General features: G+C 60.1%; 49 protein-coding genes and 1 tRNA gene (1 of these 50 cut by a window edge). 26 read left to right on the top strand and 24 right to left on the bottom strand.

The window, feature by feature from the left end:
* The 3 genes from E4P32_RS12495 to E4P32_RS12485 form a co-directional block, all read right to left on the bottom strand.
* On the bottom strand, positions 1 to 522 hold the 5' portion of the coding sequence (locus tag E4P32_RS12495) for a carbohydrate ABC transporter permease (RefSeq protein WP_116436820.1). 378 nt of this gene lie to the left of the window's left edge; 522 of the gene's 900 nt are visible here — the first part of the coding sequence; its start codon is at positions 520 to 522; its stop codon lies beyond the left edge, outside the window.
* Complete coding sequence (locus tag E4P32_RS12490) at positions 512 to 1492, bottom strand: sugar ABC transporter permease (RefSeq protein ID WP_116436821.1); 981 nt, start codon at positions 1490 to 1492, stop codon at positions 512 to 514. The genes E4P32_RS12495 and E4P32_RS12490 overlap by 11 nt, the downstream gene beginning before the upstream one ends.
* A 175-nt stretch (positions 1493 to 1667) precedes the next feature.
* Positions 1668 to 2921 (bottom strand): ABC transporter substrate-binding protein, encoded by a 1254-nt coding sequence (locus E4P32_RS12485; RefSeq protein WP_116436822.1) that lies wholly within the window; start codon positions 2919 to 2921, stop codon positions 1668 to 1670.
* Positions 2922 to 3171: 250 nt separating this feature from the next.
* On the opposite strand from E4P32_RS12485, the gene zwf reads away from it, so the two are divergent.
* Both zwf and E4P32_RS12475 read left to right on the top strand, forming a co-directional pair.
* Positions 3172 to 4647: a glucose-6-phosphate dehydrogenase gene (gene zwf / locus E4P32_RS12480; protein ID WP_116436823.1), complete on the top strand. Its 1476-nt coding sequence runs from the start codon at positions 3172 to 3174 to the stop codon at positions 4645 to 4647.
* A 122-nt stretch (positions 4648 to 4769) separates the two neighbouring features.
* Positions 4770 to 6731, top strand: a complete 1962-nt coding sequence (locus tag E4P32_RS12475; RefSeq protein ID WP_116436824.1) for a glucokinase — start codon at positions 4770 to 4772, stop codon at positions 6729 to 6731.
* Positions 6732 to 7122: 391 nt separating this feature from the next.
* On the opposite strand, the gene E4P32_RS12470 is transcribed toward E4P32_RS12475, so the two are convergent.
* Entirely contained in the window at positions 7123 to 8250 is a 1128-nt protein-coding gene (locus tag E4P32_RS12470) for a porin (RefSeq protein WP_116436825.1), read from the bottom strand.
* Positions 8251 to 8777: 527 nt separating this feature from the next.
* A complete protein-coding gene (locus tag E4P32_RS12465) occupies positions 8778 to 9503 on the bottom strand; it encodes a GntR family transcriptional regulator (RefSeq protein WP_116436826.1) in 726 nt (241 codons plus the stop codon).
* Between the two features lie 564 nt (positions 9504 to 10067).
* Between E4P32_RS12465 and E4P32_RS12460 the strand changes: the two genes are divergently transcribed.
* From E4P32_RS12460 to E4P32_RS12430, 7 genes are all read left to right on the top strand, one after another.
* Complete coding sequence (locus tag E4P32_RS12460) at positions 10068 to 11150, top strand: porin (RefSeq protein WP_116436827.1); 1083 nt, start codon at positions 10068 to 10070, stop codon at positions 11148 to 11150.
* A gap of 125 nt (positions 11151 to 11275) precedes the next feature.
* Positions 11276 to 12454, top strand: a complete 1179-nt coding sequence (locus E4P32_RS12455; RefSeq protein WP_233526790.1) for an ABC transporter substrate-binding protein — start codon at positions 11276 to 11278, stop codon at positions 12452 to 12454.
* 219 nt (positions 12455 to 12673) lie between these two features.
* Positions 12674 to 13540 (top strand): branched-chain amino acid ABC transporter permease, encoded by an 867-nt coding sequence (locus E4P32_RS12450; RefSeq protein ID WP_050477525.1) that lies wholly within the window; start codon positions 12674 to 12676, stop codon positions 13538 to 13540.
* Between the two features lie 53 nt (positions 13541 to 13593).
* Positions 13594 to 14544 carry a branched-chain amino acid ABC transporter permease gene (locus tag E4P32_RS12445; protein ID WP_116436829.1) on the top strand — a complete coding sequence of 317 codons (951 nt, stop codon included), beginning with the start codon at positions 13594 to 13596 and terminating at the stop codon, positions 14542 to 14544.
* Positions 14541 to 15377, top strand: coding sequence for an ABC transporter ATP-binding protein (locus E4P32_RS12440; RefSeq protein ID WP_116436830.1), 837 nt, complete (start codon positions 14541 to 14543; stop codon positions 15375 to 15377). Before E4P32_RS12445 ends, E4P32_RS12440 begins: the two co-directional genes overlap by 4 nt.
* The gene (locus E4P32_RS12435; RefSeq protein WP_116436831.1) at positions 15374 to 16141 is read left to right on the top strand and encodes an ABC transporter ATP-binding protein; all 768 of its coding nucleotides are present in this window, start codon (positions 15374 to 15376) and stop codon (positions 16139 to 16141) included. Before E4P32_RS12440 ends, E4P32_RS12435 begins: the two co-directional genes overlap by 4 nt.
* Positions 16142 to 16196: 55 nt before the next feature.
* The gene (locus E4P32_RS12430) at positions 16197 to 16904 is read left to right on the top strand and encodes an aspartate/glutamate racemase family protein (protein WP_116436895.1); all 708 of its coding nucleotides are present in this window, start codon (positions 16197 to 16199) and stop codon (positions 16902 to 16904) included.
* 46 nt (positions 16905 to 16950) lie between these two features.
* Here E4P32_RS12430 and E4P32_RS12425 read toward each other — a convergent pair whose 3' ends face one another.
* From E4P32_RS12425 to rpoD, 4 genes are all read right to left on the bottom strand, one after another.
* Entirely contained in the window at positions 16951 to 17985 is a 1035-nt protein-coding gene (locus tag E4P32_RS12425; protein ID WP_116436832.1) for an NADP-dependent oxidoreductase, read from the bottom strand.
* Positions 17986 to 18104: 119 nt separating this feature from the next.
* Positions 18105 to 18704: a TetR/AcrR family transcriptional regulator gene (locus E4P32_RS12420; protein ID WP_116436833.1), complete on the bottom strand. Its 600-nt coding sequence runs from the start codon at positions 18702 to 18704 to the stop codon at positions 18105 to 18107.
* 133 nt (positions 18705 to 18837) lie between these two features.
* Positions 18838 to 18916, bottom strand: a tRNA-Ile gene (locus E4P32_RS12415).
* Between the two features lie 33 nt (positions 18917 to 18949).
* A complete protein-coding gene (gene rpoD, locus E4P32_RS12410) occupies positions 18950 to 21175 on the bottom strand; it encodes an RNA polymerase sigma factor RpoD (RefSeq protein WP_199525708.1) in 2226 nt (741 codons plus the stop codon).
* Positions 21176 to 21308: 133 nt separating this feature from the next.
* On the opposite strand from rpoD, the gene E4P32_RS24215 reads away from it, so the two are divergent.
* Positions 21309 to 21572, top strand: coding sequence for a hypothetical protein (locus tag E4P32_RS24215; RefSeq protein WP_199525709.1), 264 nt, complete (start codon positions 21309 to 21311; stop codon positions 21570 to 21572).
* Positions 21573 to 21849: 277 nt separating this feature from the next.
* Here the strand turns inward: E4P32_RS24215 and dnaG are convergent, their stop codons facing one another.
* The 8 genes from dnaG to E4P32_RS12370 form a co-directional block, all read right to left on the bottom strand.
* Positions 21850 to 23664 (bottom strand): DNA primase, encoded by a 1815-nt coding sequence (gene dnaG, locus E4P32_RS12405; RefSeq protein ID WP_116436835.1) that lies wholly within the window; start codon positions 23662 to 23664, stop codon positions 21850 to 21852.
* 24 nt (positions 23665 to 23688) lie between these two features.
* Positions 23689 to 24138 carry a GatB/YqeY domain-containing protein gene (locus tag E4P32_RS12400; RefSeq protein WP_116436836.1) on the bottom strand — a complete coding sequence of 150 codons (450 nt, stop codon included), beginning with the start codon at positions 24136 to 24138 and terminating at the stop codon, positions 23689 to 23691.
* 296 nt (positions 24139 to 24434) lie between these two features.
* Positions 24435 to 24647 (bottom strand): 30S ribosomal protein S21, encoded by a 213-nt coding sequence (rpsU, locus tag E4P32_RS12395; protein WP_005665410.1) that lies wholly within the window; start codon positions 24645 to 24647, stop codon positions 24435 to 24437.
* 162 nt (positions 24648 to 24809) lie between these two features.
* A complete protein-coding gene (locus E4P32_RS12390) occupies positions 24810 to 26009 on the bottom strand; it encodes an NAD(P)/FAD-dependent oxidoreductase (RefSeq protein WP_116436837.1) in 1200 nt (399 codons plus the stop codon).
* Between the two features lie 42 nt (positions 26010 to 26051).
* Positions 26052 to 27293, bottom strand: coding sequence for a YbdK family carboxylate-amine ligase (locus E4P32_RS12385; protein WP_116436838.1), 1242 nt, complete (start codon positions 27291 to 27293; stop codon positions 26052 to 26054).
* Positions 27290 to 28498: a cation:proton antiporter gene (locus E4P32_RS12380; protein ID WP_116436839.1), complete on the bottom strand. Its 1209-nt coding sequence runs from the start codon at positions 28496 to 28498 to the stop codon at positions 27290 to 27292. Before E4P32_RS12380 ends, E4P32_RS12385 begins: the two co-directional genes overlap by 4 nt.
* Positions 28499 to 28731: 233 nt before the next feature.
* Positions 28732 to 32085, bottom strand: a complete 3354-nt coding sequence (locus E4P32_RS12375) for a UvrD-helicase domain-containing protein (RefSeq protein ID WP_116436896.1) — start codon at positions 32083 to 32085, stop codon at positions 28732 to 28734.
* A gap of 5 nt (positions 32086 to 32090) precedes the next feature.
* Entirely contained in the window at positions 32091 to 34823 is a 2733-nt protein-coding gene (locus tag E4P32_RS12370) for a PD-(D/E)XK nuclease family protein (RefSeq protein ID WP_116436840.1), read from the bottom strand.
* A gap of 394 nt (positions 34824 to 35217) precedes the next feature.
* Between E4P32_RS12370 and trxA the strand changes: the two genes are divergently transcribed.
* The 13 genes from trxA to E4P32_RS12305 all read left to right on the top strand — a co-directional run bounded on the left by trxA (position 35218) and on the right by E4P32_RS12305 (position 47817).
* Positions 35218 to 35544, top strand: a complete 327-nt coding sequence (trxA, locus tag E4P32_RS12365) for a thioredoxin TrxA (RefSeq protein WP_116436841.1) — start codon at positions 35218 to 35220, stop codon at positions 35542 to 35544.
* 149 nt (positions 35545 to 35693) lie between these two features.
* Complete coding sequence (gene rho / locus E4P32_RS12360; RefSeq protein WP_040503902.1) at positions 35694 to 36962, top strand: transcription termination factor Rho; 1269 nt, start codon at positions 35694 to 35696, stop codon at positions 36960 to 36962.
* 416 nt (positions 36963 to 37378) lie between these two features.
* Positions 37379 to 38365, top strand: a complete 987-nt coding sequence (locus E4P32_RS12355; protein ID WP_116436842.1) for a LysR substrate-binding domain-containing protein — start codon at positions 37379 to 37381, stop codon at positions 38363 to 38365.
* Between the two features lie 382 nt (positions 38366 to 38747).
* Positions 38748 to 40238, top strand: coding sequence for a 2-hydroxymuconic semialdehyde dehydrogenase (locus tag E4P32_RS12350; protein ID WP_233526791.1), 1491 nt, complete (start codon positions 38748 to 38750; stop codon positions 40236 to 40238).
* Between the two features lie 11 nt (positions 40239 to 40249).
* Entirely contained in the window at positions 40250 to 40654 is a 405-nt protein-coding gene (locus tag E4P32_RS12345; RefSeq protein WP_233526792.1) for a RidA family protein, read from the top strand.
* A 10-nt stretch (positions 40655 to 40664) separates the two neighbouring features.
* A complete protein-coding gene (gene mhpD / locus E4P32_RS12340) occupies positions 40665 to 41447 on the top strand; it encodes a 2-keto-4-pentenoate hydratase (RefSeq protein ID WP_116436844.1) in 783 nt (260 codons plus the stop codon).
* A gap of 22 nt (positions 41448 to 41469) precedes the next feature.
* Complete coding sequence (locus E4P32_RS12335) at positions 41470 to 42414, top strand: acetaldehyde dehydrogenase (acetylating) (protein ID WP_116436845.1); 945 nt, start codon at positions 41470 to 41472, stop codon at positions 42412 to 42414.
* A 13-nt stretch (positions 42415 to 42427) separates the two neighbouring features.
* Positions 42428 to 43465, top strand: a complete 1038-nt coding sequence (gene dmpG, locus E4P32_RS12330) for a 4-hydroxy-2-oxovalerate aldolase (protein WP_116436846.1) — start codon at positions 42428 to 42430, stop codon at positions 43463 to 43465.
* Positions 43462 to 44247: a fumarylacetoacetate hydrolase family protein gene (locus E4P32_RS12325; protein WP_116436847.1), complete on the top strand. Its 786-nt coding sequence runs from the start codon at positions 43462 to 43464 to the stop codon at positions 44245 to 44247. The genes dmpG and E4P32_RS12325 overlap by 4 nt, the downstream gene beginning before the upstream one ends.
* Positions 44247 to 44678, top strand: coding sequence for a RidA family protein (locus E4P32_RS12320; protein WP_116436848.1), 432 nt, complete (start codon positions 44247 to 44249; stop codon positions 44676 to 44678). The genes E4P32_RS12325 and E4P32_RS12320 overlap by 1 nt, the downstream gene beginning before the upstream one ends.
* Before the next feature lie 16 nt (positions 44679 to 44694).
* Positions 44695 to 45267, top strand: coding sequence for a 3-hydroxyanthranilate 3,4-dioxygenase (locus tag E4P32_RS12315; protein WP_116436849.1), 573 nt, complete (start codon positions 44695 to 44697; stop codon positions 45265 to 45267).
* Positions 45264 to 46271 (top strand): amidohydrolase family protein, encoded by a 1008-nt coding sequence (locus E4P32_RS12310; RefSeq protein ID WP_233526793.1) that lies wholly within the window; start codon positions 45264 to 45266, stop codon positions 46269 to 46271. The genes E4P32_RS12315 and E4P32_RS12310 overlap by 4 nt, the downstream gene beginning before the upstream one ends.
* A gap of 157 nt (positions 46272 to 46428) precedes the next feature.
* Complete coding sequence (locus E4P32_RS12305; protein ID WP_116436850.1) at positions 46429 to 47817, top strand: amino acid permease; 1389 nt, start codon at positions 46429 to 46431, stop codon at positions 47815 to 47817.
* Between the two features lie 74 nt (positions 47818 to 47891).
* Here E4P32_RS12305 and E4P32_RS12300 read toward each other — a convergent pair whose 3' ends face one another.
* The gene (locus E4P32_RS12300) at positions 47892 to 48275 is read right to left on the bottom strand and encodes a cupredoxin domain-containing protein (protein WP_116436851.1); all 384 of its coding nucleotides are present in this window, start codon (positions 48273 to 48275) and stop codon (positions 47892 to 47894) included.
* On the bottom strand, positions 48272 to 49234 hold the full coding sequence (locus tag E4P32_RS12295; RefSeq protein ID WP_116436852.1) for a metallophosphoesterase: 963 nt from the start codon (positions 49232 to 49234) through the stop codon (positions 48272 to 48274). Before E4P32_RS12295 ends, E4P32_RS12300 begins: the two co-directional genes overlap by 4 nt.
* 147 nt (positions 49235 to 49381) lie before the next feature.
* On the opposite strand from E4P32_RS12295, the gene E4P32_RS12290 reads away from it, so the two are divergent.
* Complete coding sequence (locus tag E4P32_RS12290) at positions 49382 to 49930, top strand: sigma-70 family RNA polymerase sigma factor (protein WP_116436853.1); 549 nt, start codon at positions 49382 to 49384, stop codon at positions 49928 to 49930.
* Positions 49930 to 50703: an anti-sigma factor gene (locus E4P32_RS12285; RefSeq protein ID WP_116436854.1), complete on the top strand. Its 774-nt coding sequence runs from the start codon at positions 49930 to 49932 to the stop codon at positions 50701 to 50703. The genes E4P32_RS12290 and E4P32_RS12285 overlap by 1 nt, the downstream gene beginning before the upstream one ends.
* A gap of 69 nt (positions 50704 to 50772) precedes the next feature.
* On the opposite strand, the gene E4P32_RS12280 is transcribed toward E4P32_RS12285, so the two are convergent.
* Complete coding sequence (locus tag E4P32_RS12280) at positions 50773 to 51111, bottom strand: hypothetical protein (RefSeq protein ID WP_135008741.1); 339 nt, start codon at positions 51109 to 51111, stop codon at positions 50773 to 50775.
* A 3-nt stretch (positions 51112 to 51114) separates the two neighbouring features.
* On the opposite strand from E4P32_RS12280, the gene E4P32_RS12275 reads away from it, so the two are divergent.
* Positions 51115 to 52329 carry an ABC transporter substrate-binding protein gene (locus tag E4P32_RS12275; RefSeq protein ID WP_116436855.1) on the top strand — a complete coding sequence of 405 codons (1215 nt, stop codon included), beginning with the start codon at positions 51115 to 51117 and terminating at the stop codon, positions 52327 to 52329.
* 97 nt (positions 52330 to 52426) lie between these two features.
* Here E4P32_RS12275 and E4P32_RS12270 read toward each other — a convergent pair whose 3' ends face one another.
* From E4P32_RS12270 to kynU, 4 genes are all read right to left on the bottom strand, one after another.
* Positions 52427 to 52744: a c-type cytochrome gene (locus E4P32_RS12270; RefSeq protein ID WP_116436856.1), complete on the bottom strand. Its 318-nt coding sequence runs from the start codon at positions 52742 to 52744 to the stop codon at positions 52427 to 52429.
* A 194-nt stretch (positions 52745 to 52938) separates the two neighbouring features.
* Positions 52939 to 54642 carry a hypothetical protein gene (locus tag E4P32_RS12265; protein WP_158559764.1) on the bottom strand — a complete coding sequence of 568 codons (1704 nt, stop codon included), beginning with the start codon at positions 54640 to 54642 and terminating at the stop codon, positions 52939 to 52941.
* 90 nt (positions 54643 to 54732) lie between these two features.
* On the bottom strand, positions 54733 to 55764 hold the full coding sequence (locus E4P32_RS12260; RefSeq protein ID WP_116436858.1) for a porin: 1032 nt from the start codon (positions 55762 to 55764) through the stop codon (positions 54733 to 54735).
* 158 nt (positions 55765 to 55922) lie between these two features.
* A complete protein-coding gene (gene kynU, locus E4P32_RS12255) occupies positions 55923 to 57158 on the bottom strand; it encodes a kynureninase (RefSeq protein WP_116436859.1) in 1236 nt (411 codons plus the stop codon).
* Positions 57159 to 57671 lie beyond the last annotated feature (513 nt).

Raw genomic sequence — 57671 nt, 5'->3', positions numbered from 1 at the left:
GAACGCGATGCCGTAGACGATGTGGACGAAGATCAGGCCCGGCGTCGTATTGGCCAGGTCGAACATGCCCAGCAGACGCGCCATCGGCAGGATCACTACCTGGAACGGGATGAAGCAGCCGACCATCAGTGCGGCGAACAGCGCCTCAGATCCACGGAAGCGCCAGTGCGCCAGCACGTAGCCGTTGAGCGAACCGATCAGGGTGGAGATCAACACCGCCGGGATCGTCATCTTCAACGAGTTCCAGAAGAACGGCGCGAGGCCGCCGCAGTCGACGCCGGTGCAGGCGCTGTCCCAGGCCTTGCCCCAGGCTGCGGTGGTCGGCGCCATCGGCAGCGCCAGCAGATTGCTGCTACGGATTTCGTCGAGCGATTTCAGCGAGGTGGTGATCATCACGTACAGCGGCGCGAGGTAGTACAGGCCGACCAGCACGAGCAAGACATAGATCAACACGCGACCGATGGTGAGCGGCTTGCGCTCCTGGTTGGGGCCACCCTTGGGAGCAAAAGTATCAACGGCCATTGCGGGTTCCTTTCGTTTCCAGATACATCAAAGGCACCAGCACGGCCAGCACGGTCGCCAACATCATCACGGCGGAAGCGGCGCCCAGGCCGAGCTGTCCACGCGTGAAAGAGAACTGATACATGAAGATGGCCGGCAAGTCAGTCGAGGTGCCGGGTCCGCCGGCGGTCAAGGCCATGACCAGGTCGAAGCTCTTGATGGCGATGTGGCCGAGCACCAGCAACACGCTGAAGAACACCGGGCGCAGCGCCGGGATGACGATGCGGCGATAGATGGTCGGCAAGCTGGCGCCGTCGACCATCGCGGCCTTCATGATGGAGTCGTCGATGCCGCGCAAGCCGGCCAGGAACAGCGCCATCACAAACCCGGACGATTGCCACACGCCGGCGATGACGACGGTGTAGATCGCCATGTCGGAGTTGACCAGCCAGTCGAAGCTGAAGTTGGCGAAGCCCCAGTCATGCATCATTTTTTCCAGGCCGAGGCCGGGATTGAGAATCCATTTCCAGGCGGCGCCGGTGACGATGAAGGACAGCGCCATCGGATACAGATACACGGCGCGCAGTGCGCCTTCGGCACGGATCTTCTGATCCAGCAGAATCGCCATGAACAGGCCGATGACCAGGCACAGCAGGATGAACAGGCCGCCGAAGATGCCCAGATTGGCGGCTGCGGTCCACCAGCGGTCAAGGGCGAACAGTCGGGTGTATTGATCGAATCCTGCGAATTCGTAGTTGGGCATCAGGCGCGAATTGGTCAGCGACAGATAGCCGGTGAGTGCGATGAAGCCGTAGACAAAGACCAGCGACAAGATGATGGTCGGTGATAAGACCAGGCGCGGCAGCCAGTTGTCGGCCAGCGCGGCGAATTTTCCACTGCGCCGCGGTACGGCTTTGCCGGCGGCGTTATTGCCGCCTTTGCCGCCTTTGCCGCCAGTACCGGTCGACAGGGAAACTGTTGAATTGGACATGCATGTCTCCTGAACCCGGGGACGTATCGCGAAACCGGCCGAACAATCTTGCCGGCCTTTCACGACGATGGGCGCCCGACCGCTGCGCCCGCCCCGTAAATACCCTGTCCGCAAACACGCCGGAGCGTGCTGCGGGACAGGCCTTATTACACTGCTTCTAATTACTTCTTATTGCTTACTGAGTCTTGGCTGCTTTAGCCAGCGCTTGCACGGCGGCTTGCGAGGTCATGTTGGAGTTCATGAACTTGGCAATCACGTCAAACATCGCGCCTTGAGCGGCCGAGCTGACAGCCATACCGTGGGCCATGCTTGGCTCCAGGGTGTTGGCTTTGCTCGATGTCGCGAAGTCGTCCATCGACTTGGTGGCGCAGCTGTCGAACTTGCCGCGTGGGATATCAGGACGGACCGGGATCGAACCCTTGTTCAGGTTGAAGACTTCCTGGAACTCAGGGCTCATGATGGCGGTAGCCAAAGTCAGCTGGGCCTTTTGCGAATCAGGATTCTTGACCTTGAACATGGCGATCGAGTCGATGTTGAAGGTGTAGGATTTTTCTGTGCCTGGTGCTGCTACGCACAGATAGTCCTTGCCTGGTTGCTTGCCGGCGGTAGTGAACTCGCCCTTGGCCCAGTCGCCCATGAATTGCATGCCGGCCTTGCCGTTGATGACCATGGCAGTCGCCAGGTTCCAGTCACGGCCTGCGGAATCCTTGTCGATGTAGGTCTTGATCTTGCCCAGTGTGTCGAAGGTCTTGACCATGTTGGCGCTGGTCAGGGCTGTCTGGTCCAGTTTCACCAGGGCCTTCTGATAGAAGTCGGCGCCGCCGACGCCCAGGGCGACGGTTTCAAAGACGGTGGCGTCCTGCCATGGCTGACCGCCATGGGCAACGGCGACGAAGCCGGCCTTCTTGATCTTTTCTGCAGCGTCGAAGAACTCATCCCAGTTGGTTGGGGTCTTGGCGCCGGCTTTCTTCAGCACTTCAGGGTTGATCCACAGCCAGTTCACACGGTGCACGTTGACCGGTGCGGCGACGTAGTGGCCTTGGTACTTCATCACGCTGGAGACCGACTTCGGCAGCAGGGAATCCCACTTGCCGGCAGTTGCTGCGGCGTCGATGTTGGCCAGTACGCCTTCTTGACCCCACTCTTGAATGGCAGGGCCCTTGATCTGGGCAGCTGTCGGAGGGCTGCCGGCGATGACGCGCGCCTTCAGGGCGGTCGTCGCGTTTTCACCTGCGCCGCCGGCGACTGCGAAGTCTTTCCAGGTCACGCCCTTGGCTTCCATGATCTTTTTGAGTTCGGCAACCGATTTTGCTTCACCGCCGGAAGTCCAGTAATGCAGCACTTCCACTTCCGCGGCATACGCTACGGTGGAAGCGGCGATCAGGGTGGTGGCGATCAGACTTTTTTTAATGGCGTGCTTCAACATCATTTTTTATCTCCTGTGTTTTAAAAATTGCCGTCGGCTTGCACCGCGGCAAGGTCTTGGTTCCCGGGGAAGAGAACTTGCTGTTGGTACGGCGGGTGCTTCAGAGCACTCTTTTCTACTTCACTTTAGTAAAACTACAAAAATTGCGTCAATAAACTTAATTATTAGGACGAACTCCCGTCGCTCGCTTGTAATTGTAGTAATGCTACAGTAACATTGCAATATAAGTTTTGTTTAATTACATAGAAATCTCATGCAAGTCATACAAGAAGAAGCGTGCTTGTTCAATTTCGTCCTGTTTGGAGCAACAGGCGACCTGGCGATGCGGAAGATCCTTCCCGCGCTGTTCTCCGCGCATCTTGACGGCAAATTGCATCAAGATGGCCGCATCATCTGTGTCGCCAAGCAGGAGTTGAATCAGGAGTCGTATCTTGACTGGGTTCACACCCAATCCGGCCTGTATGTCAGCGAAGGCATTGCCAATCAGAACGCCGACAAATGGCAAAGTTTTCTACGCCGCATTACTTATGTCGCGCTGGACGCGACCAGTGCCGCCGACTACGCGTTGCTCGGCGAACAACTGAACAACCAGGCCGTCACGGTCTATTACCTGGCGACCTCGCCGAAGCTGTTCGAACCGATCTGCAACCATCTGGCCGCCAGCAGCATTGCGCTGGACAACGCCCGCGTGGTGCTGGAGAAGCCACTCGGCCACGATCTGGAGTCCTCGCGCGCAATCAACGACGCCGTGGCGCGCGTGTTCGCCGAAGACCAGATCTATCGCATTGACCACTATTTGGGCAAGGAGTCGGTACAGAACTTGCTGGCTTTACGTTTTGCCAACAGCCTGTTTGAACCGCTGTGGCGGCGCGAGTCGATCGAGCACGTGCAGCTGACCATCGCCGAACAGCTCGGCGTGGAAGGCCGCGGCGAGTTCTACGACGGCACCGGCGCCTTGCGCGACATGGTGCAGAACCATTTGCTGCAGCTGTTGTGCATGGTGGCTATGGAACCTCCGACTTCGCTTGATGCCAATGCTATACGGGATGAAAAAGTACGCGTGCTGCGCGCGCTGCGGCCGTTCAGCCGCGAAGACCTGGAAACCCGCGCCGTACGCGGCCAGTATGCCGCCGGCGCCGTGCGAGGCCAGGCGGTCGGCGGCTATCATCAGGAAGCCGGCATTGCGCCGCAGTCGAAGACCGAGAGCTTCATTGCGCTGCATGCCGAGATCAATAACTGGCGCTGGGCCGGCGTGCCGTTTTTCCTGCGCACCGGCAAGCGTCTGGCGGAACGCACTGCGGAGATCGTGATCACCTTCAAGCCGATTCCGCACGCGATCCTGCCGATGCCGCAAGGCGTGGAAAGCAGCAACCGGCTGGTGATCCGCCTGCAGCCGGAGGAATCGATACAGTTGCACTGCTTCGCCAAGCAGCCGGGCGACAGCATGACGATACAGCCGGTGGCGCTGGACCTGGCCTTTGACCAGGCTTTCAAACAAAAGCGAGCAGATGCCTACGAGCGGCTGCTGCTGGATGTGATTCGCGGCAACCTCGCGCTGTTCGTGCGGCGCGATGAGCAGGAAGCGGCATGGCGTTGGGTGGAACCGTTGTTGAATCATTGGCAGAGCACTGCTGCGCTGCCGAAATCTTATCTTGCTGGAAGTTGGGGACCCAGTGCTTCGTCGGCGATGATGTCGCGCGCCGGCGCGCACTGGCCAGAAGACCGGTGATGGCCACGGATTTGCGCAAAGCGAGCTAATATACGCCCACCTAAAATAAAAGCACCGCAGAGCACGCCCGCGCACAGCCTCACCGATACGCATAACAGTTTTTTTTCGGAAAGTTTTACTACATGTCTTCAGCATCGCTCATACATGGCAGCTACAACGCGTCGAACACCTTCATGGATGGTCCACGTTTGTTGGCAGACATCGGCGGCACCAATGCGCGCTTCGCGCTGGAACGCGCTCCCGGACAGATAGATACGATCCAGACCTTGCGTTGCGCCGACTATGCGGAGTTTTCGCAGGCGGCCAAGGCTTACCTGGAAACCAACGAACACCCTGCCATCCACCATGCCGCGATCGCCATCGCAAATCCGGTGCAGGGTGACCAGATCAAGATGACCAATCATCACTGGGCGTTTTCGATTGAAGAGACGCGCAAGCTGCTCGGTCTCGATACGCTGCTGGTGGTCAACGATTTCACCGCGCTGTCGATGGCGCTGCCGCATCTGGAGCAATCGCATTGCGTGCAGGTCGGCGGCGGCCAGGGGCTGGAAGGCGGCGTGATCGGCCTGGTCGGCGCCGGCACCGGTCTCGGCGTGGGCGGTCTGATTCCGAGCGAAGGTCGCTGGATCGCGCTGGGCAGCGAAGGCGGCCACGTGTCGTTCTCGCCGGCCGACGAAAAGGAAGCGGCGATCCTGCAATATTGCTGGCGCACTTACAAGCACGTCTCGGCCGAACGCCTGATCTCCGGCCCCGGCCTGGAAATGATTTACGGCGCCTTGTGCGAAATCAACAAGGTCAAGAATCCCGAAGAACTGGCGGCGCCGCAAATCGTCGATCGCGCACTGAACCAGAAGGATCCACTGTGCCTGGAAGTGGTCGACGTCTTCTGCGGCATGCTCGGCACGCTGGCCTCCAACGTCGCGGTCACGCTTGGCACATTGGGCGGCATCTACATCGGCGGCGGCGTGGTGCCGCATCTGGGTGACTACTTCGCGCGCTCGGCCTTCCGCGCGCGCTTTGAAAGCAAGGGGCGTTTCGACGCCTACATGCAAAAGATCCCGACCTTCGTCATCACCGCGCCCTACCCGGCTTTCGTCGGCGTCGCCGCGATCCTGGCCGAACGCCTGGGCGGCGGCAATGCCGTGCCGTTCCTGGAGCGCATCCGCAAGGCCCGCTCGCAGTTCTCGCCGGCCGAAGAACGCGTGGCCAGCCTGATCCTGGCGCATCCGCGCGCGGTCATGAGCGAACCGATTTCGGAAATCGCCCGCCGCGCCAACGTCAGCCAGCCGACCGTGATCCGCTTCTGCCGCACCATGGGTTGCCAGGGTCTGGCGGATTTCAAACTGAAGCTCGCCTCGGGTGTCACCGGCACCGTGCCGGTCGCGCACAGCCAGGTGCATATCGGCGACTCGGCGCTGGACGTCGGCGTGAAGGTGGTCGACAACACCATCGCCGCCATGATGGAAGTGCGCGACAGCCTCAACGCGGATACGCTGAGCAAGGTCATCGAGGTGCTGAGCCACGCCACGCGTGTGGAGTTCTACGGCTTCGGCAGCTGTGGCCTGGTGGCCGAGGATGCGCAACAGAAATTCTTCCGCTTGGGCATTCCGTCGACCGCTTACACCGACCCGCAATTGCAGGAAGTCTCGGCCTCGCTGCTGAAGAACACCGACGTCGCGGTCATCATCTCCAACTCCGGCCGCCTGCGTCATCTGGCGACCACGGTCGAAGTCGCGGTGAATTCCGGCGCCACCATCATTGCGCTGGCGCCGAGCAATTCGCAGCTGGCCAAGCGCGCCGACTTCACGCTCGCGGTCGAGCATGACGAAGGCAGCATGATGCACATCCCGATGGTGTCGCGCATCCTGCTGCTGCTGCTGGTGGACGTGCTGGCGGTGGGCGTGTCGCTGAACCGCTCCAGCCCGTTCGCGGAACTGCAGCGCCAGGCCAAGCGCGGCATCCTGGCCCACATCGCCTCGACGCACGACGTCCTCGGCGACAAGGTTTCGGCAGCCGGCGATCATCCTGTGGAAAAGCACGGCGACGAAGGCAACAAACCCAATCTGATCTCGCATACCAAGTAATACCGGCAATGCCAGGCAATACCAAGTAAGCGGCGGAGACAGGAAGGCGGGCTGCATGTGCAGCATCAGCCCTCCACATAAAAATAAACCGGCAAGGCCTGTGAGGCTTGCCGGTTTTTCTTTGCCTGCTTTTTATTTTCCGCTGACCACTAACGAATCACACCGAACGCGCAGGCAATAAAAAAGCCCGCTCAACATCGAACGGGCCAAGAGGGGGAGTTCCTCAGGATGTCACTACACCTACGACTACTCTGCGTTACGTGTGCCGCCCGACTAAAGTACAGCACGTTTGCTGCAGACCTGCGCGGGATGACTCCGCCGCGACTATTAACGACGGCGTCATGCCCGCGAGGACGGTGCCGGGATCACACGATCCCGGGCTTGTCTTGCATCAGAACGAGTGGCTGACGCCGAAGTACAGCGCGTTCATGTTCTGACCCACGGCGCCGCCATTGGTGCCGTACTCGACCGAGAAGTCCGAAGTCGAGCTGTTGCGGATTGTGCCGATGGTTGCGTACAACAATGTGCGCTTGGACAGGCTGTAATTGCCGCCGAGGACGAACAGGTTGGCGCTACCCACGCCGCCATTGACGTTGACGTGGTAAGCCGCGCCAATCAGTGTCAAAGCTGGTGTGATCTGGTAGTTCGCACCCAACCAGTAGTGGTTGGCGCGGTCAGGCGAACCTGCTGCTGCCGAAGGCGCGCGCAGGTTTTCGTAACCGGCGAACAGTTTCAGCTTGTCGATCGTCACGGTGCCACCCAGTGTCAGCTCTTTGGAAGAGGCGAACAATGTCGAGTACTGACCGTTGGTGTCGCGTTGCACGTCATAGATGGCGCGCAGTTCATAGGTCGGTTGCACATACGCCAGCGAAATACCGTCGCGGCTGCCGTTGTTGATATTGGTCGGGCCGGTTGTCGGTGTCACGCCCTTGGTGAAGGAACCTGCTGCTTCGCCGAAGCCGTGCATGACGGTTGCCGTGAAGCCGCCGAAGCTTGGCGATTCATAGCTGACCATGTTGTTGGTTTGTGGCCAGTTGCGTTCCTTGACCAGCGTCGCGGTGCTCAGTGCCTGTTGGCCGGTTGGGTCCAATGCCCAGATCGGATCGCTTTGGATCGCCAGATCTTTACCAACCTTCAATGTACCGGCCGAGCCGCTCAGACCGACGAACGAACGACGTGTCCACAGACCCGAACCGCCGTTGACCTGGCCGTTGGAAGCGTCAAAACCGCTTTCCAGAGTGAAGATTGCCTTCAGACCGCCGCCCAGATCTTCATTGCCCTTGAAGCCGAACATGCTGGTGCCCCACTCATTGCCGTCAACGCCCCATTTGCCGCCGCGGGAAACGACTGCGCCGGTGGAATCGCGTTGGGTGAAGTTGCTTTGGTAATTGATGCCTGCGTCGATACGACCGTAGATGGTGACGTTAGTCTGAGCCTGAGCGCTTGCGCATGCGCCGGCCATGACGGCAGCAATAGCGAGCGGCTTCGCAATGAATGCGACCTTTGATGCTTTTTTCATTTCATCTCCTAAATTTGCTGTGGGGACTTCCACTATTTTTCGAGCATTGCACTCGAATTCTTTTTTATGGGCATTGTTTCCACGCAGCCATGTGACGATTGCGCTTCTTTTTGCCTCTCTACATTTTATGTAGTTTTACTAAAAATTTTATTTAATTCTACACATTAAAAAATTAATTTCCACGATTTTTTTACCGCAACTACATAGATTCAATAGATTTATTGAGAATTACAACACTCACCAGCCTCTCAAACGAAGAATATGTGTACTAATGTTACAAGTAGCTTTGCTACTTATTGTTAGTTTTAAAACTACATTTTCGATCCAAAATAGTTTCCAGTCTGGATTTAATGCTTTTAGGAAATCAAATGTTGGAGATGAAGTTGGCGGACATGCCAAAGGCCAATCCGGACGGCGACCCGATGTGTATATATGAATGCGAGGAAAAACAAAGGCTTAGCGAGAATAGCTAAACCGTAAAGAGAGGCAGGAAGAATGCGCTGACGCGCACACAAGGCCGTGCGGGCTCAGCGGACCGGTGTAAACAGCTTGCCGAAATCGATTTCCAAGGCTTGCGCCGGCTCGGCCAGCAAACCCAGCGCATATTCGCCCAGATGATGTTCCATCAGGCGCGCGGCCAATGCAGGCTGACTTTGCTCGATGGCGTCGAGGATGGCGATGTGCTCGTCGGCCGAACAGCTGTTGCGCTTGGGTGTTTCATACAGGCCGATCAGCAGCGAGGTGCGGGCGATCAGCGTGCGCAGGTAAGACGTCACGATGTCGTTCTGATTGACCTCCGCCAGCTTGATATGGAATTCGCCGGAGAGGCGGATCCAGTCGCGCCAGTTGCCGTCTTCGCGCAGGGCGTGTTCCTTTCGGATCATTTCGCGCAGCTCGGCGAAGGCCTTGCTCTTGTTGCCGGGCTTGGCGGCCAGGCCCTTGACCGAGCCGACCTCCAGGATGACACGCGCCTCGAAGACCTCGCGCGCTTCGTTAATATCGTGCAGCGCGATGATGGCGCCCCGGTTGGGCTGCAGCTCGATCACCCGCTCGTGCGCCAGTTTGACGAAGACGCGCCGCAAGGTGCCGCGCGTGACGCCGAAGGCCTCGCACAAAGGCGCTTCCACCAGACGCGTACCCGGCGGCAGCTTGTGATCGAGGATCGCGTCGATGATCGCCATATAGATACGGGCGTCGACCGCATCGTTGGTCAAGTCCTTGTCCTTGAGCTTGTCCGCCCTCGCCTCGCTCATCCCGCCTCCGGAAAAAGGACAGGCAAGCGGCGCATTGTGCTCAATCTCTGCATAAATCGTGAAAAACTTCCCGAAAAGAATTTGACGTAACCGTCACAGTATAAGTGTTATGCCCCGGGCCTGCAGACGGGCGAATGATGAAAAAAACACGTGGTGCTGGCATGGCGCAGCTTCAGTTCCGACTTCCAGCGCACGTTCGCATGGCAAAACCCTCCCGATTATTGTGCACAATCCTATACATAAGGTGCACAAAACCAGATCGCGTCAGCATCCCGAAAGCTTCGGGCTTGCCGCACCCACGTTCCACTCACTCTCCAAAGCCTTTACCCGCGCGCCTTTCAGCCGCGCCTCCAGACAAACTGATGCTCTCTGGCACGCTTCTCGCTTATTGCAAACCTCAAGATTGTGCACAATCCTGATTTGAATTGTAGTCACCGGTGCGTCGACTCAACGCGCCGGCCACGCAGCAAGCAAGAAATGCAGTGCAGGTAATCCTCATGACAACAGCTGGTCCGGAGGGAATGGGCGCCGGGCCGACACGATAACCATATCAAGAAGGACAACATGAACACATTCAGCAAACTCGGCGCGGCAACCCTGCTGTTGGGCGCCAGCGGCATCGCGTGCGCACAATCGAGCGTGACGATCTCGGGCGTCATCGACACCGGCTTCGGCTACACCAGCAATGCGGGCACCGGCACCCAGACCAAGGTCGGCATGCTCAACAGCATCCTCGGCGTGTCCAATGTCGGCTTCCGCGGCAAGGAAGATCTGGGCGGCGGCCTCAATGCCGTGTTCAACCTGCAAGCCGGGTTCAATCCGACCAACGGCTCGCAGTCGGCTTCCGGCCAGCTGTTTTCGCGCAACTCGCTGGTCGGCCTGGAAAGCTCGTCGGGCGCACTGACCGTCGGCAAGCAATGGAACTTCAACGATGACTGGCTGGTGGGCAGCGTATTCAAGGGCGGCTACAACTCGGGCGCGATTTTCAAGTTCTCCGAATTCGATGCGGTCAGCGAAATCTACAACAACACCATCAAGTATGTGTCGCCTGAAGTCGGCGGCTTCCAGGGCGGCGTGATGTACGGCTTCGGCGAAGCGGCTGGTAGCCTGCGCACCGGTCAGGTCTACAACATCGCCGCAAAGTACGCGCAAGGTCCGTTCTTCGTCGGCATCACGTTTGATCGCGAACAGGACGCCACCGTCGGTCTCACCAACACCGGCAACGTGCTCAAGCTGACCACGCTTGGCGCCAGCTACACCATCAACGCACTCAAGCTGCGTCTTGGCGCCGCACGCAGCGACATCTCCGGTCCCGGCTCGTTCCAGTCGATCCCGTCGCTGCCGACCGCACGCAAGGCCTATGCAGTGGAAGCCGGCGTGGATTACACCTTCACGCCTGCCTTCACCGGCTCGGCTGACGTCATCTATCGCAAGAACACCACGCTGTCGAACAACACCAAGGTCTATCGCCTGCTCGGCATCTACAGTCTGTCCAAACGCACCAGCCTGATCGCCAACCTGGCCTACCTGAGCAACGGCGACGGCGCCACCGAATCGCTGATCAGCACCAACTCGACAGCCATCGGCGGCGGTTACGCCAATCAGCATCAGACCGCACTGGCTCTCGGCATTCGTCACACGTTTTGATCAGAGTACGGCACGTAGAGATAAGAAACCGCACGGCGTGATCCTTGCTTGATTTTTATCTGAAAATTTTTGAATCGACTTTTCTGTTTTCCATTTTTCAAACGGGAGTAATGATGAACAAACGCATGTCCTTGAAAACCCTGGCCGCATTGACGCTGGCCATGTTCGCCGCCGCACCGGCAGTGTACGCTGCTGACAACGTCCTGAAGATCGGCGTCAACGGCGTCATGTCCGGCGCCGCTGCATCGTGGGGCCTGGTCAACAAATACTGCGCTGAGACCACGGCCGAGATGTACAACGCCAAGGGCGGCGTCGACATCGGCGGCAAGAAATACAAGATTGAAATCGTGGCACTCGACGACAAGAACGATCCGAAGATCTCGATCTCCAACGCCGAAAAACTCGCCAGTGACGGCGTCAAGTACATCATCGGCCCGAACATCGACACCACCGCCATCGCCGTCAAGCCGGTGATGGAACGCGCCAAAGCGATGAACTTCCCGTACGCATTCTCCAAGGAGCTGTACACCGCGCCGGCCAATGCATCCGTGCTCGGCATGGTGGCCTCGTATCAGGTCGGTCCGGTGGTCTACAAGTATCTGATGGACAAGAAAGGCGTGAAGAGCATTTCCTTCGTCGCGCGCAACGAGTCCGATGCCAAGAACCAGCAGGAAGAAGGCGTGGCCGCAGCCAAGAGCCTCGGCCTGAAGGTGCTGGCCGACAAGGAAAGCTACGAGCCGGGTACTACCGACTTCATGCCGATCATGTCCAAGCTGGTACGCGCCAAGCCTGACGCCATTGTTCTCTCGGGCGTGGCGCCGTCGGATGCGCCGCTGCTGATCAAGGCGGCGCGCGATCTGGGCTTCAAGGGTCAACTGTCCACTGAAACAGGTCAGGACGCCAAGATCCTCGAACAAGTCGCCGGTGAAAAAGCCGCGGGCTTCCTCTCCGTCGGCGGCGCATCGACGCCGGCGATCCAGTCGGATTACATGAAGCAATTCGTCGAGGTCTACAAGAAGCGCGTCGGCGAGTGGAATGACGAAGCCGGCACCAAGGCTTACGCGCTGGAACTGATCCTGGCCGTGCTGCAAAAGAACCCGAAGGCATTGACCGACGTCGAGCAATTCCGCAAGGAGATGCCGTCGTTCAAGATGACCAATCCTTTCGTGAAAGACAAGACCACCCTGCAATTCGTCGGCAAGAAAGACTTCGGCCGTCAATCGCAGGTGGGCGTACCGCTGGTGGTCAACGCTTACAAGGGCGGTGGCTTCGAGGCGGTCTATGTGGGACAGGTGGCGAACTGACGCTGCACCTGGCCTCTCCCCGGCTGTTGTTGTAATCCGCCGCACGTCATCCCTGCGCGCGGCGGTTCAGTAGCAGAAGCAGGCAGTAAAAAGCAGTACCAGGCAACAAAAGGCAGTCGCTGTAGAAATAGTCTGTTTCACCCATTGCCCGCACTGGCCTCCCTCCAGTGCGGGCAATACCCCGACATTCATGCAACAACAGAGGATTCATCAACCGACATGCTGCAAATTCTCATCAACGGACTCATCCTCGGCTCGGCCTATGCGCTCATTGCGCTGGGACTGACCATGGTCTTCAGCATCATGCGCGTGGTCAATTTCGCGCATGGCCAGATGTACATGCTGGGCGGCTTCGTCATGTACTACCTGTACGGACAATTCGGCTTCCCGTTCTGGCTGGCGCTGCTGCTGGCGGGTGCGACGCTGGGCGTGATCGGCATGGCGTTCAACCGCTTCCTGTTCCAGCCGGTGCTGGCGACTTCCAAGCGCGAAGAAAGCAGCATGCTGATGGCGGTCGGCACCGCGCTGCTGCTGGAAAACGTCGCGCTCTCGCTGTTCGGCGAAAAGCAGCGCGGCGTGCCGACGCTGATCGATGGCGTGCTGATCCTCAACGACGGCGATGCGTACCTGCCCTATTCGAATCTTGCGGTTGCCGCGATCTCGATCGGCTTCATCGTCGCGTTGCTGCTGTTCGTGCAATACACCAAACCCGGTCGCGCCCTGCGCGCCGTGGCGCAAGACAAGGAAGCGGCGCTGCTGCAAGGCGTCAACGTCAAGTTCATCACCACGCTGGGCTTCGCCATCGGCGCAGCGCTGGCCGGTATCGCCGGCGGCCTGCTGGTGACGCTGTACGGCGTCAACGCCGGCGTCGGCACCAACATCTCGACCAAGGCCTTCATCATGATCATGATCGGCGGCGCCGGCGTGACCTCGGGCGCCATCGTCGGCGGCTTCGTGCTCGGCATGGCCGAAGCAGTTGGCTACGACCTGCTGCCGAGCAGCATGACTTACCTGCTGATCTTCGTCGCCATGATCGTGTTCCTGATCTTCAAGCCGAACGGCCTGTTCGGCAAACCCTGGGGCTGATCATGACGGTATCTCTCAATTCCCCGCTCACTTCCTTGCTTTCACGAGGCGCCATGAAACTCGACCAACGCCGCGACTTCTCGGTGATCCTGCTGATACTCGGCGTGCTGATCGTCCTGCCGCTCGGCATCGGCCACTCGCGCTACCTGATGTCGGTGCTGATGAACTGCGCCGGCGTGGCCGTCATCGCCAGCGGCGTGTGGCTGACCTTTTGCATCGGCCGCATCAATATCTGCCAGGCCGGCTTCGCACTGATCGGCGGCTATGTCACCGCCATCCTGATCGCCAAAGCCGGCCTCAGCTTCTGGATCGCGCTGCCGCTGTCGTGTCTGGCGTCGGCCCTGTGCGGCGCGCTGATCGGCAGCGTGATTCTCAAACTCAAGGGCATCTACTTCTCGATGTTGACGATCTGTCTGACGGAAGCGATCCGACTGGCGTTTCTGAATGGCGGCAATCTGACGCAAGGCTCCAAAGGCATCACCGGTCTGCCGCAACCGTTCTCGGGCGACTCTGCATTGCCGCTGTATTACCTCGGCATCGCATTGCTGGCGATCGCGCTCGGCGTAGTCTGGCGCGTGCACTATTCGCGTCTGGGAGGCATCTTCCGCGCCATGCGACTGAACGAGGATCTGGCCGAGAGCTTTGGCGTCAACGTCTGGCGCTACCGCATTCTGGCCTTCTCCATCGCCTGTGCGCTGGGCGGCTTGGGGGGCAGCTATTTCTCCGTGTTCACACAGAGCGTGTATCCGCAAAGCTTCACGGTCGAACACAGCATTTACTACATGCTGTTCTGCTTCCTCGGTGGACTGGAGTATGTCAGCGGCGCGATGATCGGCGCGTTTGCACTGACCATCCTGTTCGAGCTGCTGCAGGACTTCCAGCAATATCAATCGCTGATCTACGGCGTGCTGATGATTGTCGTGATGCTGACGCTGCCGAACGGACTGATGGCGCTGCGCGGCTTCTCGTTCTCGCTGCCGTTCCGCAAAGGAGAGGCTAAATGAGTGCATCCATGAATCCCGTGAGTCCATCGGTCACCCCGCCCCCGGACAAACGCATCATCCTCGAAGCCAGCGGCCTGAGCAAACGCTTCGGCGGTCTGCTGGCCAACGACGATGTCTCGCTGTCGCTCGGCACCGAGACCGGCAAGGTCACCTCGGTGATCGGCCCCAACGGCGCCGGCAAGAGCACCTTCTTCAAAATGCTGGCGGGCTTTTGCACGCCGACCACCGGCAAGGTTCGCCTGTTCGGCGAAGACATCACCGGCCTGAATCCGCACAAGATCTCCGCCCGCGGCCTGGTGCGCACCTTTCAGGAAACCACGATCTTCCCCGAGTTGACCGCGCTCGAACACGTGGCCCTCGCACGCCAGCTTTCGCGCAGCGCCAACGACTTCCAGGTATTCGCCAATACCGCGTCGGCGCGCCGCGACGAAGACCGCATGCGCACCGACGCATTGGAAATCCTGCGCTTCCTCGATCTCGACGGTGTCGCCGACAGCGTCGCCAAGACGCTGCCGCACGGCTACCTGCGCCTGCTCGGCATCGCCATGGGCATGGCCGCGAGTCCCAAGGTGCTGCTGCTCGACGAACCTTACGCCGGACTCAATCCCGACGAAACCGACCGCGCCGTCGAACTGACGCGCAAGATCGCCGCCAGCGGCGTCTCCATCCTGCTGGTGGAACACGACATGAAAGCCGTGATGAAAATCTCCGACCATATCCACGTGCTCTATTTCGGCAAAAAGATCGCCGAAGGCAGCCCGGAAGAAATCCGCAACAACGAACAGGTGATCGAAGCCTATCTGGGCAAGGAAGACGAGGACATCGGCCTATGAACGCGATACTGGAATCCGCTGCATCCGATACAAGCGCCGCCGCGCCTGCGGTCCCACACCTGCAGCTGCAAAACGTCTCGCTCAACTACGGCCAGGTGCGCGCGCTGCAAGACGTCAGCCTGCGCGTGGACCAGGGCAGCGTAGTGGCGCTGATCGGCGCCAACGGCGCAGGCAAGTCGTCGACGCTGCGCGCCGTCACCGGCCTGTCGCCGGTCTGCGGCGGCAAGGTCCTGCTCAATGGCGGCGACGTCACCGGCACCTCGGCGCACAAGCTGGTCGAGCAAGGTGTGGCAATGGTGCCGGAAGGCCGCCACGTGTTTCCGTTCATGTCGATCAAGGACAACTTGCTGATGGGTGCGTACACGCGTTCGGACAAGGGCGGCATCGCAGCCGACCTGGACAAGGTGCTGACGCGCTTCCCGCGCCTGAAGGAACGTTTCGGCCAGCAGGCGTCGAGCCTGTCCGGCGGCGAGCAGCAGATGGTCGCCATCGGTCGCGCCCTGATGGCGCGGCCGCGCCTGCTGCTGCTGGACGAACCGTCGCTGGGCATCGCGCCGCAATTCATCCGCCTGATCGCACGCACCATCCTCGAGATCAACAAGGACGAGGGCGTCACCATCATGCTGGTCGAGCAGAACAGCCGCATGGCGCTGATGATTTCGCGCTACGCCTACATCCTCGCCACCGGACGCATCGAGTTGGAAGGGGTCTCGCGCGAGCTGCTCGACCATCCCGACATCAAACGTCTGTATCTGGGCGCATAAGTCAGCATCACCCGTGTTTGCATCAGCACCAACCATCAAGAACAATCGAGACAACGTGAAAATCAACATCGTCAATCCCAACACCACCGCCAGCATGACGGCCAAGATCGGTGACTGCGCCCGTCAGGTCGCGGCGCCGGGTACCGAGATCTGGGCCTGCAATCCCGCCACCGGCCCGGTCTCGATCGAAGGCCACTACGACGAAGCCATGTGCGTGCCCGGCTTGCTCGGAGAAATTCGCCATGCCGAAGCCGCCGGCGCCGACGCTCACATCATCGCGTGCTTCGGCGATCCTGGCCTCGATGCCGCACGCGAAATCGCCAGCGGCCCGGTGTTCGGCATCGCCGAAGCGGCCATGCACGCCGCCAGTTTCATCGGCAAGCATTTCAGCATCGTCACGACACTCGGCAGGACCTGCGGCATTGCTGCGCACCTGGCCGAGCGCTACGGCATGCAGCGCTTCTGCCGCAACATCCGCGCCTGCGAAATCGCCGTGCTCGACCTCGATAACCCGGCGTCGCAAGCCTATGCCGCCATCATGCAGGAATGCCGCCTTGCGCTGGCCAAGGACGACGTCGACTGCATCGTGCTCGGCTGCGCCGGCATGGCCGACCTGTGCCAGGCCATCAGCAAGGAGCTCGGCGTGCCGGTGATTGACGGTGTCAGCGCGGCGGTGACCTTTGCCGAAGGCCTGGTCCGACTGGGCCTGCACACCAGCAAGCGCGGCGACTGGGCTTATCCTCTGCCCAAGCAATACCTCTGAGTGATTGCCGACGGCGTCAGTCGTGGTCGGTCAACATCAGACAGCATCAGTCGGCGACGCGCACCACCACCTTGCCGAAATTGCGGCCGTCGAGCAAACCGATCAACGCGGCTGGCGCATGCTCCAGTCCCGCGACGATGTCCTCGCGCAACTTGACCCGCCCGTCGGCGACCCAAGCGCGCATGTCGCGCTGGAATTCTGCATGGCCGTCAGTATAGTGATCGAGGATGATGAATCCTTGCACGCGAATACGACGGAACACCAGGGCGCTCAATAATTGCGGCAGGCGATCCGGCCCCGCCGGCAGACCCTTTTCGTTGTAATGTGCAATCGAACCCGACACCGGTATGCGCGCGTGATCATTGAGCAGCGGCAGCACGGCGTCGAATACCGGGCCGCCCACGCTCTCGTGATAGATGTCGATGCCGTCCGGGCATGCCGCAGCAAGCTTGCGCGCGAAGTCCGGATCGCGCCGGTCGATGCAGACGTCGAATCCCAGCTCCTCCTCCACGTAGCGGCACTTGTCCGCGCCGCCGGCGATGCCGACTACGCACGCGCCCTTGATCTTCGCGATCTGGCCAAGCACCGAACCGACAGCGCCGCTGGCCGCCGCCACGACCACGGTTTCGCCGGCTTTCGGCTGGCCTATCTTGAGCAGCGCGTGATAGGCAGTGAAACCGGGCATGCCGAGCACGCTCAGCGCATGAGAAGGATGAGAATGCGCTGCATCGCCGAGCGGCGTCAGGTCGCTGCCGTCGGACAAGGCGTATTCCTGCCAGCCGTCGAAACTCAGCACCAGATCGCCCTCGCGGAATTGCGAATGGCGGGATACCACGACACGGCTGACGGTGCCGCCCACCATGACCTCGCCCAGCGCCAGCGGTGGCGCATACGAGGCGGCGTCGCTCATGCGGCCGCGCATGTAAGGGTCGAGCGAAAGATAGACGGTCTGCAGCAGCAACTGCCCAGCCGCAGGCACGGGGATGGCGGCCTCTTCCAGACGGAAGTCCCGGGGGAGCGGCGCACCGTCGGGGCGCCGGGCCAGCACGATACGACGATTGATCAGAGGGCGTTGCGGCATGAATTTCTCCTTATCAATATTGGAATGCAATTTCAATTAATAGACCGGTCGTCTAGTAACAACTTAAATAAAAGACCGCCAAACACTGCAGCATGTTGGCGGCCGCCGGCAATGCGGAATCAGCCCCGCGAATCCCCGAGTCCCAGCAATTTCCGCGTACTCCCCATCGTCGTATCGAGCGGTCCGCGATGGCGGCTGATCTTGGCCATCAGGCTGCCGCCCAGCCACAGCTGGTACAACGTGGCAGCCAACTCGGCCGGCTCCTGCGTCACCTGCAGCGATTGATCGGCCTGCCCCTCCGCCAGGCAGCGCGTCACGCGCTCGACGATGCCGCGCGTGCCCCACTCCAGCGTCGCCCGCATGCTTTCGGACAGATCGGAGACTTCCGCACTGAGCTTCACCGCCAGGCAACGTTGATCCGGATCCCCGCCGGTCTGGGTATCGAGCCAGTACTGCCAGTAACGCATCAACCGCTGCGCCGCCGGATCGCGACCGCCCAGCAAAAGATCGAGCTGTGCATGGTGGCCGGTGAAATACCAGGTCAGCAAGGCGTCGCCGAAGGCTTCCTTGGACGCGAAGTAGTGATAGAACGAGCCTTTGGGGATCTTCGCAACCGCCAGCAACTCGGTCAGCCCGACCGCCGTGAAGCCCTTTTCCAGCATCAGGGATTTGGCGACCTCGAGCATGTGCTGGCGCAGATCGGGGGGAGCAGTAGTCATAAGGCGTATCTTAACCATGATTAGACCGGTCGTCTAGTTAACGTTGACGACAAACTGGTTTGTCAGGAGAGCACCCTATATCGGAGCACAAACAAAAAGGGCTTACGTTTTACCGTAAGCCCTTCTGAATTGCTGGTGGCCCCCCCGTGAGTCGAACACGGCACCAACGGATTATGAGTCCGCTGCTCTAACCAAGCATGAGCTAGGGGGCCTGAGTCTGGCCGGGACCGAAGTCCCGGTCTGACTTAGTTACCTTCCAGGAAGCTCTTCAGCTTGTCGGAGCGCGACGGATGGCGCAGCTTGCGCAGCGCTTTTGCCTCTATTTGACGAATGCGCTCGCGCGTGACGTCGAATTGCTTGCCGACTTCTTCCAGGGTGTGGTCGGTCGACATTTCGATACCGAAACGCATGCGCAGCACCTTGGCTTCGCGTGGCGTCAGGGAGTCGAGGATGTCCTTGACCACACCGCGCATCGAAGCATGCAACGCTGCATCGGCCGGGGCCAATGTGTTGTTGTCTTCGATGAAGTCGCCCAGGTGCGAATCGTCGTCGTCGCCGATCGGCGTTTCCATGGAGATCGGTTCTTTGGCGATCTTCATGATCTTGCGGATCTTGTCTTCCGGCATTTCCATCTTGATGGCCAGCGTCGCCGGATCAGGTTCTGCACCGGTTTCCTGCAGGATCTGACGCGAGATGCGGTTCATCTTGTTGATGGTTTCGATCATGTGCACCGGAATACGGATGGTGCGCGCCTGGTCGGCGATCGAACGGGTAATTGCCTGGCGAATCCACCATGTCGCATAGGTCGAGAACTTGTAGCCGCGACGGTATTCGAACTTGTCCACTGCCTTCATCAGGCCGATGTTGCCTTCCTGGATCAGATCCAGGAATTGCAGGCCACGGTTGGTGTACTTCTTGGCGATCGAGATCACGAGACGCAGGTTGGCCTCGGTCATTTCACGCTTGGCCATGCGCGCCTTCTTCTCGCCGGCGCCCATCTTCTTGTTAATACCGCGCAGATCCGGCAGCGGCAGCACGACGCGCGCTTGCAGGTCGATCAGCTTCTGTTGCAGTTCCTTGATGGCAGGCACGTTACGCGCCAGCACGACGCTGTAGGCGTGGTTGCCGCTGACTTCGCCGTCAACCCACTCCAGGTTGCTTTCGTTGCCTGGGAAAACCTTGATGAAATGCGCGCGCGGCATGTTGCACTTGTTGACGGCGACGTCGAGGATCTGACGCTCGATCTGGCGCACTTCGTCGACTTGCGCACGCAGCGTGTCGCACAGCTTTTCAACGACCTTGGCGGTGAAGCGGATGCCCAGCAACTCGTTGGAAATGATTTCCTGTGCCTTGACGTAGGGCTTGGAGTTGTAGCCTTCTTTTTCGAAGGCCTTGCGCATGTTGTCGAACTGGGTCGAGATGGTGGCGAACTTGCCCAGCGCATCGCGCTTGAGCTGTTCCAGCTGCTCGGCGGAGAAACCTGCGGCGCCGCCGGCGCTGCTGCTGTCGCCTTCTTCTTCCTCTTCTTCGCCGTCTTCTTCGTCGTCCTCTTCGTCTTCTTCATCCGAAGCGGCGGCGACAACGACTTCGCCTTCACTCATGTCAACCAGGCCGTCGACGATTTCGTCGACCTTGATTTCGTCCTTCGAGATCTTGTCGGCGGCAACCAGGATTTCAGCGATCGTGGTCGGGCAAGCCGAGATCGCCTGGATCATGTCCTTGAGGCCGTCTTCGATGCGCTTGGCGATTTCGATTTCGCCTTCGCGGGTCAGCAGTTCGACCGAGCCCATTTCACGCATGTACATGCGGACCGGGTCGGTGGTGCGGCCGAAATCGGAGTCGACGGTCGACAGCGCTGCTTCGGCAGCGGCTTCAGCGTCGTCGTCGCTGGCGACATTGGCGACGTTGTCGGACAGCAGCAATGTCTCGGCATCGGGCGCGTGTTCGGACACGGTGATGCCCATGTCGTTGAACGTGCCGATGATGCCTTCGATTGCTTCCGGATCGACGATGTTTTCGGGCAGGTGATCGTTGATTTCAGCGAAGGTCAGGTAGCCGCGCTCCTTACCCTGTTTGATCAGGGTCTTGAGCTTTTGGCGGCGACGCTCGAGTTCTTCTTCGGTGGCTTCGGTGTCGGACGAGAATGCGTCTTTCAGCAGTGCCTTTTCCTTGGCTTTGCGATCCTTGGCCTTGGCTTTGTCGACGGCCTTGAGTTCGGCGCGCTCAACCGCATTCAGTGCGGCGATTTCGTCGTTCTCGGGCTGGAATTCCTTCGGCTTGCGGCCACGGCGGCCCGGCACCTTGACGGACGGCAAAATGTAGCCGGACGTGTCGATGGCTGCCAGTGCGGCGGCGTCGGTCGTCTGGCTGACGCCAGGCGCGATCATGACGCTGACGTCTTTGACTTCGCTCTTGACTGCTGCTTTGGCGGCAGGCTTGGCGGTTTTCGGTTCAGGTTTCTTGATTGTCACAGAAGCTTTCGATTGCACAGAAGCCGGCTTGACGCTGGCTTGAGATAAGTTCTTCTTCGTTGGCGTTGCAGCCGCTTTGGTAGTCGCTTTGGCGATTACCGGCGCTGCAGCGCGAACCGCCGTAGAAGCAGGTTTGGCACTGGTTTTTTTCGCCGAGGCTGTCAATGCAGCTTTCGCCGGCGAGCTTGTTGCCCTTACTGCCGTCGCCGTTGCTTTGCCGGTAGGCTTTGCAGCAGCTGTTTTCTTCGGGACCGATCGTGTTACAGGGGTCGACTTGCTTGCCGGCTTGACGGCCGGCTTGGTGTTTTTAGCGGAAGGTGTCGGAGTTTTTGCGGTTTTCTTCATTGCATCTGCCATAGAATCAAAGCCAAGTGAGTCAAACTCATTGCGCCAATAAAACCATGCTCTTCATGCATCTCATATCACTTGGATACGATTTGCCCGCGCAACGTTCCTAAATCTTTCGTCCCCTGCATTTCTTGTCCAATGCGATGGCTTATTTGCCTTCATTCGCTCTATGGACCGATGGTTCAATGAATCTTTGCCGCATCACGAATTATGTTTCGCCGCGGAATTAAAGCCCTAGATTATAACATATATAGGGTGTTTTTCCCGGAGATCAAGGCAATCCTGCGTAACATCGAGCCCCGATCGTCCCTCAACACCTCTCAAAATCATCCGAAATCGGCTCCCGTGAGACGTTTCAGATGTTCCTTCCGATGCATCAATTCCCGGTAGCGGCTTTGGGCAAGTTCATCCCTCAGGCCGGCAATCGACAATTGCTTCATTTCATCTTCGACTTGGCGCATTTTCATCTGGCGCACGGCGCCGGCCATTTCTTGCCGGACGACATCAAATTCGGATTCGGTCTCGGTTTCGGCCGCGATTTCGGCGATCAGGCTTTCAAAATCCGCCCCGCCATCACGCAGCAATTCGACCAGCGTCGCAAAATTGGCTTGCTCACCCATGCTGCGGCACGCTTCAACCAGTTGCGTCACCATCTGCGCATGATCCGGCGCGTGATGACCGACCACCACCAGGGTGTCGTCGTCGAGGTCGCTGGACAAGGCCGGATGCGCCACCAGCAGCCGCACGATCTGACGCTCCAGTCCGATCGGCGCCATGCGCTTGCTGCGCGGCGGCGGCGCCCGGCGCGTACTTGCCTGCACCACCGGCTTGGACAGCTCGAACAAAGCCTCGATTTCAGCCGGCGTGGTCTGCGTGACCTGGGCCAGGCTGCGCACGATCTGCAGACGCAAGGACGACGGCGGCAACGCCTGCAACATCGGCTTGGCGTCGAACTGCGCGCGGGCGCGGCCTTCCGGTGTGGTCATGTCGTTCTCGCCGACCACTTCCTTGATCAGGAACTGCGACAGCGGCATCGCTTCTTTAATCTGCTGCTCGAACGCTTCGGCGCCTTTTTCGCGCACATAGCTGTCCGGGTCGTGCTCCTTCGGCAGGAACAGGAACTTGATGATCTTGTTGTCCGAGGCATGAATCAGGCAGGCATCCAGCGCGCGCCGTGCGGCGCGTCGTCCGGCCGAGTCGCCGTCGAAGCTGAACACCACTTCGTCGGTCTGACGCAATAATTTCTGCACGTGGATCGGCGTGCACGCCGTACCCAGCGTCGCCACCGCCTGCGGGAAACCCAGCTGCGCCAGCGCCACCACGTCCATGTAACCTTCGGTCACCAGCACGTAGCCCGCTTCGCGGATCGCCTGGCGTGCTTCGAACAAACCGTACAGCTCGCTACCCTTCTGAAATAGCGGCGTTTCCGGGGAGTTCAAGTACTTCGGCTCGCCGCCGTCCATGACGCGGCCGCCGAAGCCGATGACCTGGCCCTTGGTATTGCGAATCGGAAACATCACGCGATGACGGAAGCGGTCGTAACGCTTGCGGCCCATGCGCTGGCCGCCGTCCTCGTCGCTCTTGTCGATCACCAGGCCGGCCTCGACCAGCGCCGGCACTTCATAATCCGGGAACACCTTGCGCAGGCTGTCCCATTCATCAGGCGAATAACCGAGACCAAACTTTGCGGCGATTTCGCCGGTCAGGCCGCGGCCCTTCAAATACTCGACGGCGTTCGGCGCCGCCCGCAACTGCTGGCGATAGAAATCGCAAGCCGCCGACATCGCGTCCGACAAGGCCATGCTCTTGGCCTGCTGCTCGGCGCGCTGCGCCGGCGGGATGCGGTCGTCGTTGTCGGGCACCGTCATGCCGACGCCTTGGGCCAGATCCTTGACCGCCTCGACAAAGCCAAGGCCGGAATATTCGATCAGGAAACTGATGGCCGTTCCATGCGCGCCGCAGCCGAAGCAGTGATAGAACTGCTTGGTCGGACTGACCGTGAAGCTCGGCGATTTTTCGTTATGGAACGGGCACAGGCCCATGAAGTTGGCGCCGCCCTTTTTGAGCTGCACATACTTGCCAACCACATCGACTATATCGACGCGGTTGAGCAAATCCTGAATGAACGACTGTGGAATCACAGGGAGTTAGCGTCCTGACAAGATTCAGGCTTTGGTCAAGGCGGCCTTGACCAGAGCGGACACGGCGGTCATGTCGGCGCGACCGGCCAGCTTCGGCTTCAGCACGCCCATGACCTTGCCCATGTCCTGCGGACCGCCGGCGCCGGTGGCGGCAACGGCGGCTTGCACTTCAGCCTTGATCTCGTCCTCGGACAGGCCGGCAGGCATGTAAGTTGTCAGGATGGCCAGTTCGGCCTTCTCGATGTCGGCCAGATCCTGGCGACCGCCGGCTTCGAACTGGCTGATGGAATCCTTGCGCTGCTTGACCATCTTGTCGATGATCGCCAACACCATGGCGTCGTCGAGCTCAACGCGCTCATCGACTTCCTTTTGCTTCATCGCCGCGGTGATCAGGCGAATCGTACCCAGCTTGGCCGCCTCTTTGGCGCGCATCGCCGCCTTCATGTCTTCGGTGATTTGCTCTTTCAGACCCATTGCATTCTCCAGAGATAAGCGATTGATTCAATCTAGCATAAGCCTCAAATCCCAGCCGCTGAAGTGCGTCGCAAAGGACTTATATGAGACCACGTAGGCCGTCGATAAGCGTAGCGAGCAGGACCGACATGTGGATCGAGGAGCGGAATCGTACGAATGTACGATGAGCACCGCAGACCGCATGCCGGTTCGCGCAGTAGCTTAGCGACGGCCTACGAATGCGAAAACCCGCTGTGGTGTTTACCAGAGCGGGTTTAACGTGGTCGCGCACACCAAGGCGGCGCGACAGGAATTTCTTAGTACAGCTTCTTAGGCAGTTGCTGGCTGCGGATGCGCTTGTAGTGACGCTTCACTGCGGCTGCCAGCTTGCGCTTGCGTTCTGCTGTCGGCTTTTCGTAAAACTCGCGCGCGCGCAACTCGGTCAACAGACCGGTTTTTTCAATAGTGCGCTTGAAGCGGCGCATGGCGACTTCGAACGGCTCGTTTTCTTTAAGACGAATAGTGGTCATGTAGATTCAAACCAAAGAGGTTAGGTTGGATACGGAAAGAACGCGATTTTAGCAGACCCAAGCGGACAATGGAAGCTTTACCGTGGCTTTTTTCCAACCGGTCAGCAAAAAATTCAAATAAATCAACGATTTGGGATGCGTGCCGGAAACATACACTCCATCCTATTCAATCGCCTGCCCCGCCGCCACACCCGACGCCCAGGCCCACTGGAAGTTGTAGCCGCCCAGCCAGCCGGTCACGTCGACCGCCTCGCCGATGAAATGCAGGCCAGGCACCTTGTTGACCATCATGCTCTGCTGCGACAGCTCACGGGTGTCGACGCCGCCCATGGTGACTTCGGCCTTGCGGTAGCCTTCCGAGCCGTTCGGCTTGATGGTCCAGCGATTGAGCGCTTCGCCCACCTGGCGCAGTTGCTTGTCCGGCATGTCGGCGACGCGCGCGGCGCCGTCGAATCCGTTGGCTTTGAGCAAGCCATCGGCCAATCGCGCCGGCAGCCATTGCCCCAGCTGGTTGCCGAGATTCTTCTTGAGCGTGGTCTTGCCTTCGATCAGGGCCTCGGCGACGTCGATCTGCGGCAGCAGGTTCAGCGTCAGCGATGCGCCCTGCTGCCAGAAGCTGGAAATCTGCAGGATTGCCGGGCCGGACAGGCCACGGTGAGTAAACAGCAGGTCTTCGAGGAAATAGCCGCGCTCTTTCTTGACGCCGGTTTCGACTTCGACTTCCAGCGCGATGCCGGCCAGGTCGACGAAAGGCTGCCAGCCGGCGCCGTCGAAGGTCAGCGGCACCAGGCCCGGGCGCGTCTCGACCAGCTTGATGTCGAACTGTTTGGCGATGCGATAGGCGAAGTCGGTGGCGCCGATCTTGGGAATCGACAAACCGCCCGTGGCGATCACCACGTTACGCGCCAGGATTTCGCCGGAATCCGTCTCCAGCCGGAACAGCTCGCCATCCTTGCCCACCGAGGCCACGCCGCACGGCATGCGCCACTCGACATGGCCGGAATCGCACTCGGCCTTGAGCATGGCGATGATTTCTTCGGACGAGTCATTGCAGAACAACTGGCCCTTGTGCTTCTCATGGAAGCTGATCTGGTAGCGCTTGACCAGCGTGAGGAAGTCCTGCGGCGTGTAGCGCGACAAGGCGCTTTTGCAGAAATGGGGATTTTGCGAGAGGAAGTTCTGCGGCGTCGCGCCGATGTTGGTGAAGTTGCAACGGCCCCCGCCGGAGATGCGGATCTTCTCAGCCAGCTTGGATGCGTGGTCGATCAGCACCACCGACTTGCCGCGCTGGCCGGCTACGGCCGCGCACATCATGCCGGCGGCGCCGGCGCCGATTACTGCTACATCGAATGGTGTTGTCATGTTTGCTTTCGCCAGCCTGCTTCGCTGGCGAAGGCAGGGGCATCATTGGAAGTAAGAAGGCGGCGACCGGTCCATCCACAGTTCAGACGACAGACGCATCATATCGTTGAGCGAACCGCGCTGGGCAAATGCCTGGCGCAGCCAGCCGGCGTCGCTGAGCCGGTTGTGCGCCATGTGGCGCAAGCGTTTCAGGGTCAGTTCCTCGACCTCGTTTTGCACATACGGTTGCAGCAACTGCAATTGCAACAGCAAATGCTCGAAGATCGGCAGTTTACTCGAAGTCGCCGGCGTTTCGCCATGCAAAGCCAGCATGCCGTTCAATCCGAAGCGGCTGGCCTCGAAACGGTTGTACTGGTACAGCAGGTAAAAATCGTCGCGCATCACAAACGGCCGCTCGGTCAGGATCCAGCGCGCCAGCAGTTGCGCATAGGCGCCCAGATGGGCGGCGTGCTCGATGGTCAGCGGGGTGTCGCAGACGCGGATCTCGACGGTGCCATATTCGGGCTTGGGGCGGATGTCCCAGTAGAAATCCTTCATGCTGGCGACGATGCCCATCTGCAGCAGCTCGTCGTAGTAAGTCTCGAACTCGGCCCACTTGGTCTGCACCGGCGCCGTACCCGACAGCGGGAACGCGCGCACCACGTTGCTGCGCGAGGAGTCGAACTTGGTGTCGGCGCCCTGATAGAACGGCGACGCCGCCGACAGCGCGATGAAGTGCGGCACGAAGCGAGAGAACGCATGCGTCAGATACAGCGCGTCATCGCCGTTGGCCACGCCGATGTGGATGTGCTGGCCGAACACGGTGAAGGTCTTGGCCAGGTAGCCGTACTTCTCGTGCAGGTGATAGAAGCGCTCGCTCGGCGTGATGCGCTGCTCGTTCCAGTGCTGGAACGGATGCGCGCCGCCGCCGGAGACGTCGATGTTGAGATATTGGGCGCCGTTGTTGAGGGCGCCGCGCAGATCTTTCAACTCTTCGATCAACTCGTCGACGCGGGTGTGGATGCCCGAATTGAGTTCGATCATCCCTTGTGTCATTTCCAGCTTGATCTGCTTTTGCAGTTCGCGCGGCTCGATCCAGGTCAGCAGGTCGACGGCGTCGCTGGCGAGGTTGTAGTTGCGGCGATTGACCAGTTGCAATTCCAGCTCGATGCCCATCGTGAACGGCGTGGAGGAAGTGAACGGCAAGATGCCGGCGCTGGACGTCGGAAAATGCGTCAGTCCTTCTTCATGCACCGGCGCAGCGGCAGCGATAGAGGTAGGGGCATAGGTAGTGGTAGTAGTCATTCGCGTCCGCTTTCACCAGATTTGATCAGGGCGAATTGGGTGGCGACAGGGCCAAACAATTCCAGCACGATCAGACATCCCGCCAGCAAGGGCACGACGTCGGACGTGGTATGCGGGTACAGGTTGGAAATCGTCTGCATCAGTCCGAGTCCCGCCTCGGTCATCGGCAGGGTACCCAGGGTAAGCAGCCCGGCCTGCTTCCAGTTCATGCGCGCAAAACGGGCGAACAGGAACACGCCGCAGCCCATCGCCACGAAGCGCGCGGCAATCAGGATCAGCACCGACAAGCCGACCATGCTCAGGTCCGCCAGGCGCATGGACGCGCCCACCGTGACGAACAGCATCACCACGAACAATTCGTTGGCGACGCCGAATTCCAGCTCCATCAGGTCGTACTGGCGGTCCAGGTTCTTCGACATGATGGCGAAGATCAGCATTGTCAGCATCACCGGCAAATGCAGCGCATGCGCCACGCCGATGGCCAGCGCGATGACCGAAATCACCAGCACGAACTGGCGGCTGCCCTGGCGACCGAGCAGACGCGCCAGCGGCATCATCAGCCAGTAAGTCAGGTAGGCCAGCACCAGCGAACCGATCAGCGAATAGGCGGTGTGTTCGACCAGCGTCAGCAGCGGCGTGCCCGATTCATGCGCAATCACCGGCAGCAAGGCATAGGCGGCCAGGATGGCGACGAAGTTGTTGAGCGCAGTCATGGTCGCCAGGCGACGCGTGACCTGGCCTTCGGCCTTGAGGTCGCGCAGCACCACCAGCACTACGGCCGGCGCGGTGGCGATGGCCCACACGCCGCCCAGCAAGGCCAGCACGTTGGAGGTGCCGAACCACAGCAAGGCCAGGCTGACGAAGGTGAAGCACAGCACGGCCGAGGTGACGACGGTGGCCAGCAGCCACTTCTCACGGCGCAGCCAGCCGATGTCGACGTAGCGACCCAGTTGATAAACCACCAACGCGACGGCAATGTCAGCGAAGATATTGGTCACGCTCAGCACATCGCCGGACAGCCAGTTCAGGCCGCCGCCGCCAAGGATGAAACCGACGATCAGATAACCCGTGATGCGCGGCACCCATGGCGACTTCGACACGATATGACCGGCTATCAGCCCGAACAGCAATAAGCTACCGAACAGCAGCAACGCGTTCCATTGGATCGGTTGTGCCAGGGCGAAAGACGGAAGAGTCCACTGCATAGCTCCTCCTGATATTTATTTTGACGGTGCGCGCGCTTCGCCTGTTCCTTGGCGACGCTGTCGACTACGCACGGATGATTGATATAAAGCGATGATTCTTGAACGCTTCTTGAACATTAACCCCGGTAGGGAACCCGAGGTTAAACCATTTTTGTATTAAACGAAGTTTTTTCCTGTGATGTGATCGTCTTTTGTTAAGTGGTCACTAAGTGGTCAATCTGAAGGCGATGCCATTATTCCCAAAGCCGACCATCGGCAGTTATCAGCGCAGACCTGATTTGCTTGTCAGAAAACACTGACAAGAGCGCCGTGCGATAACGCGCCAATTGCGCCTGATAAGCGGCGCGCTCGCTGTCGAGCAGATTGCGCTTGTAATCAAGCACCCAGACTTCGTCGTCGAACACCACCACGCGGTCGCAACGCAATACGCCGTCGGTTGTGACGATCTCCATTTCATCGCGCGCATGGCGATGCAAGGCTGGATTGAAGAAACGCTCCAGCGCCGGTTGCGCCAACATATTGACGGCCTGGGCGCGGATCACCGCCGCCAGCGGACGCGGGCACGGCAGCCAGCGCGCAATGGCGGCCTCGTCGGGCAATGTTACCGGCCAGGTGCGCGCATGCAGCGCACGTTCCAGCAGCGCGTGCAAGGCTACGCCTTCGTCGATGGCGTCGTTGCTGTAGCTCTCCGGCGTATCGACCGCCGGCGCCGGCAACGGCGTCGGGATGAACAGCGGCAGTGTGAAATGTTCTTCGCGCTGTTGGCCGGCGTCGTTGACCTGCGCAGGTGGCGCTACCAATTCCACGCCCTGCTCCTCGCCGGCGCGGTCGAACAGCCGGCTGTACCAGCTGCCCTCCTGGATGCCGCCTTCCAGCGCGCCCTTGGTGCCAGCCACGCCGCTGACGATCAGCAATTGCTTGGCGCGTGTCAGCGCGACGTAGAGCAGGTTCCAATCCTCCTGCATCTTGAAATGCTCTTCGGCGTCGAACCAGCGATCGCGCGCCGTGCCGCGCTCGCTCTTGCGCCCGAAGGCGGAGAAATGCGTCGGCGCGTCTTCGTCCTGCGGCCAGTCGCACAGGATGCCGATGTTGTCGTTGGCGGGATCGCTGTGATTGGTGTCCATCATCACGACCACCGGCGCTTCCAGGCCCTTGGCACTGTGTACGGTGAGGATGCGCACGGCGTCGGCGGCGGCATCAATGCTGGCCTCGTCGGGCGCATCGCTTTCGGCGTGGCGCTGCAAGACGCGCAGCGCGTCGATGAATTTCGGCAGGCTGGGATAACGGCCGGCGTCGAGGTTGAGCGCCAGTTCGACGAAAGCCTCGATGTTGCCGAGCGCCTGGCTGCGCATGGATGGCGCGACGGCCTGGGCATAGCGCGCGGCCAGTTGGCCTTCGTGCAGGATGCGGTCGAGCAGATCGTGCACCGGATAATGCGGCGCAGCGTCCAGCCATTGCGCGAGCAGGTGCGCAGCGCGTTCGACAGCGGCTGATGCGGAACCGGATTGCTGCGCAGCGAGCACGCGTTTCCACCAGTCGGATTCACTGCGTTGCGCCAGCGCGATCAGGTCCCCGTCGGTGGCGCCGATGATCGGACTCTTCAGCACATGGGCCAAGGCCCGCGTGTCATTGGGCGTGATCAGGAAAGTCAGCAGCGCAATCAGGTCGGCAATCTCGAGCGAATCAAGCAAACCGCCGCGCTTGTCGGAGACAAACGGAATGCCGGCTTCGCGCAATGCGCTTTCATACGCGATCAGATGACGGCGCTTCTTCACCAGCAGCATGACGTCGCCCCACTTGAGCGCACGCCCGCCGACTTGGATGCGCTGACGCGCCAGCAAAATCGCCTGCGCCACCTGGCGGCCTTCGTCGCGCCGGCGCGCATCGTCTTCTTCCTCGCGCGGGGTGATCAGCGGATTACGCAGCGCCGATGGAGCAGCGTCGGTCTTGTCCTCTTCGGCCGCCTCGGGCGCCTGCACCAGCGGCAAGCGCCACACCGCGCCGCCGTCCATGCCCAGCGTGGTCTGCGGTGCGAACAAGGCATTGCGGCCGCTGAAGCTGGTGTTGAGCACGTCGACGATGACGCTGGCGTTGCGGCGCGTCTGATTGGCGCGCAAGACCGCCGCGCCCTGCTGTTCCAGCAAGGTGCGCGCGGCGGCGAACACACGCGGCTCGGCGCGGCGGAAGCGGTAAATCGATTGCTTGGGATCACCCACCACGAACACGCTCGGCTGCGCCGCATCGCCGCCGTAGGCACGCAGCCAGGCGCGCACGATGCTCCATTGCAGCGGGTTGGTGTCCTGGAATTCGTCCAGCAGGATGTGCTTGTAGCGCGCGTCGAGGCGGCTTTGCAGATAGGCCGCACTCTCTTCGTTGGTGAGCAGGCGGTAGGCGTGCCATTCCAGATCGGCGAAATCGAACACGCGCTGCTCGGCCTTCACTTCCTGATAGGCGTCGAGATAGGCGCGGCCCGCTGTGAACAGGGCGCGATTGAGCCTGAGCACAATGCCTTCGGCGCTGCGTCGCTGCAACAGCCGCAGTTCATTGCCGGTCAGTTCAAACACTTCATCGAACAGCGACACGGCGACCTCTTCGTCGACGCCGTAGTGCTTGCTCAATGCCGCCTTCAAATCCTTGGTCTTGGTGTTGCCGCGCGGTTTGCCGTTGTCGTCATAGAACTGCGTCGCCAATGCGGCGAACTGCTCCACCGACGCGTCACCGCTCACCAGCGTTTCGATGGCGACCGCGCGTTTCTGGTTGGTTGCCGTGCCTTTGCCGAGCAGCGAAGAAATTTCGTACAGCCGCGCCTTCAGCGCCTCGCTGCTCCAGACGGTCAGTCGCGCGTCTCGTGCGGCATCGGGCCCGCACAACTCTTCCAGCCATTGCAGCGGCGCGTCTTCCGAGGATAGCGGCGGCATGGTTGCAGCCCACCACTCGGCACGCTTGTCGAGGAAGGAATCGAGCAGATTGCGCGCACCGCTGTCGCCGGCCAGGTCGTACAGCTCCAGCAGGGCCAGCTTGATCTCTTGTTGCGCCGGCTTTTGCACCGCCTGCATGAAGCGGCGGTAGGCCTCGTTCATGAGCTCGCCGTTTTTCTCGGTCAGCGCATAGCCGTGCGGCACGCCCGACGCCAGCGGAGCGATCTGCAACAAGCGGGCGAACCAGCTGTGGAAGGTGTCGATCGACAAACCCTGCTGCCCTGCGAGAATCTGTTCGTACAGCGAGCGCGCCAGCGGCATCACGCGCGGCAGCTCGTCGGCGTCGACGCCGCGTTCCAGCAGCAACTGGCGTGCCTGTTCGGCCGGCGCCAGCGTCAGTTCGTGCAGCAGTTCCATCAGGCGTTCGCGCATTTCCTGTGCGGCCTTGCGGGTGAAGGTGATCGCCAGCAGTTCGGCCGGCTGCGCCCCCGCGAGCAGCAATCGCAACATGCGCGCCACCAGCAGCCAGGTCTTGCCGCTGCCGGCGCAGGCTTCCACCACGACCGACTGGCGCGGATCGCAGGCGGCTGCGGTGAACGCCGCCGCTTCTGCGGGACGGCCGTTGATTTCGTAGGCGGAGATCGATCCTTTGTTGTTTACGCTGTTCATGTCGTTCATTGCCAGACTCCCTTGCGGCACAGTCCGCGCACATCGCAATACTGGCAAACCGATTCGATGCCGTTGGCCGGCAGCGGCGCATCGTTGCCGATGGCCTGCACGACAGTGATGATCTGCTGCTGCAGGGCCTGCTGCTGGGCTTCGAAATCGGGTGCGGCGACGTCACCGGTCTTGTCCCTGGACGGCTCCAGCGCGACGTAATGCGCAGCAGCCATGGTCTGGCCCGACAGCAAGCCGTAGAACGGCAGCTGGTGATCTTCGGCATTCTTCAACTTGGCGACCAGCGATGGCAACGAACTGGTCTTGTAGTCGAGCACCGCGCGTTCGCCCTCGGCATTTTCATCGACGCGATCGAGGCGGCCGTACAACTCGATACCGCCGTCCGGCCAGGCCAGTGCATGCTGCAAGGGCAATTCGCCCAGCACGAAATGCCAGCCCGACGCTTCGCGTTCGTTGGCCCAGACCAGGTACGCCGGCATCACCTTGCGCCAGCGCGCTTCGTAACCGAGCGCAGCGGGATGTTCGCGGATCGCCTTGCCGAAGACGTCATCCGAGATGGTCGCCAGCAAGGCCGCACGCTGCTCGACAGGCGTCTTCGCGTCGCGCAACGCTTCGTGGTATTTCATCAGAATTTCATGCAGCCAGCCGCCGTAGTCGCGTTTCTCGGGCATGTCGGACAGTTCGTCCATGACGTTCACGCGCAGCATGTGCTGAGCGAAGAATTGATACGGGCAGGCCACCAGCCGGTTGTAGGCGCTGGCCGACAAGCGCGCCGGCGTCAGCTCAGCGGCCGACGGCGCGGGCATGACGGAGGGTGCGGCAAGCAATTCATGCAGCGGCAAATCGTGGCGCAGCTCGCGCAGCGGCGCCATGCCGGCTTTTGCCAGGCACAGTTCGAGACGCTCAAGCCACGGGCTCTTGGGATTCGGTTCACCGTCTTTATGGGTCTGCCAGGACAGCACCACTTCGCGATTGGCGCACAGCAGTTCGGTCAGGTCGCGCAATTGCTGATGCTGGCGTGACAGCCGCGTGGGCAATCCAAGCTCGTGGCGCACGGCGTTCGAGAAGAACAGCGTTTCCTGCGGTTGCGACGGCAGATGCTCGGCGTCGGCGCCGATCACCAGCACTGCGTCGAAATTGCGCAGGCGCGCGCCGTTGAGCGGCAGCATGACGATGCGGCGATCGGTGATCGGCGGCATGAACGTGACGGCGTCGAGCTGCAGGTTCAGCAGCGCGCGCCATTCCGAGAAGGAGAACAATTCGCCGCCGTCGCCGTCCGATTGCCGGGCGCCGAGGTCGTCCAGCAATTGCAGCACCTGCTGGCCGGCGATGTCCTGCGCGAATGCATCGCGCATGTCGAGCGCATCGAGCAATTGCTGTGCGCACGCGCTCCAGTCGATCAGGTTCTTGCGGCCGTCGAACAGCGCGGCCTGCGCAGCCACTGCCTGCAAAACCTCTGCGGCAAGCGAACCGCTCTTGAACGCCGCTTGCACGCTGCGCCATTCGCCGGAAATATTCTCGCGCCGCAATTGCCACTCGATCTGCATTACCGCCGCGCTCTTGTCGGCCATGCCGGCGAAGATGAACGGCGACTTCAGCAGGTCGAGCAATGCGGTGGTTTCGCCGCGCGAAGTGACGACGTCGCACCATGCTGCCATCGCTGCGGCGGCGCGGGTGGTCGACAGCTTCCAGCCGGTTTCGTCGGCCACCGAGACTTGCGCACGCTCCAGCAAAGCGCGCAGGCGGCGCGCGCTGACGCGATCCTGGGCGACGATGGCGATGTCGTCCTTGCCTTGGCGCAGCCAGTCGAGCACGATCTGCGCGCTCTGCAGCGAAGCGTCCTCGAGACTCGCGGCCGGACACAGCGCCAGCGTCGGCGCGTCCATCTGCGGCGCGAACAGGTCATCCGGCGCAGGGGCCAGCGGTGCGTCGCACAATTCCGGCCATGCAGTCTGGTACAGCAAGGGGATATCCGGGCCGCGCCAATCGATCTGCACCGACTGCACGTCGGCATGTTCGCCGTAGGCTTCGAGGAAGGCCTGCTCCATCGGTTCGGGCGCGACCGGGCTGATCCACATCAGCGGCGCCAATGGCGCATGCGCGCCCGGTTTGGCCAGCGCCAGCATGCGCTGGTAGCGCTGCGCGGTCTTGTCATTGCCGTCGAGCTGGCTCTGCCAGATTGACCAGACCAGTTGCGCCTCGTCCGAGAGCATGCTGCGCGCCGACGGCGACAATTGCGCCAGCGCGGCTTGCCAGCGTTCGTCCGCATCTCCCGGGGTGCGCTCCATGGCCGGCAGCAATGCCTGGGTCAGTTCATCCGACAGCGACAGCAGCGTCTGCGCCAGCGGCAGCAGGTCGGTGTTGCGGCGCGCCGTAAACATCTTCTTGAGCCAGCCGTGCTGGCGCAATTGCGCGTACAGCTGCATCAGGCGTTCGCTGTCGTCCTGCTGCGGCTGGGGCGCCTGCATGGCCAGCCAGCCGGCCATGGTGTTGATGCGCGGCGGGATGAAGCCGGCCTGTTGCGGCGACCGGCGCTGCAGCGCCTGGGCCAGCGCCGCGCGCCAGTGCACCGCATGCGAAAACGCCGGCACCACCACCTGATAACCGGAAAAGTCGTGCGACCCCGCCTCCACTGCTGCGCCCAGCATGTGCTCCGCCTCCAGTAAGGCGACAGCGGTCTGCGGCCAGAAATCGATGGAAGGGCTGATCAGCAGGGGCGAATGCAACATTAAAAGGAGGCCGGAGAGAAAAATATATTTATCGAAATGATTGCCGGAATCTATCGACCCGGCATGTCTTTGCCGCATTGTATGCGACCGGCCGGGTCAATTGGCAACCTTGGCAACCGCCCTGCAACAGGCTTTGCCGGATGGCGGCCTATCGGCGGCGGCAAGGCGCACTTTTCCCAAAAATGGGTTATGATTGCCTCCGTACCCCGCCGAATACCCGTTGCCGCGTTTCAAAATACTTGAATCAGGGCACAACGACTCCATCTGCTTTAAGCAAAGTTACGCAATGAAGCAACTCCGGAAGCGTTGATGGCATACGCCAAGCAAATGGTATGTTCCCCCGGCGCTATTTGACCACTTACTTATATATATTCCCTCAGATCGAGGATCTACCATGAGCGAAAACATCAAACACATCTCCGACGCCTCTTTTGAAGCAGACGTCCTGAAATCCGACAAGCCAGTCCTGGTGGACTTCTGGGCTGAATGGTGCGGTCCTTGCAAAGCGATCGCCCCGATTCTGGAAGAAGTCGCCAAGGAATACGAAGGCAAACTGCAGATCGCCAAGCTGGACGTCGATGCAAACCAGGCTATTCCAGCCAAGTTCGGCATCCGCGGCATTCCGACGCTGATCCTGTTCAAGAACGGCGCAGCAGCAGCGCAAAAAGTCGGCGCTCTGGCAAAAGGCCAGCTGACTTCGTTCATCGACAGCAACATCTAAGAAGATTCACAGCGGCGGTGCGCTCGCATCGCCGCTTGTTGTGCTTACCGGTAGCCTGAAAATCGATACACGTAAGCTAGTTTTTTAATTTACCCACACCACGCAATTCCCTCCCCCACCTTTTACTATTCCCATCCCGGGACACTCTTATGCACTTATCAGAATTAAAGGCGTTACACGTCTCCGCATTGCTTGAAATGGCAATTGGCCTGGACATCGATAACGCGGCGCGCCTGCGCAAACAAGAACTGATGTTCGCGATCCTCAAAAAACGCGCGAAATCGGGAGAACAAATTTTCGGCGACGGCGCCCTTGAAGTGTTGCCTGACGGCTTCGGCTTCCTGCGCTCGCCTGACGCCAGCTACATGGCGTCCACTGACGACATTTACATTTCGCCTTCGCAAATCCGCCGCTTCAATCTGCACACCGGCGACTCGATCGAAGGCGAAGTGCGCACACCAAAAGACGGCGAGCGCTACTTTGCGCTGGTCAAGGTCGACAAGGTCAACGGCGAAGCGCCGGAAGCCTCCAAGCACCGCATCCTGTTTGAAAACCTCACGCCGCTGCATCCGAACAAGATCATGCAGCTCGAGCGCGAAATGCGCGGCGAGGAAAACATCACCGGCCGCATCATCGACCTGATCGCGCCGATCGGCCGCGGCCAGCGCGGCCTGCTGGTGGCGTCGCCGAAGTCCGGTAAATCGGTCATGCTGCAACACATCGCCCACGCCATCACCACCAACCATCCCGACACCGTGATGATCGTCCTGCTGATCGACGAACGTCCGGAAGAAGTGACCGAAATGCAGCGCTCGGTGCGCGGCGAAGTCGTCGCATCGACTTTCGACGAACCGGCCACGCGTCACGTGCAGGTCGCCGAAATGGTGCTGGAAAAAGCCAAGCGTCTGGTTGAAATGAAGAAGGACGTGGTCATCCTGCTGGACTCGATCACCCGTCTGGCGCGCGCCTACAATACCGTGATCCCGGCGTCCGGCAAGGTTCTGACCGGCGGTGTCGACGCCAACGCGCTGCAACGTCCGAAGCGCTTCTTCGGCGCCGCCCGCAACATCGAAGAAGGCGGTTCGCTGACCATCATCGCGACGGCCCTGATCGAAACCGGCAGCCGCATGGATGACGTGATCTACGAAGAATTCAAGGGTACCGGCAACATGGAAGTCCATCTGGAACGCCGCCTCGCCGAGAAGCGCGTCTACCCGGCCATCAACCTCAGCAAGTCCGGCACACGCCGCGAAGAACTGCTGATCAAGCCGGACCAGCTGCAAAAGATCTGGGTCCTGCGCAAGCTGATGTACGACATGGACGAAATCGAAGCGATGGAATTCATCCTCGACAAGATGAAGTCGACCAAGAACAATGCCGAGTTCTTTGACATGATGCGTCGCGGCAGCGAACGTTAATCAACGCGGCGCTTTGCCGCCGCTGAAGCTGTGAATTGAAAATCCGCCCGGGTGACCAGGCGGATTTTTTTATGTCTGCGCCATGCGATGCACGTTTAACCGATATCCGCCTGCTTGCCTCCGTGGTCGCCGTGGTCGCAGCGAACGCCGGCGGCAGAAAAACGCCATGTCAGGCAACGACAAGCCAGCTCTTCGATCTCGTCTTGACACTTCGGTCTTACATTTTTTATCGCGGGCATGCACCGCGAATACAGTAAACTGTGCCGACAAATTCACCTGCGGACAACAACGAGCAGTGCCGCAATGGCACACCTCTTGCATGACAGGTGACCAGGCATTCCGCCGGAATGTCTGGCGACTAACAAGATTAACGAGACTGGCCGGGCGATGCGGTACCGCACGACAGGGAGACAATGATGTCCGATGCACACTCCAACGGCGCCGGCAACCCGCGCGCCAATATTCCATTGACCGACGTCATGCTACGTCGCCTCAAGCTGAAACCGCTGTTGATTTTCGAACGCGTGCTCAGTTCGTCCTCGATCGCGCGTGCGGCGCGGGAACTGAACCTGACCCAGCCCGCCGTCACCAAGGCCATCCAGGAGCTGGAAGCCGACCTCGAGGTGCCGCTGTTCGAACGCACCAACCGCGGCGTCACGCCGACCTGCTACGGCACTCTCCTCGGCACGCGCGTCAAGACGGTGATCGCCGAGCTGCGCTACCTGACCGACGAACTCAACACTTTCCGCACCGGCGACAGCGGCCACGTCATCATCGGCACGGTCATCTCGGCGTCGGCCCGGCTTCTGCCCCAGGCGATCACGCGCCTCAAGCACCAGCGTCCCGGCGTGCTGATCACCGTGCGTGACGGTCCGACCGATCAATTGTTCCCGGCGCTGGCGACCGGTGAACTCGACATCGTGGTCGGCCGTCTGCCCGAACGCGATCTGCCGCTGGCGCGCATGTATGCGTTCGAACACAACGTGCTGTATCGCGAAGCACTGTGCGCGGTAGTCGGCTGCAAGCATCCGCTGGCCAAAAGCATCGATATCCAGCTGGCGGATTTGCTCGACTGGCCGTGGATTTTTCCGCTGCAAGTCTCGCCTGCACGACTGACCGCCGAGCATCTGTTCCTCGACGCCGGCCTCAGCATCCCGACCAACGTGGTGGAATCGCTGTCGGTGCTGACCAACATCGGCCTGATGCAGGACTCTCCGTCGATTTCGCTGATGCCGCGTGCCGTGGCCCAGCACTTTGCCAATCTCAACCTCCTTTCCATCCTCGAATTGGGCGATCTCGGCGACTTCGGCGACATCGGTTATTCCGTCCGTACCGACCGCAAGCCCACGCCCGCCGCGCAGGCGTTTATCACCTGCCTCAAAGAGACCGCAGCAGAGTACTGACCTCTTGAAAGCCGCGCCGAACCGGATGCATCCCCGCCCTCATCATGCGGCCGGCTGATCATTATGGAAGCATTTGAGTATTTTTAGCGTTATTTATAAACAAATGACGGCAAATCACTCAAGACCTGCGGCCATAAATTCATGGAATACTAAAGTCCTGTTTTTTCATTATGTTTCATATCTGGCTCTCCCTATACTAGCTCCAACAAGTGATCCAGCAAGCCTGCGCAAACGGTCAAACCTCAAGAAAAACCGGCGCAAAATCAAGTAGATAGAAGTCATCCATACGCATACCTTCGCCTTTTCGTCAGAACAGGAGACGGGCTCGTCACGACAACTTCGGCTGCCGGTCCAGCACGCTTTTATATCGGGAGACCCGCTCGTGAGTTCTTTGAGTTCGACATCATCTGTACACCTGCGTCCGCAGTTACGACACTTCATCAATGGAGAATTTGTCGCCGGCGACAAGACCTTCCGCAACATCTCGCCCGTCAACGGCAAGCACATCGCCGACGTCTGCGAAGCCGATGCGAACCACGTCGACGCCGCCGTCAAGGCCGCGCAAGCCGCACTTGATGGTCCATGGGGCCGTATGGCCGTATCGGAGCGCGCGGCCATGCTGCACAAGATCGCCGATGGCATTCAGGCGCGTTTCGATGAGTTCGTCGCGGCCGAAGTGGCCGACACCGGTCGACCGGTGCATCAGGCGCGCACCCTCGACGTCGCGCGCGGCATCGCCAATTTCCGCACTTTCGCTGATCTGGCCAAGACTGCCAACACCGACCTGTTCCAGAGCGAAAGCGCGGATGGCCTTGGTGCGCTCAACTACACCGTGCGCAAGCCCCTCGGCGTGGTCGGCATCATCTCGCCGTGGAATCTGCCGCTGCTGCTGTTCACGTGGAAAGTCGCTCCCGCACTGGCTTGCGGCAACACCGTCGTCGCCAAGCCGTCGGAAGAATCCCCCTCCTCCGCAACACTGCTAGCCGAAGTGATCCGCGACGTGGGTGTGCCGCCGGGCGTGTTCAACCTGATCCATGGTTTCGGCGGCAATTCGGCCGGTGAATTCCTTACGCGCCATCCCGGCATCGACGCCATCACCTTCACCGGCGAATCGAAAACCGGCAGCACCATCATGAAGGCAGTCGCCGACGGCATGAAGGAAGTATCCTTCGAACTGGGCGGAAAAAATGCTGCCGTCGTCTTCGCCGATGCCGATTTCGATGCCGCCGTGGCCGGCGTGATGCGCTCGTCCTTCACCAACTCCGGCCAGGTCTGCCTGTGCTCGGAACGCGTCTATGTCGAACGTCCCATCTTCGATCGCTTCGTCGCCGCGATGAAAGAGAAGACGCAAGCGCTGAAGATCGGCTACCCGGCAGAAGACAATGTCGACATGGGCCCGCTGATTTCACACGGCCATCGCGACAAGGTGCTGTCCTATTACCGCCTTGCCGTCGAAGAAGGCGCAACCGTGGTCGCGGGCGGTGGTATCCCGACATTCAACGACGAACGCGACGACGGCGCCTACGTGCAGCCGACCATCTGGACCGGTCTGCCCGACGACGCGCGCTGCGTGACGGAAGAAATCTTCGGCCCGGTCTGCCACATCGCGCCGTTCGACCGCGAAGATGAAGTCATCGACCGCATCAACGACAGCGACTACGGCCTCGCCTGCGCCATCTGGACCTCCGACCTCAAGCGTGCGCACCGCGTTGCACCGCAGATCGAAGCCGGACTCGTGTGGGTCAACACCTGGTATCTGCGCGACCTGCGCACGCCCTTCGGCGGCGTCAAGCAATCGGGACTGGGGCGCGAAGGCGGCCGTTATTCGCTGGACTTCTACTCGGAAGTCACCAACATCTGCATCAAGCTGTGAGCGAGGCCGGGATGAACATGATCAAGAACAACCGTACCTGCATCCAGTCGGATGCCATTCCCGCGCCGCGCTTCCGCTACAGCCCTTGCGTGCAAATCGGCCCGGTGGTGCAGGTGTCCGGCATGGTGGCGCTCGACGCCGCCACCGGCAAGCTCGCTGAAGGTGGTCCCGGCGCCGAGACGCGCGTCATCCTCGCCAACCTGAAGAAGGCGATGCCCGACTACGACGTCACCCTGGACGACCTGCTGATCGCGCGCATCTTCACCACGCGCTTCGACGCCTTCGCCGAGATCAACGCCGCGTGGGAAGAAGTCTTCACCGCTGAAGTCATCCCGCCGGCGCGCACCACGGTCGGCGTCACCGCGCTGCCGTTGGGCGCTACCGTCGAAATCGAATTCTCTTTCGTCCAATCCTGAGGACTGCCCTATGACAACCGCAATCGAACAAGCCGCCGAGCGTCTCTGGCAAGCCCATGCGACCGCCAAGCCTTGCGACCCGGTACGCGACCTGATCGGCACGACCGATGTGGAAGCCGCCTACGCCGTCCAGCAACATAACACCGCGCGCTGGATCGCCCAGGGTCGTCGCCTCGTCGGCCGCAAGATCGGCCTGACCTCCAAGGCAGTACAAAAGCAACTCGGCGTCGACCAGCCTGACTTCGGCATGCTGTTTGCCGACATGTGCGTAGCCGACGGCGAAGCGATCGATATCGCCCGCATCCTGCAACCCAAGATCGAAGCGGAAATCGCGCTCGTCATCGAACGCCCGCTGAACCACGCCAAGCACACCGTGGCCGACATCATCAACGCCACCGCCTACGCCTTGCCGGCACTGGAAATCGTCGGTAGTCGCGTCGCTGGCTGGGACATCCGCCTGACCGACACGATTGCCGACAACGCCTCCAGCGGCCTGTTCGTGCTCGGTTCACGTCCGGTCAAGCTGGCTGATTTCGACATCGTCAACTGCGGCATGCTGATGGAACGCCGCGGCGACCAGGTGTCGATCGGCGCCGGCGCCGCCTGCCTCGGCAATCCGCTCAACGCCGCCGTCTGGCTGGCCGACGTCATGGCGCGCGTGGGCAATCCGCTGCAACCGGGCGACATCATCATGACCGGCGCACTCGGGCCGATGGTGGTGGCCGCTGCGGGCGACGTGTTCGATGCGCAGATCGAAGGACTCGGCCGCGTCAGCGCGCTCTTTTCGGAATAACGGCAACATTTAAGGAAGCAGCATGAGCACAGAAAACACACAGCGCGTCGACGTCGCCATCATCGGTTCCGGCAATATCGGCACCGACCTGATGATCAAGGTCTTGCGCAATTCCAAGCATCTGAACATGGGCGCCATGGTCGGCATCGATCCGTCCTCGGACGGCCTGGCGCGCGCCGCCCGCATGGGCGTGACCACCACCCACGAAGGCGTACAGGGCCTGACCAGACTGCCAGGCTTCGGCAAGATCAAAATCGCGTTCGACGCCACCTCCGCCGGCGCCCACGCCGAGCACAACCGCATCCTGCAAGAACACGGCATCCAGGTCATCGACCTGACGCCGGCCGCCATTGGCCCTTACGTGATCCCGGTGGTCAATCTGCAAGAACATCTCGACAGCCCCAACATCAACATGGTCACCTGCGGCGGCCAGGCGACGATCCCCGTAGTGCGCGCCGTATCGCGCGTGGCGACCGTGCATTACGCCGAGATCGTGGCGTCGATCGCCAGCAAATCCGCCGGCCCCGGCACCCGCGCCAACATCGACGAATTCACCGAGACCACCTCGAAGGCCATCGTCAGCGTCGGCGGCGCCGCACGCGGCAAGGCCATCATCATCATGAACCCGGCCGAACCGCCGCTAATCATGCGCGACACGGTGTTCTGCCTGGCCGACGCCAGCGCCAACGAAGACGAGATCCGCGCTTCCATCGAAAAGATGGTGGCCGACGTCGCCGCCTATGTGCCCGGCTATCGCCTCAAGCAACAGGTGCAGTTTGACCGCATCCCGGCCGACCAACCGATCAACATCCCTGGTCTCGGCAAGGTCGGCGGCCTCAAGGTGTCGGTGTTCCTCGAAGTGGAAGGTGCGGCGCACTACCTGCCCGCCTACGCCGGCAACCTCGACATCATGACCTCGGCCGCCATGGCCGCCGCCGAGAACATCGCCGCGCGTCTGGCGAATTAAGGAAATTACGCTCATGCAAACCGATAAGAAAATCTACATCTCCGACGTCACGCTGCGCGACGGCATGCACGCCATCCGCCATCAGTATTCGCTGGAGAATGCGGTCGCCATCGCCAAAGAACTGGACGCCGCCAAAGTCGACAGCATCGAAGTCGCCCACGGCGACGGCCTGTGCGGATCGAGCTTCAACTACGGCTTCGGCGCACACACCGACCTGGAGTGGATCGAAGCCGTCGCCGGCGTGCTGCAACATGCACGCGTGGCGACCTTGCTGATTCCCGGCATCGGCACCGTGCACGACCTCGACGCCGCGTATTCCGCCGGGGCACGCACCGTGCGCGTGGCAACGCACTGCACCGAAGCAGACGTCTCGAAACAGCACATCGAACATGCACGCAAACTTGGCATGGATACCGTCGGATTTTTGATGATGTCGCACATGACGACGCCGGCAGCCTTGGCGCACCAAGCCAGGTTGATGGAATCCTACGGCGCGCAGTGTGTGTACGTGGTCGACTCCGGCGGTGCGCTATCGATGCGCGACGTCGCCGACCGCTTCAAGGCATTCAAGGACACACTCAAACCCGAAACCGAAACCGGCATGCATGCGCATCATAATCTGTCGCTGGGCGTGGCCAACTCCATCGTCGCGGTGGAGCACGGCTGCGACCGTGTCGATGCTTCGCTGGCCGGCATGGGCGCAGGCGCGGGCAATGCGCCGCTGGAAGTCTTCATCGCTGCCGTCGACCGCCTGGGCTACCAGCACGGCACCGAATTGTTCACGTTGATGAACGCCGCCGACGATCTGGTGCGCCCGCTGCAAGACCGTCCGGTGCGCGTGGACCGCGAGACGCTGGCGCTCGGTTATGCCGGCGTGTATTCCAGCTTCCTGCGTCATGCTGAAGCAGCGGCGAAACGCTATGGCATCGCCGCCGTCGACATCCTGGTCGAACTGGGTCGCCGCCGTATGGTCGGCGGTCAGGAAGACATGATCGTCGACGTCGCGCTGGATCTGCTGGAGCAACGCAAAACCGCCAAGGTGCCGGCATGAGCGCGGCCAGCCTGCAAGCCCTGGCGACCACGCTGGACGCCGCCGCACGCGATCGCCATGAAGTCGATCCGCTGACGCCCAGGCATGCCTTCTCGCTGGATCAGGCCTATCACATTCAGCGCGCCTCGATTGCCCAGCGCCACGCACGCGGCGAAAAGCCGATCGGCATCAAGCTCGGCTTCACCAGCCGCGCCAAGATGATCCAGATGGGCGTCGACAGTCTGATCTGGGGTCTGCTGACCGACGCCATGCTGCGCGAAGAAGGCGGCGTAGTCGACCTCGGCGATTTCATCCACCCGCGCGTCGAGCCGGAAGTCTGCTTCGTCACCAGCAAAGTGATTGATCGTCCGCTGACGCTGCTTGAAGCCGGCAATTATCTCGAAGCCGTAGCGCCGGCGATGGAGATCATTGACTCGCGCTATCGCAATTTCAAGTTCACGCTGGAAGACGTGGTGGCCGACAACTGCTCGTCCGCCGGTCTGATCGTCGGTGCGTTTTCCGACGACGTACGGGACTTGCGATCGCTGAGCAACCGTGGCGTCGCCATGCGTTTCAACGGCCATGCAGTCCAGCTAGGCAGCACCGGCGCCATCCTCGGCAATCCGCTGCGCAGCATCGTGCAGGCATCGCAATTGCTTGCCGCGGCAGAGATGTCGCTGCCGGCCGGCTCGCTGATCATGGCCGGTGCGGCGACAGCGGCCGAAGCCCTGCACCCCGGTTTGCATGTGAGCACCGACATCGGCGGTCTGGGCCGCGTCGAATTTTTTACCGGGAAACAATGATGAATCAACTCACCCTGAATACCCAGGCCAAGCTGGTCGAAGGCAAGGCGCTGCCGCGCGGTAAATTCCCGCACGTCAAACGCGCCGGCGATTTCCTGTTCGTTTCCGGCACCAGTTCACGCCGCCCTGACAATAGTTTCGAAGGCGTGGAAGTCGACGAGATGGGCACCACCAAACTCGACGTTAAAGCGCAGACACGCGCCGTGATCGAGAATATCCGCGGCATCCTGCACAGCGTCGGCGCCGAGTTGTCGGACGTCGTTGAAATCTCGACGTTCCTCGTCAACATGAACGACTTCGGAGGTTATAACGAGGTATACGGGGAATACTTCGATTACGATGGTCCTACACGCACGACGGTGGCGGTCCATCAATTGCCGCACCCGCACTTGCTCATCGAAATTAAAGCAATTGCTTACAAACCCAAATAACAACTAAGGAGACAGCATGTTTACTTACGGCATGCCGCTGAACTTCAAGAAATGGCTGGACGATCACGCCGATCGCCTCAAGCCGCCGGTCGGCAACCAGCAAGTCTGGCAAGACGCCGACTTCATCGTGACCGTGGTCGGCGGTCCGAATCAGCGCACCGATTTCCACGACGATCCGCTGGAAGAATTCTTCTATCAGTTCAAGGGCAACGCCTATCTGGAGATCATGGACAACGGCAAGGTGGAACGCGTCGACCTCAAGGAAGGCGACATCTTCCTGCTGCCGCCGCATGTGCGCCATTCGCCGCAGCGTCCGGAGCCGGAAAGCCGCTGCATGGTCATCGAGCGCCAGCGCCCCGAGGGCGTGACCGATGGTTTCGAGTGGTATTGCCTGCAATGCAACCATCTGGTGTATCGCGTCGAGGTGCAATTGAAGAGCATCGTGGCCGATCTACCGCCGCTGTTCGAACGCTTTTACGGCGACGCCGGCCTGCGCCTGTGCAAACACTGCGGCGCCACGCATCCGGGCAAGCACGCGCACGGCGCTGTGCTGCCATCGTCAACAACACAACAAGGGGCCAAGCCTTGAGCAATACACAACCGCAAGTGATCGATATTCACTCGCACTTTTTCCCGCCGATTACCCAGGCCGAAGCCGCCGCACTCGACCCGCACGCCGCCCCTTGGCTGCAAGTCAAGGACAACGAACACGGCATGATCATGACCGGCAGCAAGCCGTTCCGTCCGGTGTATTCCGCGCTGTGGGACCCGGCGCGCCGCATCGCTGAAATGGACAAGGCAGGTGTCGACCTGCAAATCATGTGCGCCACGCCGGTAATGTTCGGCTATAGCTATCCAGTCGAGCAAGCCTTGCCGTGGGCGCAGCGCATGAACGACTATGCCATCGAGCTGTGCGCGCATGACCCCAGGCGTCTGAAGACGCTGGCACAGGTGCCGCTGCAGAACATCGATGCGGCCTGCCTGGAAGCCTCGCGCGCCAAGAGCATCGGCCACATCGGCGTGCAGATCGGCAATCACCTCGGCAGCAAGGATCTGGACGACGCCGACATGCTGACCTTCCTGACCCATTGCGCCAATGAAGGCATCCCGCTGCTGGTGCATCCCTGGGACATGATGGGCGGCGAGCAGCGCATGAAAAAATGGATGCTGCCATGGCTGGTCGCAATGCCGGCGGAAACCCAGCTCGGCATCCTGTCGCTGATTTTGTCCGGCGCTTTTGAACGCCTGCCGACATCGCTGAAGATTTGCTTCGCCCATGGTGGCGGCAGCTTCGCCTTCCTGCTGGGCCGCGTCGACAACGCCTGGCGCGAGCGCGACATCATCCGCGAAGACTGCCCCAAGCTGCCGTCGTCGTACGTCGATCGTTTCCACGTGGACTCGGCCGTGTTCGACAGCCGCGCGCTGGAACTGCTGGTCGACATCATGGGCGAAGAGCGCGTGATGCTGGGTTCGGACTATCCCTACCCGCTGGGCGAGCAACAGGTCGGCCAGCTGATCCGCGACACCCGCTTCAGCGCGGCGACGCATGCCCAGCTGTTGGCGGGCAATGCACGCAGGTTCTTCGGCATCTGATTGTCAGGATGCTGAGGATTGTTAGCGATGCCCGGCGCAGTGCATAATGCTGCGCCGAAGAAAAATAGCAGCAATAGAAATAATAGAAGTAACTAAAGCAATCGCCGTCTTATCAACGATGGTGACCGCTTAAAGAAAGTTAATCAGGGAGACAGAAATGCAACATAGCAGCGACCACTTTCAAGGAATCGTCGATCAGGAAAAGGGGTTGCAACGCAGTTTGAGCAGCGCCCAGATGTCGATGATCGCCATTGGCGGCGCCATCGGCACCGGCCTGTTTCTCGGCAGCGGTTTTGCGATCGGTTTTGCCGGCCCCAGCGTTCTCATCAGCTATGCCATTGGCGCCGTCATCGCCCTGCTGCTGATGGGATGCCTGGCCGAGATGACGGTGGCGCATCCTACTTCAGGATCATTCGGCGCCTATGCCGGCTACTACGTCAGTCCCTGGGCCGGCTTCATGGTGCGCTATGCCTACTGGGCGTCGATCGTGCTGGCCGTCGGCACCGAAGTCACGGCGGTGGCGCTGTACATGCAGTACTGGTTTCCCGGTTCGCCGGCGTGGTTGTGGATCGTGCTGTTCTCGGGCGCGCTGATCGTCGTCAATGCGCTGAGCGTGAACATCTTCGGCTTCATCGAATACTGGTTCTCGATGATCAAGATCGTCGCCATCGTCGGCTTCATCCTGCTGGGCGCGTACATCGTCTACGGCGCACCGGTCGATGGCCCTATCGGCTTCAAGAATTATGTGGCGCACGGCGGCTTCTTCCCCAAGGGTTATTGGGGCACCTGGGTGGCAGTGATCGTGTCGATCTTCAGCTACCTCAGCATTGAGATGATCGCCGTTGCCGCCGGTGAAGCGAAGGAGCCTGAAAAGGCCATCACGCACGCCTTCCGCGCAGCGATGTTCCGCCTGGTGATTTTCTATCTGCTGACACTGGCGCTGATGCTGGCGATCCTGCCTTGGTCGTCGGCCGGCACTGACAAGAGCCCGTTCGTACTGGTGATGGAAGCGATCCATGTTGCAGGCGCGCCCGGTATCATCAACTTCGTGGTGCTGATCGCCGCCTTGTCGGCCATGAACAGCCAGCTCTACATCACCACCCGCATGATGTTCAGCCTGTCGCGCGCCGGTTATGCCTCGCCACAGTTCGGCAAGATCAGCAAGCGCGGCGTGCCGGTGCGGGCACTGGGCCTGTCGTGTATCGGCATCGCCATTGCGACCGCATTGAGCGTGCTGTATCCGAAAGCGTCGTTCACGCTGATGATGTCGGTGTCGATGTTTGGTGCGATGTTTACCTGGCTGATGATCTTTGTGACGCACTTCTGCTTCCGCCGCCGCTGGAGCAAGGAAGGCGGGCGGCCGCTGGCGTTCCGCATGTGGGGCTTTCCGGGTCTGACCTTGCTGGGCGCATTGTTGATGGTGGCGATCATGGTGACGACGTATTTCACTGATGAGTTCAAGGCGACGCTGCTGTCGGGTATTCCGTTTGTGGTCTTGCTGAGCGTGATCTACTTCATCTGGTATCGAAAACCTGTGAAGCTCTGAGCGTTCAAGCTCTCTACGAAAAAGCCGTGAAGCGATTCACGGCTTTTTATTTTCTAACCAGGCTCATGTAACTCTCAGGTAACAACGAGGGAACCCGACATGCTTTCATGGCCGGAGCCGCAGAAGATGTCGCAGTAGAAGGTGAATTCACCGGTCTTGTCCGGAACGAAGCGCAGCTTCGCGACCTTGCCCGGCAACATGTCGGCACGTACGCCAAAGTCCGGCGCATTGAAGCCCATTGGAATATCGAGACTGGTCAGCTCCAATGTCACCGGCACACCTCTCTTCAGCGGGATGACGCTGGGTGCAAAGTCGAATCGCTTGGCCGTTACCTTGATGACGCGTTCCTTGGGCTGAGCCACGGCAATCGCCATCGCCCCCAATCCGCCTGCCGCGCAGCCGGCCAGCAGCAGACGTCGCTTCGCGTCGATTTTCTTGTCAATGGTATTCATGCTCATGATTTCGCCGCTCCTACGGCCAATTCAGTCAGGGTGTATTCGGTATTACGTGGGCGTGGTTCCGGTTTCACCGTCCGCACGCCAAGTCCCTGATACGGATGCGCGGCATCCCAGGCCAACGGGGTGCGTTTTGGTTGCGAACCCGGCGCCGGCAGCGGGAAGATCAGCGACTTCGCGGAGTGGTGCGCGATGTGGCCGGTCATGTGATGGTTCTCCTGATGGATGTGACCGTAGAACACGGTGACGTTGGAATACGGCATCAGCAGCTCCACCGCCCTGGCGCCGTCGCGCGTGGCCCAGTCCCATTGCGGATACAGGTCGAACAGCGGGCGATGGGTGAACACCACGATGCGGGCGTCGGTCGGCTGCTGCTTCAGATCGGCGGCCAACCACGCGAGCTGCTCGTCGCCGATGCGGGCGGCCGGATCGGAAACATTGTCGAGCACGATGAAGTGCACGCCCTTGTGGTCGAAGGTGTAATGCGTCTTGCCGAAGAATTCCTGATAGGCCTTGCCGTTGTCCAGCGCGGCATCATGCTCGCCCGGCATGTAGTACACCGTCTTGACCTTGAGCGCCGAGACGATGTCGCGGAACTGCGCCAGCCGCTGGCGACGCTCGCGCGGGTCATCGGTCGTATGCGTGAGATCGCCGGTGAAGACGATGAAATCCGGCACCTGCTCCAGGCTGTTGACGGTGGCGACGGCCTTCTGCAAGGTGCCTTTGGCGTCAGGATTGACGTCGCCTTCAAAGCCCCAGTGGGTATCCGACAACTGCACGAAGAAAAAATCTTCCACCCCGGCAACGCCCATGGCGTCCGCCGCTGTCGCCCATCCGCTCAAGCCTGACGCAAAGATGGCGCCGCCCAGTCCGGCCAGACGCAGAAAACCGCGTCTGTCGACGCTGCTGCCGGGGTCACTATTTGTGCCGTTGTTCGTATCATTGTTACTATCGTTGCCCATGACGTCCTCCAAGGTTGGACCGATCACCTGATCGATACCGACCTAAACCGGCGGCGCGAAGGATGTATTCCCATTATTTTTTTCACGATATCGGGAATAAAAGAAGAGTATTTCCAGTCTCGTCTTGATAACCATGGAAACGCGCGCATGACCGACCCGATAAAGAACCGACGATTTCACATGCTGGTAATGCCGCATCTGAACTCGGCATTCAACCTGGCCTGCTGGCTGACACGCAGCCGTCACGATGCGGAAGATCTGGTGCAAGAGGCCAGCCTGCGGGCTTTCCGTTTTTTCGACGGATTTCATGGCGACGACGCCCGCGCGTGGCTGCTCACGATCGTCCGCAATACCTTCTACACCTGGTATCAGGAGAATCATGCGCAACAGCAGAACACGCTCTTCGACGAAGAGTTTCACAGTCTCGACACCACCGATGCCATCGACATGCACTACCGCGACAACAATCCGGAGAAGCTGCTCTTGCGCAAGGACAGCGAGCGTCAGCTTCAACAAGGACTTGCTGCGTTGCCGCTGGAGTTTCGTGAAGTGATGGTCATGCGCGAACTGGAGGATCTGTCGTACAAGCAAATCGCCGGCATCGTCGGCATCCCGATCGGCACGGTCATGTCGCGTCTTGGCCGTGGCCGCAAGCTGCTGGCAAAAATTCTTGCTCCGGCAAATCAGGGGGAATGATGGAACACAGCGAAATCATGGAACTGCTGCCGGCCTATGTGGATCAGGAGCTTGGCATTGCGGAGACGCTGACCGTACAACGCCATCTGGACACTTGCACGGAATGCCGGCGCGAATACGCCGAACAATCGGCGCTGAGCAAACGCGTCCGCACTGAAAACGCGTATTTCAAGGCGCCTCCGGATCTTGGCGCTCGCATCGCCAATGCATTGCCGCAAGACAAGCCGCGCCGGATCAGCCTGCATGGCTTTCCCCCAAGCTGGAATCTGAGTTGGCTGCAGATTGGTACGGCGATGGCGACCTTGCTGGTAGCGGTCTGGAGCGCAGGCCTGTATTTCAGCCTGCCGTCCGCAGACGACCGGATGACGGAAGAAGCCATCTCCAACCATGTGCGCTCCTTGCAGGCCGACCATCTGACCGATGTCGTCTCCACCGATCAGCACACGGTAAAGCCGTGGTTCAACGGCAAGCTGAATTTTGCACCGACGGTGATCGATCTTGCGCCCCAGGGCTTTGTGCTGGAAGGCGGCCGGCTGGATTACCTTGACGGCCATCCGGTCGCTGCGCTGATCTATCGCCGCCAGAAGCATCCCATCAATCTCTACATCTGGCCGGCCAAGGGCAAGGACGCCGGGCCGAAGGCCGAGAGCAGCCGCGGCTACCACGTGGTGCGCTGGACGGCGGACGAGATGCAGTACTGGGCGGTGTCCGACGTGGAAGAAAGCGAATTGCTGAAGTTCTCCGGGATTTTGCGCCTGGCGACGCATCAATAAGCAAGTCAGCCGCACCCTCTCTCCCTGAAAAGCCGTGACACCCGTCGCGGCTTTTTTTATGTGCAACAGTCATCGAAAAACCGCTTGACCGTGATTTTCTGCGTACACTACTATTTCAGGCACGCTTCGGTCAGGATGGAAAAGAACCGGAGCAAAAAACAAATAAGAATCAAAGCAGAGACAAGCAGAAAAAAAGCAGAAAAAAGCACTGGCGTCAGCCGCCGATCCTCCGGCAAAAATTTCATCAGAAACATCATCACTAGCTTCACCAGCAAGCGCAGCACCGTTGCAAGTTTTAGAAGAAGCGGCACACCGGCTATTTACCCATACCGGGCAGTAAAAAAGCAGCCGTCCATCAGACGGTATAAAAACAGCAGCATCGCAAAGACAACCAATCAGGAGGAGCAACAGATGAACGTCACCAAGACAGCCATCGCGGCGACCGTGGCCGCCGCATTTGCAGGGGGATTTTCCGGACCAGCGGCAGCGCAGATTTCAGGGGATGTGGTCAAGATCGGCCTGATCACCGACTTGTCGGGGGTCTACATCGACATCGACGGCCAGGGCGGCATTGAAGCGATCAAGATGGCGATTGCCGACTTCGGCGGCACGGTCAACGGCAAGAAGATTGAACTGATTACGGCCGACCATCAGAACAAAGCCGACATCGCCGCCTCCAAGGCGCGTGAGTGGTTCGACCAGCAAGGCGTGGACATGCTGATCGGCGGCACCAATTCCGGCACCAGCCTGGCCATGGCCAAGGTGGCCGGCGAAAAGAAAAAAACCTTCATCGCCGTCGGCGGCGCCACCGCACGCCTGACCAATGAAGAATGCACGCCCTACACCATCCACTATGCCTACGACACGGTCGCGCTGGCCAAGGGCACCGGCTCGGCCATCGTCAAGAACGGCGGCAAGAGCTGGTACTTCCTGACGGCCGACTACGCGTTCGGCGCGTCGCTGGAGAAAGACACCTCCGATATCGTCAAGGCCAATGGCGGCACGGTGGTGGGCGCGGTCAAGCATCCGCTGGGCGCGTCGGACTTCTCGTCCTTCATGCTGCAGGCGCAGGCATCGAAGGCGCAGATCCTGGGCCTGGCCAATGCCGGCGGCGACACCATCAACTCGATCAAGGCCGCCAACGAGTTCGGCATCAACAAGACCATGAAGCTGGCCGGCCTGCTGATGTTCATCAACGACGTGCATGCGCTGACCTTGCAGGTGACCCAGGGCATGTACCTGACCGATGGCTGGTACTGGGACATGAACCAGGAAACCCGCGACTGGTCCAAACGCTACTTCGCCAAGATGAAACGCATGCCTTCGATGCTGCAGGCAGCAGACTATTCGGCAACGATGCAGTACCTCAACGCGGTGAAAGCCAGCGGCACCGACGATCCGGACAAGGTCATCGCGCAGATGCACAAGACCAAGATCAACGACTTCTTCGCCAAGAACGGCTATATCCGTCCGGACGGCCGCATGGTGCATGACATGTACCTGATGGAAGTGAAGAAGCCGTCCGAGTCGAAATATCCGTGGGATTACTACAAGGTGGTGCAGACCATTCCGGCTGAACAGGCCTGGACTACCAAGGCGGAATCCAAGTGTTCTCTGTGGAAGTAAACTCCCTGTAAAGCCTGCCGACCGGACCGTGCGTCCGGCGGCAGCGCCGCTCCATCCCCTGCTGCATCCCTGCTGTATTGCACGTCGCATCCCCTTCTTATTTTTTGTTCAAGCTCATGATCCAATGCGCGAAGCGCTCGGCCTCGGCTTCGGTCAGTCCGGCGTTGGGCGGCATGGCCATCGTGCCCCATTTCCCGCTGCTACCTTCGAGCATGCTGCGCTTGAGCTTGGCGATGGCGTCCTTGTCCTTGCCGTAGCGGGCGGCGACGTCATTGAAGGCCGGACCGATCAGCTTGCTGTCCATCTTGTGACAGACGCGGCAGCTCTCTTCCGCGGCCGATGCCGCCATGCCGGCGACAGGTGAGAACAAGACCGGCAGTGACAAAGTGACGAACAAGACGGTGTGAAGCTTCATGATGGGTTCCTGAAAAGACGGACAAAAAAAGTGCCATTCAGCTTCGACACTGAATGGCACAAGCTCAAGAGAAGGACAAAGAATGAACTTCCTTAACACGGATCCCGTAAGATCCTCACTGCATGCGGCGAGGCGTCATCCATCGATGATGAAGGACGCCCGCCTCATTTGTTGCGAGCGTCAATAGCTGGCTCTTATTTCTTCGGCATGCCGAACACAGGTTTCCCAAGCGGTGGCACCGACAAGGTGTAGATACCGTGGTTGGAGAATACCCACACCAGATTGCGGTCCCACTCGACGAAGATGCTGTGCACCGGATTCGGCAGCGCACGGATCGATTGTGTCTGCTCATCCTTGGTGTGACGCGACGGGTCGATCATCTTCGGCACGAAGTAGGCGGCGATGGTCGGGTTCAGCGGATCCTTCACGTCAAACATCTGCATGCCGGCGTTGTAGTACGAATAGGGCATGTAACGTGGGCTTGGCGTACCTGGCTGGATCTGGGCGTAACCGCTGCGCTTCGGACCGAAGCTGCCGCGACGCTGGCAGAAGTCGGTGAATGGCGCATCCTTCGGCGGCACCGGTGTCGGCAACGTGTTGACGATCTTCGGATTCTTCGGATCGCGCACGTCGATCGAGTAGATCGCCTTGAGCGGTTCGTAGCAGTCCTCGGTCATCGGATAGCCGCTGTAGTAGACCATGCCGGTCGACTCGACCTTGGAGACGTCGATGTTGTCGCCCTCTGTACCGGTCACGCTGACAGGCATGTCGATGTGCGCGACTTGCTTCATGTTCTTCGGATCGGAAATGTCGATCACGTAGAAACCGAAGCCGCCCATCGCTGCGTAGCCGTACTTGCCGCCCTGTTCAACCGGTTTCGGAATGAACAGCGGCATGCGCGAACCCATCCACGAGGTCTTGTTGCCGGCGCGAGGATTCTTCTTGTATTCCTCTTCTTCGCCAAGACGCGAACCTGGCGCCCACCACATCGACAGACGCTTCGGGTTGCTTGGATCGGAGACGTCGAACGCCAGCTGGCCGCCGGTGTACAGGTAGTTCTTGTACTCTTGATTGGCGAAACTGTTGTCCGGCGCGCCGGCGACGAACAGGTACTGGTCGCCGTTATAGACCGGCACGTCCTGACAGCCGGAACCTTCCTGCGGCTGCTGTTGCGCCGAGTGATAAGGATCGAGCGAAGTCTCGGACAACAGTTTCCAGTCGGTCCATTGCGGACTGGTCACTTCGAAAATACGGAAGCCGCGCAACATCTGGCGAGCACGCACATTTTTGACTTCGTCAGGCTTGGTGTACTTGTTGGAGAGCAGGCCGTAGCGCGTGATTTCGTAGCATTGCACCGCGATCATTTTGTTCAGCTTCTTGTTGAACTTGACGTTGAACGGGCCGAACTGATGTTCGCCGGCACGGGTGTTGAAAGTCTTCTGCTGCACCACCTTGATGTCATGCGGATCGGTGATGTCGAACAGGTTGTACATCCAGGTTTCGTAGTCATACAGGTAGCGGCGGCCGTTCCAGTCGAACGAGGCCTGCCAGCTGTGGCCTGCGCCGGCAACGTAAGGCGTGAAGTTTTCGACCTTGACGTTCTTTTCGTATTGATTCAGATCCAGGTAAGGCAGGCTGCCTTCGACCGGATGTGCGCCGTAGGCGTCAGGCGCCATGTCGGGGCTTTTGAATTTGCCGGTGGTCTTGTCATAGCCCCAGGTGCCTGGCGCCGGATAAGCAGGCTCGCCCGGCAGCAGCGGATGCTGCGGTGTCGCTTGCGGCGCATCGGGCGCGTTCAGATTGACGCCGCTGCGCGGTTGCTGCGCGTGCGCCGACATGACGACCGCACCGGCCAGCAATGCAACCATCGTGCTGAATTGGAATAATTTTGTTTTCATGACTCCTTCTTTCATTTGAACACCTCCTTGAATCTGGTCGGAACCGGCTCGCGCCGGTTCCTCTTTGCCACGTGTCAGCACATCAACGCATCAGAACGCGTGGCGAATACCCAGCTGAATGCCGCTGTTGGGCGCCGGCGAACCGCTGCTGTTGAACGTCATCGGATAAGCCACGGTCGTGTTGTTCTTCACGTTGATGCGGCCATAGTTGGCGTACAGGTCGGTGCGCTTGGACAGGTTGTAGCCGTAGCCGAGCAACATGCCCTTGGCGTCCGACATGGCGACGTTCTTGTCATCCTTCTTGACCACGAAGCTGGCGAAGATGCGATGGCGATCCGTGATCTGCCAGCGCACGCCGGCCTGGGCATCCCAGCCGCTGGCGTTAAAGCCGACGTACGGCGGGTAGGCGTAGTAGCCGTTGTAGGTGTGATAGATGAAGGTTGGCTCAACCGGACCGAAACGATAGGCCAACGCAAAGTAGTTGTCGCGCGAACTCAGGATGTTGGAGCCGAAGACGTTCTTGTTGTACTTCAGATCGCTGACGACGCCGGCGAACAACGGACCTTCGCGGTATTCAACGGCGGTACTGACATAGCGGCCGTTGCTGGAGCCGTCTTCCTGACCGGCGGTGACCATGAAGCGGCCCATGAAGCCGCCCACGCGCGGCGTGTTGTAGGCCAGCGAATTGTTCTCGCGGTAGGGCGCGTAGAAGAACTGCATGTTGCTCACGAGACTGTAATCAGCCGACCAGCTCGGATCGGCATAGCCGGCGATCCAGTACGACGGCGTGTTTTGACGTCCCATGGAGATCGTGCCCCACGGGCCGGTCAGGCCGACGAAAGACTGACGTGGCGTCGGACCGGCGCCGGTGTCGGCAGAGAATTGCATTTCATGCGTGAAGAAGGCCTTGCTGCCGCCTCCCAGATCTTCATCGCCACTGAAGACGATGCGCGATGCATTGAGGCCGCCGCTGGAAATACGATTGACGCTGTTCTTCGGCGTCGACAAATGCTCCAGATTGATATCGACAAAGCCGGAAATCTTTACGCCGTCGGCGGCATGCGCCATTCCACCTGCACCCGCCAACAACAACGCGGACGCAACTGCACCTTTGAGTTTCATCACTACTCCTCCCTGTTAATTTTTACCCACTGCGATTTATTTCTATCTCGAGAGCGTCAATTCCCATCGTTTTCTAACGAAACAATTGGGGACAACCGGGTAGCGCCCGCTGTCTGCACGGGCGCGCCAAACTGGACTTAAGAACTACAAAATATTGATCAGGTCACGGCCTTCTTGGTGAGGAATTTGTCCTGGTTCCATTCGCCGCTTTCCATGATTTCGGCGATCGCCTGCACGGTGTCGTAGACGTTGGCGAAGCTCACGTACAGCGGCGTGAAACCGAAACGCAGAATATTCGGCATGCGGAAGTCGCCGGTGATGCCGCGCGCGATCAAGGCCTGCACGATGGCGTAGCCTTGCTCATGCGTCAGCGACACCTGGCTGCCGCGCACGGCGGAGTCGCGTGGCGAGGCCAGACCGAACTGGTAGGGCGAGAGCTTTTCATCGACCAGCTTGATAAACAGCTCCGTCAGAGCGACGCTCTTCTTGCGCAGCGCGCTCATCTCGACGCCATCGAAAATCTCCAGCGCCGATTCCAGCGACAGCATCGACAGCAATGGCGGCGTGCCGCATTGCATGCTTTCGATGCCGGGCGCCGGCTCGTAGCCGAGCACGAATTCAAAAGGACGCACGTGACCGTGCCAACCAGACAGCGGCTGGCGCATGTCCTTGTGGTGACGTTCCGCGACGAACACGAACGCTGGTGCGCCAGGGCCGCCGTTCAGATATTTGTAACCGCAACCCACTGCCATATCAGCCTTGGCTGCATGGAGGTCAACTTCCACCGCGCCGGCGCTGTGCGCCAGGTCCCACAGCGCCAGTGCGCCAACGGCGTGTGCCTTCGCGGTGATCTCCTGCATCGGATAGATCTGGCCGGTGCGGTAGTTGACATGCGTCAGCATGACCACAGCGACGCTGTCGTCGAGACCGGCGAGTACGGCTTCGGGGGTCGAATCGACGTAGCGGATTTCGAGATTGAAGACTTCCGCCACGCCCTGAGCGATATAGAGATCAGTCGGAAAATTGCCGCGCTCGCTGAGGATGATCTTGCGTGCAGGATTCAGACGGACAGCGGCGACCAGCGCCTTGTACAGATTGACCGACGTCGAGTCGGCCACCATCACTTCATCCTTGCCGGCGCCGATCAGGCGTGCAACTTGTCCGGCTACGCGCTTGGGCAGGTCGATCCAGTTGGCGTCGTTCCAGGAGCGGATCAGGCCGTTACCCCATTCCTTGACCATGACTTCCTGCATGCGCGCCGGCAAGTGCTTGGGCATGGCGCCCAAAGAGTTGCCGTCAAGATAGATCTCACCTTCCGGCAATGCAAACTTGTCGCGGCATGCGGCCAGCGCATCTTGCTGGTCCAACGTAATACAGTCCTGTCTTGTTACCATGTTGATTCCCAAATCTAAAAATATCTGCACGATCACGTGTGATAACGCGTAATGACGAGCGTCAGCACGGGTCTTGCGGTGTTGTCTGTTTTTTTGTGTTTTTACCGGCTGGAGCCGCTGTCCGTGCTGCTAAGGCCAGCCTGACTACATGCGGCTCAGTATGAAGTGACGGGGGGATAAGCGAAAATGAATAATTCTGCGTCTGTTATTCCGTTAATTTATAGTCAAATACATATAGCGACTATCCCGGCGTCATCCGGCTGTTGTCTGCCCAACAATGAGGCAGTCACCCCGTAAGCCGCATGGGCGCTGAATGATAAAGCATTTGGGCCACAGGCTGACTCGCGTTTGAAGCCAAAAAGCGGAGCGATCGGCGGAAAACAACGCCGGAGCCCGGCCAAAGCCATTCAGGATTGACGCAAACCCATGATTTCATTGTATAATTTCGGACTTTTCACCGGCAAGTGATCGACAATCGGGTCAAGAAGCAAGGCGACCGACGAAGTGACGATT

It is taken from the genome of Herbaspirillum sp. 3R11, assembly GCF_004563925.1.
GTDB lineage: Bacteria > Pseudomonadota > Gammaproteobacteria > Burkholderiales > Burkholderiaceae_D > Herbaspirillum.
Note: the sequence above shows the minus strand (reverse complement) of the source record. Positions and strands in the feature narration are given on the sequence as shown.

What these genes read in the sequence shown, in the direction of transcription:
- E4P32_RS12490 (WP_116436821.1), bottom strand. Translation starts at nt 1,492, where the DNA reads ATGTCCAATTCAACAGTTTCCCTGTCGACCGGTACTGGCGGCAAAGGC.
- E4P32_RS12485 (WP_116436822.1), bottom strand. Translation starts at nt 2,921, where the DNA reads ATGATGTTGAAGCACGCCATTAAAAAAAGTCTGATCGCCACCACCCTG.
- zwf (WP_116436823.1), top strand. Translation starts at nt 3,172, where the DNA reads ATGCAAGTCATACAAGAAGAAGCGTGCTTGTTCAATTTCGTCCTGTTT.
- E4P32_RS12475 (WP_116436824.1), top strand. Translation starts at nt 4,770, where the DNA reads ATGTCTTCAGCATCGCTCATACATGGCAGCTACAACGCGTCGAACACC.
- E4P32_RS12470 (WP_116436825.1), bottom strand. Translation starts at nt 8,250, where the DNA reads ATGAAAAAAGCATCAAAGGTCGCATTCATTGCGAAGCCGCTCGCTATT.
- E4P32_RS12465 (WP_116436826.1), bottom strand. Translation starts at nt 9,503, where the DNA reads ATGAGCGAGGCGAGGGCGGACAAGCTCAAGGACAAGGACTTGACCAAC.
- E4P32_RS12460 (WP_116436827.1), top strand. Translation starts at nt 10,068, where the DNA reads ATGAACACATTCAGCAAACTCGGCGCGGCAACCCTGCTGTTGGGCGCC.
- E4P32_RS12455 (WP_233526790.1), top strand. Translation starts at nt 11,276, where the DNA reads ATGTCCTTGAAAACCCTGGCCGCATTGACGCTGGCCATGTTCGCCGCC.
- E4P32_RS12450 (WP_050477525.1), top strand. Translation starts at nt 12,674, where the DNA reads ATGCTGCAAATTCTCATCAACGGACTCATCCTCGGCTCGGCCTATGCG.
- E4P32_RS12445 (WP_116436829.1), top strand. Translation starts at nt 13,594, where the DNA reads ATGAAACTCGACCAACGCCGCGACTTCTCGGTGATCCTGCTGATACTC.
- E4P32_RS12440 (WP_116436830.1), top strand. Translation starts at nt 14,541, where the DNA reads ATGAGTGCATCCATGAATCCCGTGAGTCCATCGGTCACCCCGCCCCCG.
- E4P32_RS12435 (WP_116436831.1), top strand. Translation starts at nt 15,374, where the DNA reads ATGAACGCGATACTGGAATCCGCTGCATCCGATACAAGCGCCGCCGCG.
- E4P32_RS12425 (WP_116436832.1), bottom strand. Translation starts at nt 17,985, where the DNA reads ATGCCGCAACGCCCTCTGATCAATCGTCGTATCGTGCTGGCCCGGCGC.
- E4P32_RS12420 (WP_116436833.1), bottom strand. Translation starts at nt 18,704, where the DNA reads ATGACTACTGCTCCCCCCGATCTGCGCCAGCACATGCTCGAGGTCGCC.
- E4P32_RS12400 (WP_116436836.1), bottom strand. Translation starts at nt 24,138, where the DNA reads ATGGGTCTGAAAGAGCAAATCACCGAAGACATGAAGGCGGCGATGCGC.
- rpsU (WP_005665410.1), bottom strand. Translation starts at nt 24,647, where the DNA reads ATGACCACTATTCGTCTTAAAGAAAACGAGCCGTTCGAAGTCGCCATG.
- E4P32_RS12390 (WP_116436837.1), bottom strand. Translation starts at nt 26,009, where the DNA reads ATGACAACACCATTCGATGTAGCAGTAATCGGCGCCGGCGCCGCCGGC.
- E4P32_RS12385 (WP_116436838.1), bottom strand. Translation starts at nt 27,293, where the DNA reads ATGACTACTACCACTACCTATGCCCCTACCTCTATCGCTGCCGCTGCG.
- E4P32_RS12380 (WP_116436839.1), bottom strand. Translation starts at nt 28,498, where the DNA reads ATGCAGTGGACTCTTCCGTCTTTCGCCCTGGCACAACCGATCCAATGG.
- E4P32_RS12375 (WP_116436896.1), bottom strand. Translation starts at nt 32,085, where the DNA reads ATGAACAGCGTAAACAACAAAGGATCGATCTCCGCCTACGAAATCAAC.
- E4P32_RS12370 (WP_116436840.1), bottom strand. Translation starts at nt 34,823, where the DNA reads ATGTTGCATTCGCCCCTGCTGATCAGCCCTTCCATCGATTTCTGGCCG.
- trxA (WP_116436841.1), top strand. Translation starts at nt 35,218, where the DNA reads ATGAGCGAAAACATCAAACACATCTCCGACGCCTCTTTTGAAGCAGAC.
- rho (WP_040503902.1), top strand. Translation starts at nt 35,694, where the DNA reads ATGCACTTATCAGAATTAAAGGCGTTACACGTCTCCGCATTGCTTGAA.
- E4P32_RS12355 (WP_116436842.1), top strand. Translation starts at nt 37,379, where the DNA reads ATGTCCGATGCACACTCCAACGGCGCCGGCAACCCGCGCGCCAATATT.
- E4P32_RS12345 (WP_233526792.1), top strand. Translation starts at nt 40,250, where the DNA reads ATGAACATGATCAAGAACAACCGTACCTGCATCCAGTCGGATGCCATT.
- mhpD (WP_116436844.1), top strand. Translation starts at nt 40,665, where the DNA reads ATGACAACCGCAATCGAACAAGCCGCCGAGCGTCTCTGGCAAGCCCAT.
- E4P32_RS12335 (WP_116436845.1), top strand. Translation starts at nt 41,470, where the DNA reads ATGAGCACAGAAAACACACAGCGCGTCGACGTCGCCATCATCGGTTCC.
- dmpG (WP_116436846.1), top strand. Translation starts at nt 42,428, where the DNA reads ATGCAAACCGATAAGAAAATCTACATCTCCGACGTCACGCTGCGCGAC.
- E4P32_RS12325 (WP_116436847.1), top strand. Translation starts at nt 43,462, where the DNA reads ATGAGCGCGGCCAGCCTGCAAGCCCTGGCGACCACGCTGGACGCCGCC.
- E4P32_RS12320 (WP_116436848.1), top strand. Translation starts at nt 44,247, where the DNA reads ATGAATCAACTCACCCTGAATACCCAGGCCAAGCTGGTCGAAGGCAAG.
- E4P32_RS12315 (WP_116436849.1), top strand. Translation starts at nt 44,695, where the DNA reads ATGTTTACTTACGGCATGCCGCTGAACTTCAAGAAATGGCTGGACGAT.
- E4P32_RS12305 (WP_116436850.1), top strand. Translation starts at nt 46,429, where the DNA reads ATGCAACATAGCAGCGACCACTTTCAAGGAATCGTCGATCAGGAAAAG.
- E4P32_RS12300 (WP_116436851.1), bottom strand. Translation starts at nt 48,275, where the DNA reads ATGAGCATGAATACCATTGACAAGAAAATCGACGCGAAGCGACGTCTG.
- E4P32_RS12295 (WP_116436852.1), bottom strand. Translation starts at nt 49,234, where the DNA reads ATGGGCAACGATAGTAACAATGATACGAACAACGGCACAAATAGTGAC.
- E4P32_RS12290 (WP_116436853.1), top strand. Translation starts at nt 49,382, where the DNA reads ATGACCGACCCGATAAAGAACCGACGATTTCACATGCTGGTAATGCCG.
- E4P32_RS12285 (WP_116436854.1), top strand. Translation starts at nt 49,930, where the DNA reads ATGGAACACAGCGAAATCATGGAACTGCTGCCGGCCTATGTGGATCAG.
- E4P32_RS12275 (WP_116436855.1), top strand. Translation starts at nt 51,115, where the DNA reads ATGAACGTCACCAAGACAGCCATCGCGGCGACCGTGGCCGCCGCATTT.
- E4P32_RS12270 (WP_116436856.1), bottom strand. Translation starts at nt 52,744, where the DNA reads ATGAAGCTTCACACCGTCTTGTTCGTCACTTTGTCACTGCCGGTCTTG.
- E4P32_RS12265 (WP_158559764.1), bottom strand. Translation starts at nt 54,642, where the DNA reads ATGAAAACAAAATTATTCCAATTCAGCACGATGGTTGCATTGCTGGCC.
- E4P32_RS12260 (WP_116436858.1), bottom strand. Translation starts at nt 55,764, where the DNA reads ATGAAACTCAAAGGTGCAGTTGCGTCCGCGTTGTTGTTGGCGGGTGCA.
- kynU (WP_116436859.1), bottom strand. Translation starts at nt 57,158, where the DNA reads ATGGTAACAAGACAGGACTGTATTACGTTGGACCAGCAAGATGCGCTG.